At 38.5% G+C, this 57,671-nt stretch carries 52 protein-coding genes (1 of these 52 running past the window's edge); 31 read left to right on the top strand and 21 right to left on the bottom strand.

Annotated features, from left to right (window positions below; translation table 11 throughout):
• The 9 genes from AC07VK_RS24555 to AC07VK_RS24515 form a co-directional block, all read right to left on the bottom strand.
• Window positions 1-449: the 5' portion of a DUF2480 family protein gene (locus AC07VK_RS24555; protein ID WP_492963929.1), read on the bottom strand. 67 nt of this gene lie to the left of the window's left edge; 449 of the gene's 516 nt are visible here — the first part of the coding sequence; the start codon lies at window positions 447-449; the stop codon falls past the left edge of the window.
• 65 nt (window positions 450-514) lie between these two features.
• Complete coding sequence (locus AC07VK_RS24550) at window positions 515-2,590, bottom strand: SurA N-terminal domain-containing protein (protein ID WP_492956146.1); 2,076 nt, start codon at window positions 2,588-2,590, stop codon at window positions 515-517.
• 230 nt (window positions 2,591-2,820) lie between these two features.
• Window positions 2,821-3,393: a hypothetical protein gene (locus AC07VK_RS24545; protein WP_492963925.1), complete on the bottom strand. Its 573-nt coding sequence runs from the start codon at window positions 3,391-3,393 to the stop codon at window positions 2,821-2,823.
• Window positions 3,393-4,706, bottom strand: a complete 1,314-nt coding sequence (gene bamG / locus AC07VK_RS24540; RefSeq protein WP_492956148.1) for a BamG family beta-barrel-assembly machinery protein — start codon at window positions 4,704-4,706, stop codon at window positions 3,393-3,395. Before bamG ends, AC07VK_RS24545 begins: the two co-directional genes overlap by 1 nt.
• Window positions 4,687-5,421, bottom strand: a complete 735-nt coding sequence (locus AC07VK_RS24535) for a type III pantothenate kinase (protein ID WP_492956149.1) — start codon at window positions 5,419-5,421, stop codon at window positions 4,687-4,689. The genes bamG and AC07VK_RS24535 overlap by 20 nt, the downstream gene beginning before the upstream one ends.
• Window positions 5,422-5,575: 154 nt before the next feature.
• Window positions 5,576-6,556: a DUF6427 family protein gene (locus AC07VK_RS24530; protein WP_492963921.1), complete on the bottom strand. Its 981-nt coding sequence runs from the start codon at window positions 6,554-6,556 to the stop codon at window positions 5,576-5,578.
• A 587-nt stretch (window positions 6,557-7,143) separates the two neighbouring features.
• Complete coding sequence (locus AC07VK_RS24525) at window positions 7,144-8,133, bottom strand: glycosyltransferase family protein (protein WP_492963919.1); 990 nt, start codon at window positions 8,131-8,133, stop codon at window positions 7,144-7,146.
• 20 nt (window positions 8,134-8,153) lie between these two features.
• Window positions 8,154-9,008, bottom strand: a complete 855-nt coding sequence (locus AC07VK_RS24520; protein WP_492956152.1) for a UDP-2,3-diacylglucosamine diphosphatase — start codon at window positions 9,006-9,008, stop codon at window positions 8,154-8,156.
• 482 nt (window positions 9,009-9,490) lie between these two features.
• Window positions 9,491-11,986, bottom strand: coding sequence for a YfhO family protein (locus AC07VK_RS24515; protein ID WP_492963917.1), 2,496 nt, complete (start codon window positions 11,984-11,986; stop codon window positions 9,491-9,493).
• A gap of 129 nt (window positions 11,987-12,115) precedes the next feature.
• On the opposite strand from AC07VK_RS24515, the gene AC07VK_RS24510 reads away from it, so the two are divergent.
• From AC07VK_RS24510 to AC07VK_RS24500, 3 genes are all read left to right on the top strand, one after another.
• Window positions 12,116-13,201, top strand: a complete 1,086-nt coding sequence (locus AC07VK_RS24510; RefSeq protein ID WP_492963915.1) for an alginate lyase family protein — start codon at window positions 12,116-12,118, stop codon at window positions 13,199-13,201.
• Between the two features lie 62 nt (window positions 13,202-13,263).
• Window positions 13,264-13,770 carry a GbsR/MarR family transcriptional regulator gene (locus tag AC07VK_RS24505; RefSeq protein WP_492963913.1) on the top strand — a complete coding sequence of 169 codons (507 nt, stop codon included), beginning with the start codon at window positions 13,264-13,266 and terminating at the stop codon, window positions 13,768-13,770.
• A 238-nt stretch (window positions 13,771-14,008) separates the two neighbouring features.
• Window positions 14,009-14,458: an SRPBCC family protein gene (locus tag AC07VK_RS24500; protein WP_492963911.1), complete on the top strand. Its 450-nt coding sequence runs from the start codon at window positions 14,009-14,011 to the stop codon at window positions 14,456-14,458.
• A 6-nt stretch (window positions 14,459-14,464) separates the two neighbouring features.
• On the opposite strand, the gene AC07VK_RS24495 is transcribed toward AC07VK_RS24500, so the two are convergent.
• The 7 genes from AC07VK_RS24495 to AC07VK_RS24465 form a co-directional block, all read right to left on the bottom strand.
• Window positions 14,465-14,881: a nuclear transport factor 2 family protein gene (locus AC07VK_RS24495; RefSeq protein WP_494939844.1), complete on the bottom strand. Its 417-nt coding sequence runs from the start codon at window positions 14,879-14,881 to the stop codon at window positions 14,465-14,467.
• A gap of 609 nt (window positions 14,882-15,490) precedes the next feature.
• On the bottom strand, window positions 15,491-15,745 hold the full coding sequence (locus AC07VK_RS24490; RefSeq protein ID WP_492963907.1) for a DUF4834 family protein: 255 nt from the start codon (window positions 15,743-15,745) through the stop codon (window positions 15,491-15,493).
• A 127-nt stretch (window positions 15,746-15,872) separates the two neighbouring features.
• Window positions 15,873-16,070: a YwbE family protein gene (locus AC07VK_RS24485; protein WP_029278858.1), complete on the bottom strand. Its 198-nt coding sequence runs from the start codon at window positions 16,068-16,070 to the stop codon at window positions 15,873-15,875.
• Window positions 16,071-16,120: 50 nt separating this feature from the next.
• Window positions 16,121-17,413, bottom strand: coding sequence for a DUF3472 domain-containing protein (locus AC07VK_RS24480; RefSeq protein WP_492963905.1), 1,293 nt, complete (start codon window positions 17,411-17,413; stop codon window positions 16,121-16,123).
• 77 nt (window positions 17,414-17,490) lie between these two features.
• A complete protein-coding gene (gene uvrB, locus AC07VK_RS24475; protein ID WP_086548159.1) occupies window positions 17,491-19,533 on the bottom strand; it encodes an excinuclease ABC subunit UvrB in 2,043 nt (680 codons plus the stop codon).
• A gap of 345 nt (window positions 19,534-19,878) precedes the next feature.
• Window positions 19,879-22,251 carry a M1 family metallopeptidase gene (locus AC07VK_RS24470; protein WP_492963903.1) on the bottom strand — a complete coding sequence of 791 codons (2,373 nt, stop codon included), beginning with the start codon at window positions 22,249-22,251 and terminating at the stop codon, window positions 19,879-19,881.
• An 11-nt stretch (window positions 22,252-22,262) separates the two neighbouring features.
• Window positions 22,263-22,847: a HupE/UreJ family protein gene (locus AC07VK_RS24465; RefSeq protein WP_492963901.1), complete on the bottom strand. Its 585-nt coding sequence runs from the start codon at window positions 22,845-22,847 to the stop codon at window positions 22,263-22,265.
• A gap of 255 nt (window positions 22,848-23,102) precedes the next feature.
• On the opposite strand from AC07VK_RS24465, the gene AC07VK_RS24460 reads away from it, so the two are divergent.
• The 14 genes from AC07VK_RS24460 to AC07VK_RS24395 all read left to right on the top strand — a co-directional run bounded on the left by AC07VK_RS24460 (window position 23,103) and on the right by AC07VK_RS24395 (window position 33,991).
• On the top strand, window positions 23,103-23,768 hold the full coding sequence (locus AC07VK_RS24460; protein ID WP_492963899.1) for a class I SAM-dependent methyltransferase: 666 nt from the start codon (window positions 23,103-23,105) through the stop codon (window positions 23,766-23,768).
• 49 nt (window positions 23,769-23,817) lie between these two features.
• Window positions 23,818-24,324 (top strand): DUF6702 family protein, encoded by a 507-nt coding sequence (locus tag AC07VK_RS24455; RefSeq protein ID WP_492963897.1) that lies wholly within the window; start codon window positions 23,818-23,820, stop codon window positions 24,322-24,324.
• 135 nt (window positions 24,325-24,459) lie between these two features.
• Window positions 24,460-25,728: a DUF7033 domain-containing protein gene (locus AC07VK_RS24450; protein WP_492963895.1), complete on the top strand. Its 1,269-nt coding sequence runs from the start codon at window positions 24,460-24,462 to the stop codon at window positions 25,726-25,728.
• A 90-nt stretch (window positions 25,729-25,818) separates the two neighbouring features.
• Window positions 25,819-26,463: a uracil phosphoribosyltransferase gene (gene upp / locus AC07VK_RS24445; protein ID WP_492955947.1), complete on the top strand. Its 645-nt coding sequence runs from the start codon at window positions 25,819-25,821 to the stop codon at window positions 26,461-26,463.
• Window positions 26,464-26,495: 32 nt separating this feature from the next.
• Window positions 26,496-26,813 (top strand): low molecular weight protein tyrosine phosphatase family protein, encoded by a 318-nt coding sequence (locus AC07VK_RS24440; protein ID WP_492963893.1) that lies wholly within the window; start codon window positions 26,496-26,498, stop codon window positions 26,811-26,813.
• A 40-nt stretch (window positions 26,814-26,853) separates the two neighbouring features.
• The gene (locus AC07VK_RS24435; RefSeq protein WP_492963891.1) at window positions 26,854-27,543 is read left to right on the top strand and encodes a YjjG family noncanonical pyrimidine nucleotidase; all 690 of its coding nucleotides are present in this window, start codon (window positions 26,854-26,856) and stop codon (window positions 27,541-27,543) included.
• 74 nt (window positions 27,544-27,617) lie between these two features.
• The gene (locus tag AC07VK_RS24430) at window positions 27,618-28,322 is read left to right on the top strand and encodes a proline and serine-rich protein 1 family protein (protein WP_492955944.1); all 705 of its coding nucleotides are present in this window, start codon (window positions 27,618-27,620) and stop codon (window positions 28,320-28,322) included.
• A 19-nt stretch (window positions 28,323-28,341) separates the two neighbouring features.
• Window positions 28,342-28,854: a DUF1569 domain-containing protein gene (locus AC07VK_RS24425; protein ID WP_492955943.1), complete on the top strand. Its 513-nt coding sequence runs from the start codon at window positions 28,342-28,344 to the stop codon at window positions 28,852-28,854.
• Window positions 28,855-28,900: 46 nt separating this feature from the next.
• Window positions 28,901-29,515 carry a hypothetical protein gene (locus AC07VK_RS24420; RefSeq protein ID WP_492963890.1) on the top strand — a complete coding sequence of 205 codons (615 nt, stop codon included), beginning with the start codon at window positions 28,901-28,903 and terminating at the stop codon, window positions 29,513-29,515.
• Between the two features lie 78 nt (window positions 29,516-29,593).
• Window positions 29,594-30,913, top strand: coding sequence for a flippase (locus tag AC07VK_RS24415; protein ID WP_492963888.1), 1,320 nt, complete (start codon window positions 29,594-29,596; stop codon window positions 30,911-30,913).
• Complete coding sequence (locus AC07VK_RS24410) at window positions 30,910-31,557, top strand: O-methyltransferase (protein ID WP_492963886.1); 648 nt, start codon at window positions 30,910-30,912, stop codon at window positions 31,555-31,557. Before AC07VK_RS24415 ends, AC07VK_RS24410 begins: the two co-directional genes overlap by 4 nt.
• A 13-nt stretch (window positions 31,558-31,570) precedes the next feature.
• Window positions 31,571-32,332 (top strand): class I SAM-dependent methyltransferase, encoded by a 762-nt coding sequence (locus tag AC07VK_RS24405; RefSeq protein WP_492963884.1) that lies wholly within the window; start codon window positions 31,571-31,573, stop codon window positions 32,330-32,332.
• 180 nt (window positions 32,333-32,512) lie between these two features.
• Entirely contained in the window at window positions 32,513-33,430 is a 918-nt protein-coding gene (locus AC07VK_RS24400) for a glycosyltransferase family 2 protein (protein WP_492963882.1), read from the top strand.
• A 105-nt stretch (window positions 33,431-33,535) separates the two neighbouring features.
• The gene (locus AC07VK_RS24395; RefSeq protein ID WP_492963880.1) at window positions 33,536-33,991 is read left to right on the top strand and encodes a PA2169 family four-helix-bundle protein; all 456 of its coding nucleotides are present in this window, start codon (window positions 33,536-33,538) and stop codon (window positions 33,989-33,991) included.
• Between the two features lie 203 nt (window positions 33,992-34,194).
• Here AC07VK_RS24395 and cphA read toward each other — a convergent pair whose 3' ends face one another.
• Window positions 34,195-36,810: a cyanophycin synthetase gene (gene cphA / locus AC07VK_RS24390; protein ID WP_492963878.1), complete on the bottom strand. Its 2,616-nt coding sequence runs from the start codon at window positions 36,808-36,810 to the stop codon at window positions 34,195-34,197.
• A gap of 294 nt (window positions 36,811-37,104) precedes the next feature.
• Between cphA and AC07VK_RS24385 the strand changes: the two genes are divergently transcribed.
• The 4 genes from AC07VK_RS24385 to AC07VK_RS24370 all read left to right on the top strand — a co-directional run bounded on the left by AC07VK_RS24385 (window position 37,105) and on the right by AC07VK_RS24370 (window position 42,058).
• Window positions 37,105-37,980 carry a cyanophycinase gene (locus AC07VK_RS24385; RefSeq protein WP_131029499.1) on the top strand — a complete coding sequence of 292 codons (876 nt, stop codon included), beginning with the start codon at window positions 37,105-37,107 and terminating at the stop codon, window positions 37,978-37,980.
• Between the two features lie 80 nt (window positions 37,981-38,060).
• Entirely contained in the window at window positions 38,061-38,903 is an 843-nt protein-coding gene (locus AC07VK_RS24380; RefSeq protein ID WP_492963876.1) for an isoaspartyl peptidase/L-asparaginase, read from the top strand.
• 29 nt (window positions 38,904-38,932) lie between these two features.
• Window positions 38,933-39,622, top strand: coding sequence for a hypothetical protein (locus AC07VK_RS24375; RefSeq protein ID WP_215165893.1), 690 nt, complete (start codon window positions 38,933-38,935; stop codon window positions 39,620-39,622).
• Window positions 39,623-39,892: 270 nt separating this feature from the next.
• Entirely contained in the window at window positions 39,893-42,058 is a 2,166-nt protein-coding gene (locus AC07VK_RS24370; protein ID WP_492963874.1) for a carboxy terminal-processing peptidase, read from the top strand.
• A gap of 331 nt (window positions 42,059-42,389) precedes the next feature.
• On the opposite strand, the gene AC07VK_RS24365 is transcribed toward AC07VK_RS24370, so the two are convergent.
• Entirely contained in the window at window positions 42,390-43,331 is a 942-nt protein-coding gene (locus tag AC07VK_RS24365; RefSeq protein WP_492963872.1) for an SPFH domain-containing protein, read from the bottom strand.
• Window positions 43,332-43,505: 174 nt separating this feature from the next.
• Between AC07VK_RS24365 and AC07VK_RS24360 the strand changes: the two genes are divergently transcribed.
• Entirely contained in the window at window positions 43,506-45,548 is a 2,043-nt protein-coding gene (locus tag AC07VK_RS24360; protein WP_492955933.1) for a M13 family metallopeptidase, read from the top strand.
• 112 nt (window positions 45,549-45,660) lie between these two features.
• Entirely contained in the window at window positions 45,661-45,846 is a 186-nt protein-coding gene (locus tag AC07VK_RS24355) for a hypothetical protein (RefSeq protein ID WP_029274977.1), read from the top strand.
• 99 nt (window positions 45,847-45,945) lie between these two features.
• On the opposite strand, the gene AC07VK_RS24350 is transcribed toward AC07VK_RS24355, so the two are convergent.
• From AC07VK_RS24350 to AC07VK_RS24340, 3 genes are all read right to left on the bottom strand, one after another.
• Window positions 45,946-46,128 (bottom strand): hypothetical protein, encoded by a 183-nt coding sequence (locus tag AC07VK_RS24350; RefSeq protein ID WP_131029493.1) that lies wholly within the window; start codon window positions 46,126-46,128, stop codon window positions 45,946-45,948.
• Window positions 46,129-46,415: 287 nt separating this feature from the next.
• A complete protein-coding gene (locus AC07VK_RS24345; protein ID WP_492963870.1) occupies window positions 46,416-47,513 on the bottom strand; it encodes a CapA family protein in 1,098 nt (365 codons plus the stop codon).
• Window positions 47,514-47,677: 164 nt separating this feature from the next.
• A complete protein-coding gene (locus AC07VK_RS24340) occupies window positions 47,678-48,235 on the bottom strand; it encodes a C40 family peptidase (RefSeq protein WP_029274974.1) in 558 nt (185 codons plus the stop codon).
• A 497-nt stretch (window positions 48,236-48,732) separates the two neighbouring features.
• Between AC07VK_RS24340 and pdhA the strand changes: the two genes are divergently transcribed.
• The 8 genes from pdhA (at window position 48,733) to AC07VK_RS24300 (ending at window position 57,492) form a co-directional block, all read left to right on the top strand.
• Complete coding sequence (pdhA, locus tag AC07VK_RS24335; protein ID WP_029274973.1) at window positions 48,733-49,728, top strand: pyruvate dehydrogenase (acetyl-transferring) E1 component subunit alpha; 996 nt, start codon at window positions 48,733-48,735, stop codon at window positions 49,726-49,728.
• A 30-nt stretch (window positions 49,729-49,758) separates the two neighbouring features.
• A complete protein-coding gene (locus AC07VK_RS24330; RefSeq protein WP_492963868.1) occupies window positions 49,759-51,423 on the top strand; it encodes a dihydrolipoyl dehydrogenase family protein in 1,665 nt (554 codons plus the stop codon).
• Window positions 51,424-51,571: 148 nt separating this feature from the next.
• On the top strand, window positions 51,572-53,350 hold the full coding sequence (locus AC07VK_RS24325) for a DUF885 domain-containing protein (protein WP_492963866.1): 1,779 nt from the start codon (window positions 51,572-51,574) through the stop codon (window positions 53,348-53,350).
• 215 nt (window positions 53,351-53,565) lie between these two features.
• Window positions 53,566-54,117: a cupin domain-containing protein gene (locus AC07VK_RS24320; protein WP_492963864.1), complete on the top strand. Its 552-nt coding sequence runs from the start codon at window positions 53,566-53,568 to the stop codon at window positions 54,115-54,117.
• A gap of 68 nt (window positions 54,118-54,185) precedes the next feature.
• Window positions 54,186-55,418: a serine hydrolase domain-containing protein gene (locus tag AC07VK_RS24315; RefSeq protein WP_029274967.1), complete on the top strand. Its 1,233-nt coding sequence runs from the start codon at window positions 54,186-54,188 to the stop codon at window positions 55,416-55,418.
• 4 nt (window positions 55,419-55,422) lie between these two features.
• A complete protein-coding gene (locus AC07VK_RS24310) occupies window positions 55,423-56,406 on the top strand; it encodes a hypothetical protein (RefSeq protein ID WP_492963862.1) in 984 nt (327 codons plus the stop codon).
• Between the two features lie 24 nt (window positions 56,407-56,430).
• A complete protein-coding gene (locus AC07VK_RS24305) occupies window positions 56,431-56,736 on the top strand; it encodes a YbaB/EbfC family nucleoid-associated protein (protein ID WP_492963860.1) in 306 nt (101 codons plus the stop codon).
• A gap of 78 nt (window positions 56,737-56,814) precedes the next feature.
• A complete protein-coding gene (locus AC07VK_RS24300) occupies window positions 56,815-57,492 on the top strand; it encodes a metal-dependent hydrolase (protein ID WP_492963858.1) in 678 nt (225 codons plus the stop codon).
• Window positions 57,493-57,671: the final 179 nt, after the last annotated feature.

The following is a 57,671-nucleotide window of genomic DNA, read 5'->3' as shown; positions in this document are numbered from 1 at the left end:
GGTGTAAGCAGGTTGGTTACCTCAACATAGGCAGAAACCGGAACATCGATATCGCCACATCCTTTTACCACCACGCGTTCGTTAGCATAATCTTGCGGATTAATTTTAGCCAACGCCTTGGTAAACAAAACGACTTCCAATGTATTTAAATCGCCAAATACCACTTCATTGGCGTATGGTTTTAGTTTATTGGCCAGCAGCATATAAGCCCAGGTAGGTACAATTGCATCAGCCGAGCAGATAATGGCTACATTCTTATCCTGATATTGCGTCCAATCGTGATTTTTGATAAATTCTCTAAAATCCTTTTCCCTTAGCATTAAACCATGAAATAGATTATCTACAATATCATAAACCACTCTTTCGCCTTTATGATAAAAATCTTCGAGATTTAAGGTAATTAAACCGCTATTGGCTACTTTATTAATAATGTTTTCCTGAATTTCCATGGCCTTAAATAAAAAAACCGTTCCGACTAATCATCGGAACGGCTACAAAATTACGTATTTTCTACTTAATAGAATTTCACGCGATTGTCTTTTATCTTCGCATTTTCCTGTAAAGCCTGGAAAGCTGATCCTAATGAACGCTGTCCTAAACTTAACATCATGCTTTCTTTTTGTTTAAACATGTTGGCAATTGGTGCAGGGCTTGTAAATCCATCAACTGAAAATACATAAACACCACGTTCACCTTGAACAGGAGCAGATACTTTACCTGGCTGTGAACCGAAAACGCTTCCTACTAAAGCATTTTCCTGTGCTACACCTGGAATTACCGGGTTGGCAAATACCACGTTCTGTACTGGATTAACCGGACGTGCAACTTTAGCTGCAACCTGATCGATACTTCCTTTACCTGCGTTGGCTAATTTTTCTTTTAATTGTTTTGCTTTAACGGCATTAATTACCATTGGCTCAATTTCTTTCTTCACATCAGCTAATGATAAAATACCTTTAGGGCTGATTGTAGTTAAACGGGCCACCACATAAGCATTGCTCATGGTATAAATTTCAGGCAATACATCACCTTTATCTGCTGCGTAAGCATCCTGAATTAATTTACGTGGGTTATCTAATCCAGCTGCAAATCCTTGTGTTGATGCAACTTTATCAGCAACAGCAACTTTTAATCCTTTTTGTGCAGCAAATTTGCTAAAGTCGTTACCTTTCACCTCAGTTAAGAAATTGCTTGCTGCTTTGTAAGCCGCTGCCTGGGTTTTGCTACTTGCATTTAATGCTTTTTCTACGTAAGCTAATTTAGCCACTTTAGATGAACCGATCTGTTTTTCGATTTTAAGTACGTGGTATCCAAACTGAGATTTTACTACTTTAAGATCTCCTGTCTTCCCATCAAAAGCTGCATTCTCAAATTCAGGTACCATAGCGCCACGGGCAAAAGCCGGCATTTCGCCACCCTTATCTTTCGAACCATCTACACTATAGTTTTTAGCCAGTTCTGCAAAGTTAGCGCCTTTTAAAATTAATGCTTTTAATGAATCAGCTAACTTCAATGCTTTATCTTCGCCACCAACTTTAGCCGGATCGATTAAGATGTGGCTTGCTTTTACCGAATCAGGAGAAATGCGGGTAGATACTACCTTTACAATTTTGTATGAGTTACCGCTTAATTTAGGGCCATAAAAACTGCCTGCTGGTAAAGCAAATACTGCTGAATCAACAGCCGGATCCAATTTACCTTTTGTGATATAAGTAAACGGAACTTTTACGTCTGAATTGATGGCTGCGAAAAGTGAATCGTTTTTAGCCACCTGGAAATCAGCAGCAATTTTGTCTACCTGAGCTTTGATTGCCAATGAATCTGCTTTGGTTGGGCTGATACTGAAGGTAACATATTCGAAAGCACGGGTTTCTTGAGGATTGTTGAAACGCGCTTTGTTCTGCTCATAATATTCCGAATAATCACCATCTGTTAATTTAACAGAAGCATCAGGAATAGAAGTATAATCTAAACTTACATATTTAAAATTAGCCAGTTTATTACGGTTGGTATATTCATCTGTAGCTTCCAAAGAAGTTACATAAACCGAATTACGGATCAGGTTAGAATATTTTGTCTGAAGGGCCTGGTTTTTAATTTCTTCCTGTAACATATTAGATTGCTGCAATGCCTGAGGTTCTTTCGATTTTAGAAAGTTCATCAAGGTAGCACGGTCTAACTGTCCTGTTTGAGGATTAGAGAAATATTGTTTAATTAGGGGGCTAGGGTTTTGGCCTTGTAATAAATCTACCAGTTCATCTTCTGAAACTGTTAAACCTAAACGATCGTATTCTTTAGTTAACAAAACTTTTGCCAACTCGGCATTCCATGCCTGATCAACAGCCATAGCAGTCATCTGTGCATTTGCACTGCCGCCATATTGTTGTTTCATCTGGTTTACACCCTGATCAACCTTTGGTCCGAACTCATCAATACTGATATCATTACCATCAATTGATCCTACAACTTTTTGATCTGCTGCCCAAAAAGGTTTACCCACGTTAATTGCATCACCTACTAAAAATGCAACAATTGCAAAACCGATGGCAAAAACTAAAATATAGCCTGCACGGTTACGCAAAAATGTCATTAATCCCATATTGTAATTATAAATTTATTTAGTTCTTTTTTAAGAGGGCGCAAGATACAAATTTGCCTCAAAAAAGAAAACACAAAATTTTATTTATCAAGTGTTTAATTTTTAAGCAAATACAGGCCCTGTTTTAATGATTGAAATCACAGAATTTTGAGTGATTGAATTAGATAATAAGTGGGATAAACATCCGAATAAAGCCATTTAACATTCACTCATCTCGTCGTCTAGGGCGCTACGCCTTCCTTCATGTTCAGCTCGCCGTTTCCACTATCCATTTCATAAGTGCTAAAATCCTGCGGAGCTTTAAAGTTTATGCCTTCGCCTATGCTTCCATCAACTCCTTTCACATATACCCGTTGATTGGAATAAAAAATCTTTTTCGACTCATCCCAGATCAGCTCCTGCGAAGAGAAAGTATCGCCCTTACTGTTTTTTACGACTACATTTTTCCTAAATTCGGTTTTAAGCTCATTATCCTTCCTAATGGCGTAATCGCAAACCAGGTTTCCATCAATGGTTCCGTTAGGGTTATAAAAATCGATATTTACCCCCTTAATCATTTCCTGATAAGCGCTTCCGTTTGAAGGCGTAACCTTATCCATTATTGGGGCATAACCTTTAGCCTTAATTCTGGCCGAATCGCTATAAGTAATGTCGACACCTATGGTCCGGTCTCTGGACAGGATTACCTTATTTGGTGAAACTGCATTGGCATTTTTCAGATCGTCGTCTCCACAGGAAGCCAGAAAAAAAGGCAACACCAGAAACAGACCATATAAAAATGTCTTTAAATTCATTAGTCTACGCGGTACTTACGGAACCAGGTATCGTTCAAGGTAAAGCCTAAGTGGAAATTAATAAACTTCTCTTTAACAAGATTATCGCTTAACGTTCCTCTTTGTCCGAACTCGGTTGTAAAGTTGATTTTATAAAATGCTGAACCACCGTTAGCAGTAGGCAATGGGAATCCAAAACCTAACGATGCACCCATTTGTTTGATATCCTGATTACCGATTTTAATATAAGTTTTATCGTAATTAACACCAAGGCGGTAATCTACACGTTTCATATAACTGTTGTAAGAATATGCATCTGGTGTCCACTGGCCACCGAGCGATGCTCCCCAGCTATCCTGCAAACCTTGACTTACATTATTGATACTTGTTGCAGACCATTTACTCATTCTAAAATCGGCACCGATCATCCACTTATCATTTTGCTGGATAGAGATTCCAAAATTGTGCGTTAATGGCAGGGTAAGGTTAGATTTTCCATTATTCGCGATATTTAACGTATCGGCTGCAGGGTTTTCATTACCACTTTGATCCCTGGTGTAGAACGTAGCAAAAGAAGTTTGCGTTGAATTTATTTTCCCGGAGGTGCTTCCCGAATAACCAAGGGTCATAATTGTTTTCTTACCGATGTTAAAATCGTACTGGATGCCATAAGAGTAATTTATACCGCCAACACTGTTTTTATTTTGAAGTTTAGCATTATAAGACCCTGCCGATTGAAATTCGGTAGCCCTGGTAGTTTGGAGGTTACCAAAAATATATTCTAAGTTACCACCAATTCTTAAATGATCGCCAAAACGATAACCATAACCTAAATAAGCCTTTGATAAGCCGCCTTCGCCTTCATAAAGCTGGTCTAAAGTGGTTGTGTCAACTTTGGTTGTATTTCTGTAAGAATAACCCAAATCTGAGTAAGGCAAAATACCAAAACTCAGGGCCGACCTTTTGGTAACCGGAGCGGCAAATGCCAAATGACTAAAAGTAGAATTGAAACTCGTTTCGCTTAAATTGTTTCGCGAAAGATTGGTTATGCCAGCACTCATTCCCACATCTATGGTAGTTAAAGATATTCCGGCATAAGATGCAGGGTTTTGCATATTAATATAATTGAACCCTGTTACTTTACCTACTGCGGTAGAAATTCCACCCATTGCCCTAAGCTGGGGCAACAAAGATCCCTTTATATTTCCAAGTCCATATCTTGAATATGGTGATGAAGTGGTAACCTGTGCCTGGGCACTTAAACCACAAACTAGAACGAGTATGGCTGCAATATAATTTATTCTTTTGTACATTTTAATCTGCAATAGCTTCATTTAATCCTTTTAATACTAAGTAAGGATCTTTTATAATTTGAGGCGCAAAGATGCTGTTTTGTAATTGTTTATACAAAAAATTAGCATCACCCCCCGTTATAATTACCTTCAGAGCACTTTCTTTTTTATTATTTAGGGCAATAAAGCCTTCAATTTCATTTATTATCCCTTGTAAAACGCCGTTTTTGATCGCCGATTGAGTATCAGTACCTTCCACAATATTTTCATTTGCATCCCACTCCACCAAAGGCAAACGGCCAGTAAATTCGTGTACAGCCTTAAAACGCATGCTAATACCAGGGCTTATACTTCCGCCAAAATATTCCTTCGAGCTACTTAAAACATCGTAAGTAATACAGGTGCCCGCATCAACCACTAAACTTGCGTTTGTTGGATGTAAGCCATTTGCACCCAAAATAGCAGCCCATCTATCTAATCCTAAAGTAACTGGCGTTTTATATCTATTTTGTACACCATTCGTCAACATGGTTGAAAAACGGATATACTCGGTATGCTTTTTTAAAAATACTTCTAATGGTCCAACTTCCTGGTTAACACTGCTGATGATGGATTTCGCTGGCGAAAACTTCTCAATCAATTGAGCCAGATCAAGTATCCCAATTTTATTGAAACGCTGATGGTGAATAATTTCCTTATTTGCAAAAACAGCAACCTTAACAGCAGAATTTCCAATATCAATGCTTAGTCTACGCATTTAGAATCTCCCACTGCAAATAATATGTTCTCAGAAATTCCAATGACTCCATTTTTTATCCATCTTGATTAAAACTAAAAAGCTTTAATTCTAAAATCATGCACAAAGCTATTAATCTTTGTCAAGTTTCGTTCTAGTTATTTGTTAAAAAAGGTTAAACAAAAAGAAAATACTGTATCGAGAGCACAAATAAAATGAACAATGTTTCGTAAAACCAACGTTTTTTAGCATTGCTGAAATAGTACGCCAACAGCACCGATCCAGGTGGTACACACAGCAAAAAATGCCAGGTCCTGAAATCGGGTTTAAGGTAAAAACTAGCTGCAGAAATGATAAACATGAAAAACAGCAGCTGGAAACTTTTCCGTGTACTGATAAAACTCCTGAAGAAATTTTCGCGGAGCTGTAGTGATGCCAGTATGATAATTACTGTTACGGGGATCAGCACCAGGTAATCGTTATAGTTGATTTTAAAAACCGAAGGAAACTTATTGCCTAATGGTTTCCATATCTGATAAAACGAGCTTAAATTATCATTCCAGTAGTAAAATACGGCCAGAAAAAAGAAAACCGTAATAAAGCCAATCAAGCCAGCTACCCATTCGCGCCAGTTAAATGATCTAAAAAGCAACAGCGCTAAAAAGATCATAATCAACATGGTCATAAACGGAAAGTAGATCAGTGTTCCAACCCCAATAATCATCCCGATATCGAAAACAGTGGTAATGGAGTTCGCACTTTTACCCAGTTTTAAAAACTTATCTATAATCCAAATTAGCAGGAAGTTACACAACAATGCCGGGCTTAGGATCATAAAAGGCATAAACAGGCTTGTTCCTGTAATAAACATCAGCCCCGGCAGGAAACTGGGTTTGGCCAATAAATTATGGTTGTTTACAACCCGGTTGAAAATTAAAGCCTGTACATACACCAAAAGTGCCGCGATAAAAATATTGGTATATGGCGTAAAGGCATTGTCTAAATCTATATTGATCAGCAACCGGGCAAATGGCTCCAAAAAATCAAAGTTCAGCTTATCGTGTGTTTCATGAAAAATGGCAATACGCAGAAAGAACGTATATGCCAGCAAGAATACGAGGTTAATTGGATTTAGCTTTCTAAATTGATTAATCATGCCTTTTTTAAAGAGTAGGCAAAGTAAAGAAAATAATTTAACAGTAGGAGCAGAAAGACCAAAGCTTAAAGGCTAAAGCAGGGATGCATATGGTTGTGTCTCTTATAAAGTTTTGTCAGTCTGAGCGGAGTCGAAGACCGTTTGGTTAATGAAAAAGCAGAAAGGGGAGTGCTGTTATTTAGAAAAGCAGGGGCCTGTGTAAATCGGTTCCGGAAGCCCTGCTATCCACTTCAAGCCTCCACTGCGTTACGGGCTTTCCGTTTCTATCAGGTTTAGATTACGCAGGATTGTGCCACGGATTAGAACAATCCTAAAGATCAAAGCGAATCGGTAGCAGCGGAACGTACCAATAGGCGATAGATAGCTAACCATTCCCAAAAGCGCTGCTTTGCGTTAAATAAACCCGGGAGTAGCGGCAGCCCCGATCCTTTATCGGGCTAAAGCGAATAACGGGGCTGTGCAAGCCAAAAGCTTCTGGCATTCATTTCCAAAATCAAACAGCTAACTCTGGTGAGTAAAATCATGATAAGGATCCTTCGACTACGCTCAGGATGACAATCCGAGGGTGATCAACTTTGGACTCAGGACTAAATCCTCGCATATTTCTTCACCATATCATCAATAATCTGTGCTGTTTCGTCTGGAAAATGAAACTCATGCTGTTGGGGGTTTTCTACCCAGTTTTTGATAATCGGCAACCAGTTCCTCGTACTTCCCCAAATTACAGGCAAACCAAACTGTTTTAAAGCATAGGCATTACACTGTTGCTCAAACTGGAAACGCATAGGCGCAACCAGCAGTTTTTTCTTTAAATAAAGTGCTTCAGCAGGTCCTTCGAAACCGCCGCCAGTAAACAAACCTTCGCAGGTGGCCAGGCTTTTATTAAATTTTTCGTTGTTAACCGGTTCTACAAAAACATTCCCTTCCTGGTAGGCAACTTTACTGTGTTTAGAAAAAACCTGCCAGGTAACTTCAGGGAGCTGTGTAAAAAGTTTTACCAAACGTTTATCATCAATGGCTGGAAGATATACCGTATAATGTCCTAAATTTTCACTTTTTAGATTTCGGATCTCTGCCCTGATTACCGGAGTATGGATAAAAGTATCGTAACGATCGAAATGAAAGCCAATGTGGTATTTGGTAGGCGCATAACGGCTCAAAATAAGCTTTCCCCAATCTAAGGTTCTTGGACGGGGTACTTTTTTAGATTTAAAGGCAGCCTGATGGCTCAATGATATACATTCAATGCCCTGCAGTTTACAGGCCCAGGCGCTTACAGGTTCAAAATCGTTAACGATAAGGTTGTAATCTTTCAACGGCAGCTGCTTCATATCTTTTCTAAAGCGGAAAAGATTCATGTTCAGCCATGTTTTAAAATGGTCTACACCACCTTTTTTCCCAAAGATAAAACTGAAACCATGCAATTGGTATTTTACAGGCTGACTGAGTTTCACATCGGCCTGTGTTCCACTTACTAAAATATCCAATTCGCCATACTGCTGAAGCAAAGGAATAATTTCCCGCGCCCTGCTGATATGACCATTACCTGTTCCCTGTATTGCGTAAAGTATCTTCATTTATGCCCGAATATCTAAAATTATTGGGCAATTTCATATTTTATATTCTGTAAAAGAATATTTATGTCGAGTTTACTTTTTAAATCCTCGGCATCAGAAAGGATTCCTTCATCCAGTTCGTCTTTTGTAAAATGTTGATGTTCGTACTTAAAAACCGTCCAGTTTTTGTTTTCATATTCTAAAGCAGTCAGGCTTTCTACCCAATCTCCGCTGTTCAGGTAAAGCACTTTTCCATCTTCTGTGGCGATTTCGCGTTGCTCGGCCTGGTGAATATGACCACAAACCACATACTGATAGCCTTTTTCGATAGCCAACTCGGCTGCAGTCTGCTCAAAACTATTGATAAACTTAACGGCATCTTTAAATTTGGCCTTGATTTTTTTCGAAAAGCTCATCTTTTCCCGCCCAAATGCGGTAAGTACCCAGTTTACAAAGCTATTAATGAGGATTAGTGTATCATAGCCAACCGCACCAAGTTTAGCCAGCCATTTAGAGTGCTGCATGGTAACATCAAAAACATCGCCATGAAAGAACCATGCTTTTTTACCGTCCAGCTCTAAAATTAACTTATTCTGGAGATGGAAAGTCCCCATTTCCATACCATCAAATTTGCGCAGCATCTCATCATGATTTCCGGTAAGGTAGTGAACCTGAACACCCTCCGAGACGAATTTCATCAGTTTACGGATCACTTTCATGTGCGATTCGGGCCAATAACGCTTGCTAAACTGCCAGATATCGATGATATCGCCATTTAAGATCAGTGTTTTGGGCTTTATGCTCTTTAGGTATTTTAGAAGTTCTTTTGCATGGCAACCGTAGGTGCCTAAATGTACATCGGATATTACGACTACATCGACATTTCTTTTATCCATAAACAGGAAATTTTAGGGGGAAGGGTCTTATTACCGCTCGATTGAAGCAGTTCAGAGATAAATTAGTTGTGTTACCACTCCTCTTCCTCATCGAGTTTTACCTCAAAGGGGCTAAAGAAATAAAGTACAACAATTAATAAACATACGGCAAAGAATGATTCTAACATATCATCTGATTTACATTACAAAGGTAAGACTCTGTATATCAAACAAATGTTACGACACTGTTAAATTTTAGTTTGGTGGTTCATTAGTTTACTGGTTCATTTGTCATTGCTTTATTACCCACCGTCGTCATTGCTTAGGCGGATACTGGATTATCCTACAATTTTCCTTACTAAAGGGTCCTTCGACTACGCTCAGGATGACAAACCGAGAAAATATTCCGTGTTTCCGTGGCGAGAAATCATTGCAAAAAAACCGGCAACAAAAAACCCCGCAAGATCAAAATCCTGCGGGGTGTAAATCTATTTTAAGAAAAATTATGCTTTAACTGCTTTCTTTTTCTTCTTTTCTTCTGAGTAAAAGCCAAAACCTAATCCGGCCAACAATAAGATAGATCCAGCTAAAGAGATTTTCTCTCCAGTATAATACGATGTTGGATGGAAAATAAACTCAAGTTTATGGTTACCTGCTTCTAACTGTGCTGCACGTAAAACGTAATCAGCCCTGAAGTATGGCTTTTCAACACCATCGATATACATTTTCCAGCCTTTATCATAATAGATCTCTGAAAACACTGCAATTACATCTTTAGCGGTTGAGTATTCGTAAGTCAAATGATCAGGGTTATAGTTGGTTAATTTAATAAAACCTTCCTGACCAGTTCCCAAACGCTTGGTATCGATCGAATTTTTGAAACTTTCATCAACAATGGCTTCCTTTTTAGCATCAAAACTGCTGATTGCCTTCATTTCTTCATCAGCATTTTTAGCAAACTGAACACTTTGTACAAACCAGGCATTACCCGCAGCCGTTGCATTACGCTGCATTTTATACGATCCGTTTTGAGGATCCTGAGTAATGATGTACTTCGTATTTAACATATCCAATACATCTTGGTTAATACTTTTTGTTAATTGGTTATCTACCAACTCCTGAAAACGTTTTAACCTTGCGGAGTGGAAACCACCAACGGTTTTATGGAAATAAGATGTTTCGGCACTTTTAAACGGATCGCCCAACGATAAATCGAAAACTCTAAAGTTTGGATCTTTATCAGCCGCGATAAAATTATCTACATCTCTAGGCTGGTAATGGTTATCTAAATCGGATTTACTTACAAAATTTTGGTTGTTTAAGTAACGGCGGTCTACCTGCCACAAATCAATTAAAACAAATAATGCCAATAAACCAAAAGCCAATTGCATGTTTAATTTTTTGGTAATGAAAGCCCAGGTAATACCAAAACCAATAGCGACGAACAATAAAGAGCGCAAAGCGTCAGCACGTGCTAAAGCCACACGGTCGGCAACAATGCCATTTAAAATTTCCATTGCAGCACCGCGGTTATTCTGCAAGGTTTGTGTTAAAGCATCTAAAACCTGTGCCTGGTTGGCCTGCGTAAAACTGAAGAACGCCGTAGGGATGACGGCGATAATTAAAGCAAAACCGCCTGTAATACCTGCTGACCAGGTTAATCGCTGCACTAAATATTTTTGATCGTATTTTCCTTCCTGTGCTTCTTTAATGGCCAGTATAGCCAGCAAGGGTACCAATAAGCCTACAACGGCCAATATCGATTCAACAGCCCTGAATTTGTTATAACCGGGAAGGTAATTAAAGAATATATCCGAGATAAACGGTAAGTTACTTCCAAAGGAAAGGAACAGCAATAAGACACTTGATCCTAAGATCCACCATTTCCAGCGGTGTTTTACAATAAACAATCCGAAAACAAATAAGAAACAGATAATGGCGCCAAAATAATACGGACCGGAAGTACCCGGTTTATTGCCCCAATACTGATTGGTACCCAAATTTTGAGCTACATAACCAATGGCCTGTTTTGGATCAACGCCTTGAAGATTTTTTTCAACTGCTTTATAAGTATTGCTTTCAGGTTTAATAATTTCGTCAATACTGCTTGCACCACCATAAATATTCGGAATCAGAAATGAGAAACTCTCTCCAACACCCTGGCTCCATTGGTAAGCATATTCTTTATCTAAACCATTTGCAGGTTCAGCCTTATCGGTTGTTAAATTAGATTTACCACGGATGGTTTCTTTGCCATACTCGTAGGTTGTCCACAAGGTACCCGCATTTACCAGAACCGATAAGAAAATACCCGCTGCAATATAAGCAACAGCTTTACCAAATGCCGGAAGCTGTTTTGCTTTAAAGGCATGGTAAAGTTCTATACAGCCTAGAATAAATAACGCTATAAATAAATAATAGGTCATTTGGATGTGGTTCGAGCGGATCTCTAGCGCCATAAACAGCGCCAGAAAACTGCCTCCTACCAGATACCTGCCTCTTAGGATGAGAATAATGGCAGCCAAAATAGGAGCGAAGAAACCAATGGCCAGGGCCTTATTGCTATGCCCCGCAGCAATAATGATAAAATTATACGAGGTAAATGCAAAAGCAATTGCACCCGCTGCTGCAAGCCATGGATTTATTTTTAATACACAGAATAATAGATAAGCACCTAAAAGGTATAACAGCACCGTTCCAACAGGATCAGGGAATATACCTTTTATTACATCGATACCATAAGTGGTAATATTTAAAGGATACTGCACCCAAATCTGGTAGGCGGGCATACCACCAAACATCTGGTTGGTCCAAAGTGGTCCTTTACCATCTTTCGCCTTAATATCCATAATTTCTTTCTGCATGGCTTTAGCCTGCAAAACATCGCCCTGTTGTGGCGCTTTACCCTGCAAAACAGGACTGAAGTAGGCAAAAGTGATGACTACAAAAAATGCAATAATGGCTAAGTGAATGCCATTTTTATTAAACCAGTTATTCATTAAGGTTTGTTTAAGTTTAAACGAACGTCAAAAATAAAAAATTGGGCGGTATAAAAAAGGAATAAATTAAATGCATGCTGAATAAAAAATTAGATTTGTAGCAAAGAATAAAAATTCAACCTATTTATTATGAGAAAGTTTGTCATTACAATCGCTCTTGCTTTATTATCTTTTTCTTCATTTTCGCAAATTGTAAGTTTAAATAACAATGAAATTAAAAAGCTGAAAAGCCAGATAAAAAATGATGGAGAAACCAAAAAACTATACCTGGGCTTTGAAAAATCGGCATTACTTTATTTAAATGAAAACCCAGATCCAATTGATACCATCAGAACTGAAGGATTATTAAAGGGAAATCCAAAAAAAGAGAAAACCAGATTGGCCCTTGCAGATATGAACAAAATGTTTGCACTGGCCTTACAATACCGGATTACCGACGATCAAAAATATTTAAACAAATGTGTACAATTTCTTGGTGCATGGGCCAAAATCAATAAACCTAATGGCGATCCTATTGATGATACCAATCTGGATAAAGCCATTGAAGCTTACGACCTGATTAAAAAAGATATCCCAGCAGCAGATAAAAAACAGATTGAACAATGGCTTACTGAAACGGCTTTAGCAGAAATTAACAGCAAGCGGATGAGACCAGGGAGAGCTACCGCCATTAATAACTGGAACGCTCACCGGTTAAAAGAAGTCGGCGAAATTGGTTACACCTTAAACAATCAGCAGTTTATTAAGTGGACCATCGACAATTTAAAAAGCCACATCAACATCAATTTATATCCAGATGGCACCAGTTTGGACTTTAAAGAACGCGATGCCATGCATTACCACATTTACGACCTAGAACCCATGCTAAAGCTGGCCATTATGATCGACAGGGCGAAAGGCACCAATTTTTATACCTACGAGTCGCCTAAAGGATCTTCGATCAAAAAATCTGTAGAATGGCTGATCCCATACATCAATGGAGAAAAACAGCACGAAGAGTATGTAAATACAACCGTTAAATTCGATCGCGACCGGGCAAAGAACAATGAGCCTGGATTTGCCCCCGGAACGATGTTTAAACCAGATTTGGCATTACCGGTATTGAAATTATCTGTCTATTTCGATAGAGCGCAGGCTGAACTATTAAAAAAAGTAAATAACAATGCTACCAGCTGGCAGATGCTACTGGATAAACTACAACGGGAAAGTAAATAGCTTCCGAAACAAATAAACTTTCAATAACTATTGAAAGTTTAAAAATAATTTTATATTTGTGTATGGAATTAGCAGCAGCAAAATTAAAATTTATAGAAGCCTGGGGCAAATTAGGCTCCGAATGGGGAATTAACCGCACCATGGCCCAGGTACATGCGCTATTGCTCATTTCTCCTGAAGCACTTACCACCGAAGAAATTATGGAGGCGTTGAGTATTTCCAGGGGAAACGCCAATATGACCCTGCGCGATTTAATTGGATGGGGCTTAATTGAAAAACAGCACAAAGCTGGCGAGCGCAAAGAATACTTTTTTGCCGATAAGGATGTTTGGAATATTTCCCGTCAGGTAGCTAAAGAACGTAAAAAAAGAGAGTTAGAGCCTGTTTTAAAAGTTTTGAATGAACTATCAACGGTAGTGGGCGATGAAAAAGATCCTGAATTTAAAACCTTTAAAAAATCGGTAAGTGATATTAACAAACTTGCAATCAACGTAGATAAAACTTTAGAAACAATGCTTAAAGCTGAAGAAAGTTGGTTCTGGGGCTCGTTATTGAAAGTATTTAAATAGAGATATGAGAGGGAGGTATTGAGTAGCAAGATTTGAGTATCGAGTAGTAAGTATCGGGTAGCAAGACATATTCACCCTAAATGCTAACCACCAAGGGCTAAACCCTAACCTCTAAAAAGCCTTGCCCTTAAGTTCGGCTTTACTTCTCATCCAAAATTTTCATTTTTATTAAAGAACAGTAGGGTTAATCGAACAGGTTAAAGCAGAAAGCATAGAAAAAACGCCCAAAGTTAAGTGTATGCCTACAATTATCTTAAAAACATCGATTAATGCGCCGATTGAACGCTGTTTCGATCTGGCCAGAAGTATCGACCTCCATATACAGTCGATGCAAAGTTCTGGTGAGAAAGCCATTGCTGGGAAGAGAGCTGGATTGATCGACCTACATGAATCGGTTACCTGGCGGGCCAAACATTTTGGCATTCCGTTCGAAATGACAAATAAGATTAGTACAATGGAATATCCAACACGCTTTGTAGATGAGATGGTTAAAGGCCCCTTTAAAAAACTTCACCATCAACACCAGTTTAAAATAATAGGTTCTCAGACAGAAATGACTGATGTTTTTGAGTTTCAGGCACCGTTTGGTTTATTAGGCCGGCTTGTAGAAAAAATATTTCTCAAAAATTATATGTCGAAACTAATTGAGAAAAGAAACAAGGTAATCAAATTTCAAGCTGAATGTTAATATGCGCTATTTGTGCCTCGCACTCTCATTAAATTGCCAAAGCACATTAATAATCTTCCAGGCGCCATTTAATTTAACAAGATGCATATAATCGATCCATTCATCTGCAATTAATTTAACTGAAGCCGTTTTCTCTGAAATATCAAGCATTTTAACTTCCTTTTTAGGAACAGCGGGAAATTTATCTTTTTTGCGGTTATAACTTTCGGCCAAAATAACCATCGATTCTGCAGAGGTTTCACGAACGTAGTCTTTGTGGGTTTCCTTATCCGTCCAAAATGTGCGTTTAACCAGCCTTGGGTGCAAAGCCTGCTCCATTTGTTTAGGGTTTGGGGCATGCTGCGATTCTATATAATCAAGAACTGCACGTTTGATTTCTAAGCTATCCTGTTTTGTTTGGCTAAAGCATTTCGCACTTATCATCCACAAGGAGATAAAAACAATAAAATATTTCATCGTTGTAGGTATATATCTGGTTTCGGGTTGAGGATTAAAAGTATTAAACTTAATCTATATATTTTTAATTATTGCTTTTTTGAATTCAAACAAAAAAGAGTCTTTATCTAAATATAGAGTTGTCATCCTTGGGGTTAATTTATTGTATAAAAATCAATATAAATAACGTATATATTTAATTTTTTTTGCCTTGTAGCGCAGTCTTGCCTCGGCTCGCCACCGCCGAAGGGCTCTTTCTTTTTGGCATCAAAAAGAAACAAAAAATGCCGGCTGAAAATTTTTCTTTTGAAGCCAGTGGTATGGCTGCGACAGTGAAGCCCGAAAAATTTGTTAGGCCGGATTTAAGTAGAACGGAGATATGGTGCTATGGCCTAGCTGTGCGGAAATGTACAAATATCACAAGTCACCCACTAATAAATAGTTGCAGAATAAAGTCAATGCTAGAACAGCGAAGACCCCGTTTTAAGTGTTTTACAAGGTGTCTCGACAGGATCAACTTGACAAATTCGATTGAATTACAATATGATACCGCCTCATATAAACAAAAAACCCTGAAACAAGTTCAGGGTTTAGTTTTTATTTCACTTCTTCGTAGTCTACGAAGTCGCCGAGTTTATCTGTTTTACTCTGATCAGGCTTTGGAGGCATATAATCTATCGAAATAGCGCCTTCAGGTTTTGACCGTCTTTGTTGTTGCTGTCCTGTAGCCTGATTTTGCATTTTGCTAGCCAGGTTATTAAACAACATTGGCAGAACTAACCTAATCAACATTCTGATCAGCCAGAGTACCAATATTGTGATAAAAATGAATTTTACTAAACCTAATCCCATTTTTTAAATTACTGTTGTTACAAATATAGACGTCATAAAATTTATTTTGTTACTTATTGAGCCTTTAATTGCATTTTGATTACAAATATAATACGTAAATAAGCCCACAAAGGTTTTAATATCCGCATTAATCTTCCATAATTTCAGCTACGCGGCCTACCTGACCATCTTCGAGCCTCACTTTTATCCCTCTGGAATGAAATGCCGATGAGGTAAGCAGATCTTTAACCACGCCATAAGTGATATTTCCCGACCGTTGATCTTTTTTTAAGATGATTCCGACTTCCAAGCCCGGATATATGTCTTTTCTGTTTTGCCCGTCCATTTGTGCTATAATATGATTAAAGCTTCAAAATTCCATAATTATTTCGAGTGTTACGGTAATTTACTGAAATCTATTTCAGGTTTTTTACCAGTAGTGCTTCTGGTAAGGATTTTTCTTGGTGTGGTATAATCGTTAAAAAAACCACCGTTCTTTAAATAAAAAACACCCTTATCTACCCCTCCCTGATAATCCATCCGATATCCTTTTGCTCCGGTGTTGTCGGTAGTAAAGCGGGCAGATTTTAATTCAGTCCATGTTCCCTTATCATCGCAGATCCATTGGTTATCAAACAAAACTTTCCGCGATAAGTCGCCCTGTACAGGTGAGAAGTTTTCTAAAAAGGAGTGGAAGCGCTTTAAATAGGTTTTAGTCTGTGGTCTGGTAAAACTGGCTATCAATTGCCATTTATTGATTTCGGGTGCAAAGAAATAAGCAGTATAGGTAGTTAGGCTATCTTTTCCAGGTACGCCATGCAGCAAGAATTTATAGGTATTCCCTGCCTTCCACATATAGTTTAGGTAGCTCTGACCTCCAGCGCCTTCATTACCAAACTCCCCAGTATGCACGCCATCGCCTTTTTTAAGCATTTTAATCTTGTGCGATTCCGGAATACTTTTAGGGTCGTCGGTATTGAAAGGGCTCCATACCGAAAATAAGATATGTCGCTCGGTTGGGCTATTTACCTGCATACCGAAATAGCCTTCACCAAATCCATTCGCCATAAAATAAGAACCTAGAATATCTTCACCTTTTGGTACGGTTACCTCATTATAATACCACTCTGCATTTACATTTTCGGGTTGTTGATAGTTCAGATGAACTGATGGCCCACGTCGGCCCCAGTGAAAAAAGTTGCCTTCGTTGTTTTTAACGTAAGCGGTTTTGCCTTCAATAGCTGTACCACCAATGGATAAGGTTTGTATTGAAGGAAATTTGCCAGCACTTTTGCTTATTCCTTTAATGGTTAACGCTACATATCCTGTGTCTTTAATGTTCCATTCACCAATCTTAGCATCAAAAGCTCTGGTTTCATCGAAACTTACTTTTTTAGATTGATTGTTGATGGCGAATTCCAGAACCGATTGTCCATCTACCGTAGGTTTATCACTTAACGATACCGTTATGGTACCAGGTTTAGAAACCCGAAAATAAGCTGTAAAATATTCTTTCGGATTAGACCAGTTTACAATTCCCCTGTTGGATAATGTTCTTTCTGAATCCTGATGTAATGAGCTGTAGGCATTACCTCCAAGAGGAAGGGAAATTGCTGTGACATTTTGGGCATGACTTTTTAGCCCCATGACACCGAGTACGATCAGTGTTACTAGTTTAAAAGATTTCATTTGATGATTTTTAGATAACTTATTGAATTGCAATTCTAATTCAAATTATCTAAAAATCAATCTTTAAAACCAAATCGTTACTTGCCGAATTTTTCGTTAAACATTTTCTCTAAGGCAAACATTTCGTCACGCAGTTTTGCCGCCTGTAAAAAGTCCATATCTTTTGCTGCCTTCTGCATGTCCTTACGTGTGGTATCAATTGCTCTTTGCAGCTCTGCTTTACCCATATATTGTACAATCGGATCTGCCGCAATACTGATTTCTGCATTTTCTACATAAGCCCTGGCTTTATTGTCGCTGGCTTTTTGAGAGAAATCGAGTACCGAAGTCTGTTCTAAAATTGCTTCTCTCGATTTACCTACCGTTTTTGGGGTAATGCCATTTTCAAGGTTGTAGGCAATCTGTATATCCCTACGTCTGTTCGTTTCTGATATAGTCTTCTCCATACTATCTGTAATGCCATCAGCATACATAATTACACGGCCCTTATCGTTACGGGCAGCACGGCCGATGGTTTGGATCAGCGATTTCTCAGACCGTAAGAAACCTTCTTTGTCCGCATCTAAAATAGCAACTAAAGTAACCTCTGGCAAATCCAAACCTTCCCGTAAAAGGTTAATTCCAACCAACACATCAAATTCTCCTAAACGTAAACCACGAAGAATCTCTACACGTTCGAGGGTTTTAATTTCAGAATGGATGTACCTGGTCTTGATATTTAAGCGATCAAGATATTTTGTCAATTCTTCAGCCATACGTTTGGTTAATGTAGTAACCAGGATACGTCCTCCGTCTTTTATGGTAATATCTATTTCATCCAAAAGATCATCAACCTGGTTAATGGCAGGTCTGATTTCAATAACAGGATCTAACAAACCAGTAGGTCTAATTACCTGCTCTACCACCACACCTTCTGATTTTTCCAATTCATATTCGGCCGGGGTTGCGCTTACATAAATGGTTTGCGGGGCAAGCGCTTCAAATTCGTTAAAATTCAATGGCCGATTATCCAATGCAGCCGGCAAACGGAAACCATATTCAACTAATGATAATTTCCGCGATCTATCTCCACCATACATGGCCCTGATCTGTGGAACGGTAACGTGGCTTTCGTCAATTACCATTAAATAATCTTCAGGAAAATAATCTAACAGGCAGAAAGGGCGCATACCAGGTTGCCTTCCATCAAAGAAACGCGAGTAATTTTCGATACCAGAACAATAGCCCAATTCTTTCATCATTTCAATATCGAAATTGGTACGTTCTTCCAGACGTTTTGCTTCCAATAAATGCCGATCTGCAATTAACTGGTTCTTACGGATTTCCAGCTCTTCCTGTATGCCCCAGATCGAAGAATTGAATCTATCTTTAGGGGTAACGAAAAGATTGGCCGGATAAATGGCCATGTCTTCTAATTTCTCGATGGTTTTTCCCGAAACCGGATCAATTGAAGAGAGTTCCTCAATATCATCGCCGAAAAAAGAAATGCGGTAAGCATGATCAAGATAGGCTGGAAAAATATCAACGGTATCGCCTTTAACCCTAAACGTTCCGCGCTTAAAGTCTGTCGTAGTTCTCGAATATAAAATCTCAACCAGGCTATGCAAAAATGCATTTCTCGAAATCCGTAAGCCCACACCAAAACGAAAAACCATCCTGGAAAAATCTTCCGGATTACCCATACCATAAATACAGGATATGGACGATACCACGATAATATCGCGCCTACCGCTCATTAACGAGGAGGTAGTACGCAACCGCAGTTTTTCAATCTCTTCGTTTATGCTCAGATCTTTTTCGATATAGGTATTGCTCGAGGCAATAAAAGCTTCTGGCTGATAATAATCGTAATAAGAAACAAAATAATTCACCGAGTTTTCAGGGAAGAAATTTTTGAACTCACCGTAAAGCTGTGCGGCCAAAGTTTTATTGTGGCTCAAAATCAGGGTAGGTTTTTGTGTCTGCTCAATCACATTGGCTACCGTAAATGTTTTTCCTGATCCCGTAACCCCTAGTAAAGTTTGATAATGTTCGTTGGCATTTACGCCATCTACCAATTGTTTTATCGCGTTCGGCTGATCTCCGGTAGGTTGATATTCTGAGGTGATTTTAAATTTCATGGGTATACCAAATATACGGTTTAGGCTGCAAAGTCTAAAACAGGAGAAAGTCAGGAAAGTTGGCGTAATAAGAAATTTATTCCTTTCAGAATTTTATAACCTTCAATATCCAAATAGCCATTTAGACATATTAACCTAGTAAATCAAAAGTTAAACTTTCGATTTACTAGGTTAATTCTTAGTATTACACCTCAATAAAAATCCCCATTGAAAATTCAATGAGGATTTTTATGAAACAAGGTCATTCTCGCATAAGCGGGAATCTAAAGGCTTATTGCATTACGATTATCTCCGATGAGCACTTCGTGGTTCCCAATCAGGTTGGGAATGACGCAACTTATAACGCTATTTACCTGCAGCTGCCTGCATTGGGTTTTTACCAACCGATTGGCCTCTTACTGCTCCACCAGTTTTGGTTTTATATACCTTAAACTTACTTTCTTTTGCTTTACCGCCCCAGGTGTTATTTGAAGTGTCGATATCAGCAGTTTCGCGTAACGGATCTACCAAAATAGAAGCTACTTCTTTATTTTTAACATAAAACTTAGCGGTTTTCAATTCGTTATGCCTCCAAATTTGAGCTGGGATACGATCTATTTCCTTTGTTCCATCTTTATAGGTAAACTCAACAATGATTGGCATTACTAAACCTCCTTTATTGCTAAAGCTCAGCTCGTAAAGAAATTTATTGTCATATTGACCCTGTTCTGCTGAAGGTACTGCTTCGAGCGCGACAGTGGCTTCTGTTTTAGTAGCAACAGTGGTATCAACAGTAACCATTCCCCTATCATATTTATAATAGAAATCCTGAGCTGCAGGAGTTTTATCTACGTAAAAATTAATTTTCTTATCCTCACGGTTCCTGATTTTAGAAATATCTTCAAAGGCATTAACAGCGGGTCTATCAATTTTAACCATTTTAGATTTGGCTTCCGGTAAATCTTTGGGAAAATCAGCTTTCGCAAATTTTACGCTGTCTAAAGCTATATCACAGGGATCAGTGCCGTAAAACCAACCTCTCCAAAACCAGTCTAAATCTTCCCCGCTGGCATCTTCCATGGTACGGAAAAGATCTGCAGGTTCAGGATGTTTAAAAGCCCACCTTCTCGAATATTCTTTAAACGCGTAATCGAAAAGTTCTCTTCCCATGATGGTTTCGCGAAGGATATTTAAACCGGTAGCGGGTTTCGAATACGCATTCGGACCGAAACGGGCAATATTTTCAGAGTTGGTCATAATTGGCTCCAGCTCATCTTTTGGCAGTTTCATGTAATCAACAATGGTATACGCCGGTCCTTTTTTACTTGGAAATTTGTTGTCCCAAAGCTCTTCGGTTAAATACTCAACAAAAGAATTTAGTCCTTCATCCATCCAGGTCCACTGGCGTTCATCACTATTTACAATCATCGGAAAAAAGTTATGTCCAACCTCGTGAATAATTACACCTAACATCCCATTTTTTGTGCTTTCGCTATATGTTCCATCAGTATCTGTCCGGCCATAGTTAAAACAGATCATTGGGTATTCCATTCCATTTGCGGCTTCGATGCTCTGTGCAACCGGGTAAGGATATGGGATGGTGAAATCTGAATAGGTTTTAATGGTATGTGCTACCGCACGGGTAGAAAACTTACTGTAAAGGTTGTATGCCTCTTTCCCGTAAAAACTCATGCACATTACAGTATTATTATTGGCCTGGATTTTTTGAGGCATCGCATCCCAGATAAACTTACGGGAAGAGGTCCAGGCGAAATCGCGGACATTATTCGCATTAAAAACCCAGGTTTTTTTAGCGGTAGATTTTTTGGTTTCCGCAGCTTTAGCTTCAGCCAAAGTTTGGATTTCTACAGGTGCAGCAGCAGTTTTAGCAGCATTATACCTACTTAACTGCGTTGGGTTTAAAACAGCACTATAGTTGATACACTCTCCTGTTGAACCCACCAGGTGGTCAGCCGGAACAGTCATTTGAACTTTAAAATCGCCGAAGGTTAAGGCAAACTCACCTCTGCCTGTAAACTGATGGTTCTGCCACCCTTGGAAATCGCTATATACACATAGGCGTGGGTACCACTGCGTCATGGTAAACAGGTAGTTCCCATCGGTTGGAAAAAACTCATATCCTCCACGACCACCAACACTCATCCGGTCGGAAATTTTATAGTTCCAATCGATATTGAAGATAAATTTTTGTCCGCTTTTCAGCGCTACAGGCAAATCTACCCTCATCATGGTTTTGTTAACCGTATAGGGTAAGTTTTTACCTGTTGCATCAGTTAATTTGGTAATGTTTATGCCATAACCGTTGTTTCCTGTTGCACTTAACTGATCTAAATTTTTAGTAGTTCCTGCAGCAGGCATTTTAGTCGCATCCTGGTAATTGGCATTTCTATCCGTACTATGCTCGTTTTCATCAAGCTGCAACCAGATATAAGTTAGAGGATCAGGAGAGTTGTTGGTGTAAGTGATCGTTTCAGACCCCGTTAACAACAGATTTTTTTCATCCAACTCACATTTGATGTTATAATCGGCGCGTTGTTGCCAATATTTAACACCGGGCGCTCCGCTGGCTGTACGTTGTTCGTTAGGTGTTGGTAAAATGGTACCCAACTGTTCAAATTTATTCCCGTGGTTACTTCCTGGGTTATTCTGGGTATTTTGGCCCATAGCCAAGCCACCAGAAAAGAATAGCAGGCCGGTTAAAATAATTAGTTTATTCATGATATGGTTTATTAAAAAGGAATTCGTTCTAAAGCCATTTTAAAAGCCAGGCTAAATACGGCTGCTGATATAAATAAAACCCAGCTCATACGCTTGATGCGGGTATAATTAAAAATTAAAAAGGTAATTAAAAGAATAATAATCACCATAAAAACCTGTCCGGCTTCTAAGCCAACATTAAAGCCAAATAGGCCCCAGCCAATATGCTGATCTTTAGCCAGCATTATCCGGATGGAGTTTGCAAAGCCCATTCCATGAATAAGACCAAAACCAAGTGCCAAAAAATAATTGATCTTAATTGATTTTAAGGAGAAATTCTTTCTAAACAAATTGCTGATGGCGGTAATTACAATGGTACAGGGAATTAAGAATTCCACCCATTTACTATCAAACCTGATGATATCCAATACACTTAAAAGTAAGGTGATTGAATGGCCAATGGTAAAAGCCGTAACCAATATGAGCACCTGTTTTAAATTGACATAACTGTAGATAGCAACCAGCGCCAAAATAAATAGCTGATGATCTAAAGCATCGGCACTGATGATATGTGCCCAACCCAATTTAAAATAAAAGATAAAATCTTGTAATGGCATGAATAATAAGCTAACTATTGAGAGTAAAATAGTTTACAATAGCTAAAATTATATTTTTAATTATAAAAACTCCAAATATCCTGTAAACAAAAGCCTAAATACCAAATTTGTTACTATTCTTTAAGTTATTTAGTGCTTTTTGGCAAATTTAATATAACAACTGTGTTTACAGTTGTAAACAGAAATTGTTGTTTCATATACATAGCCAATACAGTAACTTGGTACTTATAACTATTGGTCTTCTAATTAAACACTATGCTTTGGCTTAAATATCATTTACAAAAACCTGAAAAAGGTTTCGATCCGGTACCAAAAGCTTTTGCAGAAAAATATGCGGCAAATGAATACAAAAAAATTGACGGCAAAGTAATAGATTTTATAAAAACCCACTTAGGTGATTTCGAAAACAAAACCTTACTCGATCTGGGTGCCGGGCCCGGGCAATATAGTATCGAATTTGCCAGGAGAGGTGCAAAAGTTACCTGGCACGACATTAGCCAAAATTATTTAACAATAGCAAAAGCTAAAGCTCAGGACGAAAACATAACAGTAAATTTTTCATTGGGCTATTTAGAAGACGCCCATGGCAAGTTCGATATTATTTTTAACCGCATATGTTGGTATTACTGCATTAACGATTACCGGTTTGCAAAATGTATCTACAACTTGATCAAAGAAAACGGGTACGGTTTTATTGTGGTTAACAATGAGAAATTTCTTCAGCAGGAACTTGCAAAAGAATCAGGATTTAGAAAAATGGCCATTAAAATGAGTTTTTGGCTCAATGAAAATTTTAATATTAAGCTTACACATGTTCATCCGTCGCATAAAAAACTAAGTAAAATATTTGCCCGCTTAAATTTCAGGCATTTACATTTAGAACAATGCGGACATAACACCTTAATTACATTTAACAAGTAGAAGATTATCTGTTAACTTTGCCCCCTTTAAGGAAAGATTTAATATGTTGATGTGTAAATTAAAATATAGCTTTTTGCTTTTGTGTGTTGCCTTTTTTTCTGTTGGAGCAGGAATAAAACATCCTTTGCACGTAAGCACAACTGAAGTAAACTTTAATGCCAAGGATAAAACCTTAGAAGTAAGCTGTAAAATCTTTTCTGACGACTTTGAGGCAATTTTAGCCAGATTATACAAACAGAAAATCGATCTGGGCAATCCGAATATGAAGAACGCAATGGATGAACTGGTAAAAAAATATCTACTTTCTCATTTACAGTTAAAAACCAATGGCAAAGCGGCTTCAATGAACTATATCGGATTTGAGATTGATCATGAAGCCACTAATATCTATCTCGAGGTAGAGAAGATTCCATCCGTAAAATCGATTGAGGTGAGCAACACTATTTTATATGATATGTTTGATGATCAGATGAGCATTGTACATATTGTAAAAGGCCCTAACCGTAAAAGCACCAAAATCCTTTATCCTGAAAAAAAGTTCACAGCAAACTTTTAATTGTATTTTTTGTATTAAATTACAGCTCAATGTTAAATTACTGTTAATTTTAGAAGGCAATATTATTTAGGTTAATATCTGCTGAGAAATATTTCTTGTAATCTTTTTTTAAATACCGTGTTGTTAAAATAAGTTATGCATCTAATCATCTTCTCCAATATATTAACGCCTCGGATAAAATATATCTTTAATTTTATTTTTAAAGATATTCTTAAAACAGAATTAGAATTTACAGGCAATAGCCAATATTTTCTACAGAGTGAGCATGTCAAAATCAGTTATGGCGAAGAGCCATTGGGTGAGGAACTTTTTTTTAAGCGTAGCACCTTACTCTTCTCCAATAAGTTAGAAGAATTTAAGCCAAAAACCATTTCTTTTGGCGAATATCAGGCTCCTTTTCCGGTCGCACAATCAGCCTTGCCATTTGATGTCTTTGCTGCCTCATTTTTTATATTAAGCCGGTATGAAGAATATTTTTATCCCAAAAAAAATGAAGAGGAATTTAGGCCATCGAGAAGCCATCAGCATAAATGGAAGATTTTAGATAAACCGATTATCGATGAATGGGCATTGATCATTAAAAGTCTGATCAAAAAAAAACATCCACATTTTAAGTTCCACGAAAAGAAATTCCAGCACCAGCCAACCGTTCACTTCAGTATTTTGCCCAACCTACCCGAGGGATTATTAAATAGGACTAAATTTATTTTCAGTGCCGTCTTTAAAAAAGAAAACAATTACCTGAGCTCGAAATTTGACAGGTTAACAGGGGTAGGAATTAATAACGAACAGGTTTTGGATGAGGCAAACCAGTTTTTTTCTTCAAAAAAAAGTAATCCTCTTTATTTTGTCGATTTTCCTGACGTGCCGATAAATTACATCAGGATAAATAGTGTTTCAAAAGCACTTAGCGATCAATCAGTTGGACTACTAAGGCCTTGTGCCAGTGATAAGCAAAAAATGCTCGAGATTAAAGAAGGCCTGGTTAAGCTCAAAAAAATCAGCTCAAACCCCGCACCTGTAAGTAGTCAACAGTTAGAAGTATTAAAATTCCCCATTTGTTATTTAAATATTCTTAATTCCGGCATTACTTCCGATTATTCTATGGGCTATAGTAACGTACCGGGCTTTAGGGCCGGAACCTGTACGCCATTTAACTGGTACGATCTTCAGCTCGAAAAAGTAACCCCTTTAATCGTTAATTCTTACTGCCTCACCGATTATATTCTTCAGTTTTTAACACATGAGGCAGCCATTAAAACAGTACACCAATATATCGGTGCAGTGAAGGTGGTAAATGGCACCTTTTATAGCAGTTGGAGCCTAAAAAGTCTGTCTTCAAATGCAAAGTACAAAAAAGTAAAATCGCTGTTTAAAGAAATGCTCAATTACGCGGGAAATTGATTTTAATTTAATTTATCCGGCTTAAAATTGCTAATTTTAATAATTAAACGTCCCACTGGAATAAACCTGTAAGATACCGGAAACATTATTATGATTTTTGATGTAAGCAAGACAAAATCTATCGCCAATACCTTTATTGCCGAACTTCGGGATGAGAACATCCAGAAAGATTCGATGCGTTTCCGCAAAAACATGGAAAGACTTGGTGAGTTTTTTGCCTACGAAATCAGCAAATCATTGGAATATGTCATTCAAGAAATTGTAACCCCTTTGGGTGTATCGTCCTGTGAGGTTTTAACTCAGCAGCCCGTTTTAGCTACCATACTCCGGGCCGGGTTACCACTTCAACAAGGTTTGCTCAATATTTTCGACAAAGCCGAATGCTGTTTCATTTCTGCTTACCGAAAAGTAAAGAAGAGCGGTGATTTTGTAATCCAGATGGACTACATTTCTACCCCGGATTTAGAAGGAAAAGTTTTGATCATGGCCGACCCAATGCTGGCAACCGGACAAAGCATGGTGATGTGCTGTAAAGAACTGATCAACCGCTACAAAATTGCAGAACTTCATATTGTTGCCGCAATAGCCAGTACAGAAGGTGTTGCACATGTACGCGCCAATCTGCCTAAAGCAAAACTTTGGCTGGGAGCAATCGACGAAGAAATGACCAGTAAATCTTATATCGTTCCGGGACTTGGCGATGCAGGCGATCTGGCTTATGGAGAGAAAGTTTAGTTTTTAGTTCAAAGTCTTAAGTCCAGAGCCAAGTGAACATCCTCTTTATATGCAGCAGAAACAAATGGCGTAGTGCCACTGCCGAAAATATCTATAAAAACCATCCCGATCATCAGGTGAGGTCGGCGGGAACAGCGCCATCGGCCAGGATTAAAATCAATGCAAAACTTATTATCTGGGCCGATCTCATCTTTGTAATGGAGAAAAAGCATAAACAAAGGATCATTGAAAGTTTTCATGAAGAAACCTGCGATAAGGAAATTATTACGCTTCATATCCCAGATGAATATCAGTATATGGATGAAGAACTTATTGAGGAGCTAAATGCAAAAGTTGCCGATTATTTATAAATCAAAAATCATTAGGCTACCTTTGTGAAAATAATTATTCATGAAAAAGCACATTTTCTTCGACCTCGACCATACCATTTGGGATTTTGACCGCAATGCCGAAGAAACATTAAATGAACTCTACCAAACCTATAAATTAGAGGAGCTTGGCTTAAAATCATGTGCCGACTTTATTACAACATATACCGAAAACAACCATCAGTTGTGGGCCGACTATCACTTGGGAAAAATTACCAAAGATTTTTTAAGATCAGAACGCTTCAACAAAACATTCATTCAATTAGGAATTCATCCTGATGCGGTACCTCATCAATTTGAGGAGGATTATGTAAATATCTCACCCACCAAAACCAATTTATTCGATGGGGCAGAAAATGTTTTGAGCTACCTACAACAAAAATATACGCTACATATTATTTCTAACGGCTTTAAGGAAACAACCTTAACCAAAATGAACCGCTCTAATCTTAATCCCTATTTCGAAAATGTAATTATCTCAGAAGATGTGGGTGTAAACAAACCCAATCCCATCATTTTTGAATATGCCTTAGATAAGGCAAAGGCTTTAAAAGAAGAAAGTATCATGATCGGTGATAGTCTTGAAGCTGATATTTATGGTGCTTTAAATTTTGGTATGGAGGCTATATTTTTCAATCCTTTACAGAAAGAAAAACCTGTTGATGTGCAGAAAGAAATTGTGCATCTCGAAGAATTATTGAAACTTTTTTAGTTTTACTTCTTTTTGTTTGGTTTTGGCATTCGTTTGGCATTAGCTTAACACACACAAATGAAACCTTAATTAAAATGAAAAAAACCATCTTTTTAGGATTGGCCATGCTTTTTGCTACCCTAAGTTTCGCTCAAAACAACCGCAGTTCTGCCGAAGTATTTCTGCAAATCGTTAACCCCGGCAAGTATAATGTATATTTAGATGAAGAACTGGTGGGATCAGCCAACGGTAGGTTCCGTTTTTATAATGTATACAATTCTGCACCCATGCTATCTATTATTCAGGGCAATACTGTAATCTTGAAACAGAGAATAAGGGTTATCCCACAACAACGGCTTGTTTTGAGTTTTGAAGATAAAAGGTTAATTACCTTAAAGCAGCTAACAATCTATCGCAACAGGCAGTATGCCCTTAACGATTTTGATGGCTATACAGGAGATTACAATTCGGGCATTGTTCCTCCTCCACCAGCAGTGCCCGAATTGAATTACAGATTGTTATCTGATGAGGCTTTTCAGGCTTTTTTAACGCAATATAGAAGGGAAAGTTTTGATGATGGCAGAACAAGAATGATTAATGTTGTGAGTAAAAATGCCTCATTGCTAAGTGCCCAGGCCAGGGTGCTTTTAAAATCTTTTGCCTTTGATGATGAACGTTTGAAGGTAGCCCGGAACCTTTACAAAACCGTTGCCGATCCTCAGAATTACTTTACCTTATCTGATATTTTTACTTTTAAATCTAATAAGGACGACTTTTTAAAATACTTGGAGAACCAGTAATTCGGCTTATCTTTATTAAATGACGGCTGCAAAAATAAAGGCATCGATACACAAAATTGTCGATGCCTATAAATCGAAATTATCTCACTATAGTGAGGATATTTTTCAAACCACACCACCCATTGCCGGATGGAGTTACAGCGAAGTATACTCGCATATTTTTGATTCAAGCCTGCTCTCCCTAATTGCACTTGAACGCGCAGCAAGTGGCAAAGGCGAAAACAAACCCACACTTTTTATTGTAAAACTGATTTTGCTTTTAGGCACCCTGCCGCCGGCAAAAAAGTATAAAGTTCCGAAAAGACTGGCCGAACGTGTAAAAAAAATCAGCAAAACCGAAGCGCTTGATTTTATTTTAGAATTTGAAAAAGGCCTTGATGATAATTATCCCGCAATTGCCCACGCAAAAGCCAATTGTAAAACAAAACACCCACGACTAGGCTACTTGAATGCCAAACAATGGCTAAGATTTATCGAAATTCATTTAAAACACCACCTCAAGCAGTTAGAAAGAATAGAAAAGAGTTTTTAGGCGTAAATTAATTTCGCCATATTTGGATAAACATAAATTCAGCGCCATGAAACATACTTTTTATCTCTTTGCCTTAACGCTACTTTGCGCCTGTAATAGCGAAAAGAAAGAAACTGCTCAAGCTGTTATCCCAACACCTACAGGAATACAGGGACTTCAAAAAAGTAATACTGTTCAACCCGCAGCGCAAAATGCTAAAACTAACCTTATTTTCAATCCGCCCCATGGCGATGCCGGCCATACCTGTGCTTTAGCCGTTGGTGCACCATTACACCAAACAGCTGCAGTTCAACCACAAAAAAACGCTAGTCCACAACCAGTAACTGTTCCGGCACCTCCTGTAGTAAACACTTCAGGTAAAAAACTAAACCCTAAACATGGAGAACCTGGCCACAGATGCGATATTGCTATCGGCGCGCCTCTAGACAGCAAACCAACTCAAATTGTTACCACACAGCCTGCAGTAAAACAGACTGTAGCTATAAAAACAGGAAAGGGCTTGAACCCACCCCACGGCCAGCCTAACCATAGGTGCGATATTGCCGTTGGTGCGCCTTTAAATAGCAAACCTGCCCAAGCTGTAAATACAGTTCCTCTACCGGCTCCTGAAACTAAAACTTCAGAAACAAAAGCACTGGAGACCAAAAGCGAAGGAAAATAATAGTACTGATATTGTGTACTTAATATTTTGAATTTTCGGCACCTAACTTAACGCACATTTTTTTACATCTTTGCGTTAATGAAATTACCCGCCATAAAAGGTTTTGACGAAGAAGCATTTAACAAGTATTTAAAAAATACGGGGTGGGTGATATTTGGCAAGGGGCTCAGCCTTATTGTAAATGTATTAATTACAAGCTACCTCGGCCCTATTTTATTTGGAGATTTAAGTTTTGGGTTATCTTTGGTGGCAATACTTGCTGCAATTGGCGCCTTAGGACTTGATACTTTCATTATCCGTGAAATTATTCAGGAACCCGACAAGCGCGATGAAATCCTCGGCACTTCATTATGGCTCAGAATAGCTACAAACGGCTTGCTTATCCCTATTGCAATTGGTATTTATTTAATCAGTTACAATTTATCATCAAATCCCGGCACTCCCTTAACATTACTGGTTGGTCTACTTGCTTTCGCATCTTTCTTTAAATCATTTAATGTTATAGATGCGTATTTTCAGTCTCAGGTACAATCCAAATATGTTGTACAGGTTCAGAATGTTTGCCTGGTTGCAATTTCAATAATTAAGGTAGTAATTATTGTGCTATCGCTTCCTTTGATTTATATTGTATTTGCATATGTTTTAGAAGGATTGATCTTGGCAGTAGGCCTGATAATTGTTTATCAGAAACGTGGCTTTAGTATTTTTAACTGGCGTTTCGACAAACAACGAGCGAAATCCTTATTAAGAAAATCATCTCCTCTTATCCTTTCAGCAGTAATGGTTTCTATTTATATGAAGATAGATGTGGTGATGCTTAAAAGCGTTGGTAGTAAGGCCATTGGGATTTACAGTTCCGCTCAAAATCTCAGCGAGGCCTGGTATTTCATTCCGGTTGCAATTGTTACCTCTGTATTCCCTGCTTTATTAAATGCCCGCAAAACAGATCTGGACCGTTATCAAAAACGGCTTAAAAACCTTTACGATCTACTAATTTTTATAAGTTTACCTGTTGCCTTATTTATCAGCTTTTTTGCTGCAGATATTATTCACCTTATTTACAGAGGTAAATATGATGGTGCTGGTCCTATGCTATCCATCCATATCTGGTCAGGGATTTTTGTATTTCTAGGCACCGCAAGTTCCCAGTATTTAGTTGCCGAGGGCTTTACCAAAATCTCATTTTATAGAACAGCCGCAGGTGCTATAGTTAATATTCTGCTTAATCTTTGGTTAATTCCCAAATATGGTGGTGTAGGAGCATCAGTTGCTACTCTTATAGCCTGTTTTGTATCAACATTTTATCTTTTATTAATCCCTAAAACCAGGCAACAAGGTATAATGATGTTAAAATCATTATTTTTGGTCACCGCATTTCAAAAAATATTTAAACGTTGAGTACTCTTAAAGCATTAACCACATTAATTGCAAAGCCAAGCAGGCTTAAGGCATTATTATCATACGGACATAAAGGCTACCTGAACAGCATTGGCTGGTTCACGGCTTTTGATAAAAAACAGGCCGTAGACGGGCAAGGAAAAGCATTGCCATGGGTAACCTATTCGTTTATCGATTTTATTAAAGAACGCATAAACAAAACACAGCACATTTTCGAATATGGCTCTGGCAGTTCTACTATTTTTTATGCAGAAAGAGCTGGCTCGGTAACTTCTGTGGAGCACGATAAAGGCTGGTTTGATAAAGTAAAAAATACAAGTCCGGCTAATGCCGAGATGATATTCTGCCATTTAGAAAAAGATGGAGAATACGCTAAAAAAGCAACCTTGCTCGATAAAAAATTCGACATTATTATTGTTGATGGTCGCGACCGTGTAAACTGTTGTAAGTATAGCGTTGATGCACTATCAGAAAGCGGAGTATTAGTTTTGGATGATAGTGAACGTGAAGTTTATAATCCTGCCCGGGTGCTTTTAAAGGCCCAAGGTTTCAAAGAAATCAGCTTCAGCGGGATCTCACCAGGCCTTTTTTACGAAAAAGCAACCTCAGTTTTTTATAAGCAGAATAATTGTTTAGGTATTTAAATCAGTAAGCATCATGTTAAGCGAAGAAGTAAAAACGGCCTACGATAATTTTTATACCAATAGCGATGTAGCGTGGAGAATGCTTGGCGCAAAATATAAAGCGCAAAATATTGTTGAGGTTTGCAAAGGATTAAAGCCTAAAAAAGTGCTTGAGGTTGGCGCCGGGGATGGTAGTATTTTACATTTTTTAAATGAATGGCATTTTGCACCAGAATTGTATGCTTTAGAAATTGCACAGAGTGGTGTCGACATTATAAAAGACCGCAACCTTTCCAGTTTAAAAGAAGCACAAACTTTTGATGGGTATAAAATCCCTTATGAAGATGATGCATTTGATCTGATTATTCTTGCGCACGTTTTAGAGCACGTAGAACATGAAAGGATCCTGATCCGTGAATTGAAAAGGGTAGCAAAATATATTGTAGTAGAAGTACCTAAAGATTATCGCTTTGGTGTAGACCAAAGAATGAAACATTTTCTGGATTATGGACACATTAACATGTATACCCCAACTTCCCTGAGGTTTTTGCTGCAGAGCGAGGGTTTAGAAATCCTGGAAGATAAAGTTTCGATGACTGCACCAGAAACGGTAAAGTTTAATGAATTTATCAATAAAAAAGCACCTAAAACTTTTTCTAAAAACTTAAAAATAGAGCTTGAATACCGGATTAAAAAAACTTTAGGTAACTGGTTTGGGAAGAAAAAGCAAGAGCAATTTGCCAATGCCTATACCGTGTTAACAAGAAAGTCTGACAATAATCTACATATATTTTAGGAGTAGGGCGATCGTCATTTCGAGAGATTGCAACGAAGTCGAGAAATCTTATGGCTTGATTCTTAACATCATTTAAAGATTTCTCCATTCCGCGGTGCTCCGGTCGAAATGACTATGAGCGACAACAATTGGCCAATTTATTGATATGGTTAACCCTATAAAGCTTCAATCGTAAACAAAATGCAAAACCTTGCCCCGATAGCACTTTTCGTATACAACCGCCCGCAGCATACCGAGCGTACGTTACAATTTCTGCAACAAAATGAACTGGCAGCACAAAGCCATTTGTATATCTTTTCCGATGGTGCCAAAACAGATCAGGACAAAGAAAAAGTTGCTGCCGTAAGAAAAATCATCAAAAAAGCAGATGGTTTTAAATCGGTTAAAGTAATCGAAAGTAAAGCTAATGCTGGCTTAGCCAATTCGGTGATTGCAGGGGTAACCCAGTTAATTGCAGAATACGATCAGGTAATTGTTTTTGAAGATGATCTGGTCACTTCTCCCCATACTTTAGCTTATTTCAACAATGCTTTAAACCACTACCGCGAAGAGGAAAAAGTAATGCATATTGGAGCTTATATGTATCCCTTAAAATCAGATAACCTTTCACAATCATTTTTCTACAGGGCAGCTACAAGTTGGGGCTGGGCCACATGGGGGAGGGCATGGAAAAACTTTGAGCCAGATATTGACGTCCTGATAAAACAGTTTGATAAAAAGAAAAGAGCCGCATTTTCCATCGACAATAAAATGAATTTCTGGAAACAGATGCTGGAGTTTAAGAAAGGAAAAAACAACAGCTGGGCAATTAGATGGTATGCTTCTATCTTTTTAAAAGGAGGCATCACACTTAACCCGTCGCAATCACTTGTTAACAATATTGGTCATGATGGCACCGGCGTACACTCAGGAATAAACGATATCTATAACGTAATTATCAACCCCAAACCCATTGTCGAATTTCCGACCGTAATAGCTGAAGACCCCATTGCTTACAAAGCCATCAAAAGCTTTTTGATTAAACGCAAAGGCAATATGGTAACACGTGTTAGACGCTTTGTAAAAGAAAAGCTGGCACAATACTTTTCAAAGAAATAATTATGCTGATATAGCTTACTGTTGTAGACAATTCAAAAAAATGACAAACCTTTTTTTAATTGCTCATGTTGCTTTTATACATCGAAACTATAAAAATAAAAAAACATGAAAACGACAACAGCAACAGCAGAGGTATTAAACGATCTGGTTCAGATTAATAACGATCGTATTGAAGGTTATGAAAAAGCACGTCAGGAATTGAAGGATGAAGATGCCGATCTGAAAACGCTATTTTTAAATATGATTGCAGAAAGTCAAAAATATAAAATGGCTTTGGCGACCGAAATATCTACATTGGGTGAGGATATTGAAACCGGAACAACAAACTCAGGAAAAATTTACAGGGCATGGATGGATGTTAAGGCATTATTTACCGGCCATGATCGTAAAACTGTTTTAAATAATTGTGAATTCGGAGAAGATGCCGCACAAAATGCGTATAAAACGGCATTAGAGGAAGAAGATATCCCTTCAAACATCAGAGATTTAATTGCTGACCAAAAAGCATCCTTAAGAGTATCGCATGATGAAATTAAAAGATTACGTGATGCTCAAGCATAAGTGACCGAGACATAAAAACGGAAAAACCTCCTTCGATTCATTATCGGAGGAGGTTTTTTTATTATGTACCGTCATCTCGACTGGAGCAACGCGGAACGGAGAGATCTATCTATTTAGATTTAGCTTCGCTGAGCAATACGTGGTTCTCGACTGCGCTGCACTCCGCTCGAAATGGCGATTGGTGGCGAAGTAAATTAATGAAATTAAGATTCCAATTCCCGATCTAAATGTTCGGTAACGCGTTGGATTGTATTGTCGATCGTGTTACTTAGAATCGTTAAATAAGAGCCTTTTTTAGCCGTTTCAATCGCGATCTGCAAGCATTCAGTACTCTTATTGTTAATAATGATCTCTTTATCCGGATCCACTTCCTTAATGCCTTTTACCAACAGATCAACTAGTTCGTCTTGTTGTCTGCCACGGAGATATTTCTCCTGACAAATATAAATTTTATCAAACATCTGAGCAGAAATGCGTGCAGTTTCGATAATATCCTCATCTCTTCTATCTCCTGTTGCCGAAATAATACCTACATGTTCGGTAGCCTCTACCCCTTGCAAGAAACCTTTCACGCCATTAAATCCGTCAGGGTTATGCGCAAAATCGACCAGTACCTTAAATTCTTTGAACCTGAAAATATTCATCCTTCCTGGCGTATGTGCTGCAGAAGGGATAAATGTTTCTAACGATAAACGGATATCTTCAGGTTTATAACCCCATAAATAGGTGGCGAGCGTTGCTGCAAGCACATTTTGGATCATAAAATTCACAGAACCACCGAAAGTTAAAGGAATATGCGTGGCTTTATCTACCCTTAATTTCCAATCGCCTGTTTTAATGGTAATGTATCCATTTTCATAAATGGCGGCAATTCCACCTTTTCTGCAATGCTCTTTAATCACCGGATTATTTTCATCCATGCTAAAATAAGCAACATTACAACGTGCATCTTTGCCAATGCGAACGCAATAACCATTGTCCGCATTCAATACTGCCCAACCTTTACGGCGTACCGCTCCGATCACAACCGCTTTTACGCGGGTCAGATCGTCAAGATTATGGATATCGGAAATACCCAGGTGATCTTCCTGGATATTGGTTACTACGCCAATATCACATGCATTAAATCCCAGCCCTGCTCTTAAAATTCCGCCACGGGCGGTTTCCAGTACCGCAAATTCAACTGTCGGATCTTTTAAAATGAACTCGGCACTTACCGGCCCAGTGGTATCGCCTTTCATTAACATGGTGTTGTGCACATATACACCATCACTGGTGGTAAAACCTACACGTTTACCATTACTTCTGATGATGTGCGCAATTAACCGTGTGGTAGTCGTTTTTCCATTTGTTCCCGTTACTGCAATAATCGGGATCTGTGATAATTTTCCCTGTGGATACAGCATGTCGATAACCGATGCAGCCACGTTTCTAGGTAAGCCTTCGCTTGGTGCAAGGTGCATCCTAAATCCTGGTGCTGCATTAACTTCCAAAACCACCCCTCCGTTTTCAGTTAAGGGTTGAGTAAGGTCCTGCGCCATGATATCGATACCGCAGATATCCAATCCGATTACCCTCGAAATCCTTTCACAAATAAAAATATTCTGTGGGTGTACAATATCAGTTACATCGATAGATGTTCCACCGGTGCTTAAATTTGCGGTTGATTTTAAATAAACCACTTCTCCCTTTTCAGGAATGGTTTCTAAGGTATATTCTTTTTTGGCGAGCAGATCCAAAGTATCCCGGTCTACAGCAATTTCTGTTAGCACATTCTCGTGACCATAACCACGGCGCGGATCTTCATTCTCCTTATCGATCAATTCCTGGATCGTATGAATTCCATTACCCTTAACGTGTGCAGGATCGCGTTGTGCAGCAGCAATAACCTTATGATCGATTACCAGTACCCTAAAATCGAACCCGGTAATAAATTTTTCTATGATAACCTTTCTAGAATAGGTTTTGGCGTATTCGAAAGCTGCCAAAGCATCTTCCATTGTTTTTACATTAATGGTTGCACCTTTGCCATGATTGCCATCAAGTGGTTTAAAAACGAGTGGAAATCCCACTTTTTTAACCGATGCTTCCAGGTCGTCAGGGTTAGAAATGGTGACACCCGATGCCACCGGAATTGCAGCTTCGGTAAGTAGACGTTTTGTCTCTTCCTTGTTGCTGGCAATATCTACAGCGATGCTACTGGTTCTTTCGGTCATGGTAGCCCTAAAACGTACCTGATTTTTACCGTATCCCAATTGCACCAAAGAGCTTTTATTTAATCTGATCCATGGAATACTTCTGCTTACGGCTTCCTCCACAATAGAACCTGTACTTGGTCCTAACGCCTCCAGTTCACGTATTTCCTTCATCCTGCGGATATCGTGCTCTAAATCGTACTCTTCGTTATTAATCAGGGCTTCAGCAATTTTAACCGCAGCTTCAGCAGCGTAAACACCAACTTTTTCTTCCAGATAACTGAATACCACATTATAGATACCTTCAGTTTTAGTTTGGCGAGTTCTGCCAAAGCCAGTTTCCATTCCGGCCAAAGTTTGAATTTCTAAGGCAATATGTTCAATTACATGCCCCATCCATGTTCCTTCTTTTACCCGGGTGAAAAAGCCACCTTCAACACCTTTAGAACAGCGGTGGGTAAACATGCTGGGTAACAATTTCTCTATCCGCTCACTAAAACCCTCAATTACGTTGGTTGGTTTCTGCTCCAAATCTTCCAGATCTAAACGCATCTGGATCAATTTTTTTCGGCTTATTGACCATATATTTGGCCCTCTTAATACTTGTATGTTTGATATCTTCATGTAATGTTTTGTTCGTTTCTTATTTAAACAAGCTTTTGGGACAGCCTTTTTAACTCAATTTTTAGAATAAAATTGGTGACGGTAAATTATGCATTTATTTTGAAATTAGGCATTCCATTTAGCTAAATCAATTTTAAGGTGTATTTGTTTTATTTTCAAGCACAATCCTGTTAATTTTAGGTTATAATATTTTAACGTTTGTTAATAAATTGAATATTCTTGACAAAAAAAGTCGTGTTTTTTATCATAAGCCTATATATTTGGGTTTTTTGATACAATTATAATACACAAAGAATGGTTCCGAAAGGTAAACTCATCATCATTGGTGGCGCAATAAACACAGGCAGCTTCGCAGAAACGCAATTTGGACTGCCTGAGAATATGAATTTTTTTGAGCGTGGAATTTTAAAACGGATTACTACAGAATCATTAAGAGATACTCAATCTCGCTTCGAGATCATCACCACAGCATCACTAATGCCCGAAAAAGTTGGCGAAGAATATATCAAGGCTTATGCGCAATTAGATGTGCACAATGTTGGTGTCCTTAACATTACCAACCGTGAAGAAGCCAATTCTGATGAAAATTATGAACGTATCAAAGCAGCAGAGGTAATTATTTTCACCGGAGGCGATCAGCTTCGCCTTTCTTCAATTTTCGGTGGAACAAAAATCCATCAGATCCTGTTAGAAAAGTATAGAAATGAGCCTGTAGTAATTGCGGGTACTTCTGCAGGGGCGGCCGCAAGCTCTAAAAATATGATTTATCAGGGTAGTAGCAAAGATGCTTTACTTAAGGGAGAGGTTAAAATTACCGGTGGATTAGGCTTTATTGATGATGTTATTGTTGATACACATTTTGTTCAACGCGGAAGAATTGGCCGCTTGTTATACGCCGCTGCCAGCAATCCCGGTATTTTAGGCATTGGTCTGGGTGAGGACACCGGGCTTTTCATCTCTGATGGCCATACAATGGAAGCCATTGGCTCAGGCATGGTAATTTTAGTAGATGGCCGCAATATGGCCGATACCAATTTAACCGATGTAGAAATGGGTCAGCCTGTTTCCATTAAAAATATGGTGGTACACGTAATGTGCGATGGCGACGTTTATGATTTAACAGACCATAGCTTAGTGATCCATCATCCAAAGGTTGTTCCGATAGGGTAATTCAGTTAGCAGTGGGCGATTTTCAGTTAGGACTTACCCAATCTTGATACTTGCTACTTAATACGACAATACTCAAAAAAATGAAATTAATCATACATGGCGGCTTCTTCAGCGAATCGTCTACCAACCAGGAAACGAAAAAGGCTAAACAAGATGCTTTGGCGTCGATTGTTACGCTCGGACACGAATACCTGAAAACACATACTGCATTAGAAACCGTGGTTTATACTGTTGCGCTGTTAGAAGATAACGAGCTGTTTAATGCAGGCATAGGTTCGCAGATCCAAAGCGATGGAAAAGTGCGGTTAAGCGCTGCCCTAATGGATGGTAAAACAGAAAAATTTAGTGGCGTAATTAATGTAGAAGACGTTAAAAACCCCATACAAATTGCGGAAAACCTATTAACATATGACGACCGGGTGTTAAGTGGTGATGGTGCCCAGCAATTTGCAAGAACAAATGGATTTGAATATTTCAACCCGGTTACTCCGCAACGCCAATCAGAATACGAAGCTAAACTAAATCAAAAAAACAATAAAGGAACGGTAGGCTGTGTAGCACTCGATGCAGATGGAAATTTGGCAGCAGCAACCTCCACAGGTGGAAAAGGATTCGAAATCCCTTGCCGGGTGAGTGACTCTGCAACTGTTGCGGGCAACTACGCCAATCAATATGCTGGTATTTCTTGTACCGGAGTAGGCGAAGATATTGTAAGCGGTGCCCTAGCCGCAAAAATTGTAACCCGTGTTACCGATGGTTTTTCTTTAAAGGAAGCATCAGATAAATCTTTCGCCGAACTTAAAGCTTTTGATGGCTTTGCGGGCGTTGTAGGCATTTCTGCAGCAGGCGAAGTGTACCATTGCGATTCGCACCCCTACATGGTTTGGGCATCTTTTGATGTTAATTTACAGGTATTTAGCTGAAATTTGAATTAAAGTATTATTTTTGTTGCATGACCAAGATTGTATTGGCTTTAATCGGCCTCTTTGCATCATTACAACTACAAGCTCAAAATATAGATAAATCTGAGATCCAAGAACCTAACGGTAGTGCTATAAATATTGCCGTATCTAAATTTGATCTGGAAGATGGTAATTCTTTTTTTGAGGAAGCAGAAGATTTAGAGCGAAAAGGCGATTACAACGAAGCCCTCACCTTATTTGGCAAAGCAGCTTTCGAATATAATGCCGTAAAAAACTTTAACAGGTACGGACAGGCTGTTATCAAGATGAGCAGTATGCATTATCAACTTGGCCGTTTCACTGATGCTGAGCAGATTCTTTTAAATGTGGCTTTAAAAAATTATTCAAAAACTGGAAACAGGGCAGGAGTAATGAACACCTATAACCTTTTGGGCAAAGTTTATCTGGCCAATACCAAATATACCCAATCGATGTGGTTTTATACCCAACAGGGCATATTGGCAAAACAGCTAAAAAGCAACAATTCATACATCGAATCTATTTTAGGTATTGTTCAGGTTAAAATTAAAAAGAAAGATTTTACACTTGCACTTAGAGATCTGAAATCGGCCGAATGGCTTGCCAACTCGATCAAAACTACCCAGTACAAAACGCAAATCAAAGACGCCAGGGAAATGATCGCCAGCAAAACCACCAGTAAAAAGGTAAACCCAAGCTAGTCTAAATACTTATTTTTCTATAAATTTTCTTATATTACTGGGAATACAGCCTTTAAAGGTCTGTAATTGGTCAAATTTTGCGTGTCGATCAAAACAAAAAATAGCGCCCAACGTTCTACATAGGAAATTGTTAAATAAAAAGCTTTTAGTTAGATTTGATAAAGTTTTAACAAGAGACGGTAATAATGCTGTCTCTTTTTTGTTTTTTTGCTAAAATGGTATCATATTGGCTATATAGAATTGGAAATGGATTTTAAATCATTTAAAGAGATGTTAAAGAGAGTATTTTTTGTAATTTTTACTGCGGCAGTACTTGCTTGTCATGCCGCACCTAAAACTCAGCCAATGGTTGAGGGTGTTACCAATGTGAAACCTGATGAGCAGCAACAACTTGTTATAAAAGAGGTTGTAAATTTGATTGAGAGTTATAATTATAAAAAAATTCAGATCAACGATTCTATATCTTCTATCATTTTAGATAAGTACATCAAGTCTTTAGATCAGGGCAAAAATTATTTTCTGGCTTCGGATATTAAGGAATTTGAAAAATACAGATATACTTTGGATGATGATTTCAAAAATGGCGATTTAAGCGGCCCATTTTTCATCTATAACGTTTATGCCAAAAGGTTGAACGAATATTTTACCTATTCTTTAGCACAGATTAAAACCAAATACGATTTTAACCAAACCGACAGTTATGTATATGACAGAGAGAAGCAGCCTTGGGCAACTTCTTCTGCAGCATTAAACGATACCTGGAAAAAACGTGTTAAATACGAACTGATCAATTTAAATTTAGCCGGAACAGCTGAAGCAAAGAACGTAGAGACATTAACTAAACGTTATCAGAACCTACAGTCGCAGACTTCGAAAACCAATAATCAGGATGTATTCCAGATTCTGATGGATGCTTTTACCGAATCTATCGATCCACACACCAATTATTTTAACCCTACCAATGCAGCAGCGTTTAACGAAGATATGTCACGCTCTTTTGAAGGTATTGGTGCCCGTTTACAATTAGAAAACGAGGTAGTTAAAATCTCTGAAATTATTGCCGGCGGACCTGCATTTAAAGGGAAACAACTGAGTGCTGGCGATCGTATTATTGCTGTAGCCCAGGGCGATGGAGAATTTGTTGACGTAGTGGGTTGGAGATTGGATAACACCGTATCGAAAATTAAAGGTCCTAAAGGAACCAAAGTGCGTTTAAAAGTTATCCCTGTTGGAAAAGAAATGTCATCTAAACCGGTTATTATCGAATTGGTTCGCGATAAAATTGTTTTGGAAGAAACATCTGCCAAGAAAAAAGTTAAAACCATTAACAGTAATGGTAAAGATTATAAAATCGGGATTATCACGCTACCAGCGTTCTATGCTGATTTTAAAGCAGCAAATGCAGGTGATAAAAACTACAAAAGCACTACCCGCGATGTTAGAAAATTAATCGACTCGTTAAAAACATACGATAAGGTAAATGCAATTGTAATGGATTTACGTGGAAACGGTGGCGGTTCATTGGTTGAAGCCATTTCATTAACTGGTTTATTTATCGATAGAGGTCCTGTAGTTCAGGTGAAAGATTTACGTGGTAAAATTGAAGTGGATGAGGATGAAAATAGCGGTGTAACCTGGGATGGGCCTTTTGGTGTAATTGTAGACCGTTTAAGCGCATCTGCATCAGAAATTTTCGCCGGTGCAATACAGGATTATGGCCGTGGTATTATTATGGGTAGCCAAACTTATGGTAAAGGTACTGTTCAGTCTTCTATCGATTTAAACAAATTGGTAAACCCAAGTATGTTGCAAAGGGTAGCAGGATTAATTTCTAAAGATAAAACCATTGGCACATCGCCAAGCGGAGCAAGCGCGGCTGATATTAACTTAGGTCAGATTAACCTAACCATGGCTAAATTTTACCGTGTAGCAGGAAGCAGCACCCAGCATAAAGGTGTAACACCTGATGTTGTTTTCCCTTCAGTTTATCCGATGGATAAAATAGGAGAAGATACTGAATCATCTGCCCTACCATGGGACGTTATTCCAAGCTCGAGCTTTAAAGCAGTAGCAAATCTGACCCCTGTTAAAGCGCAGTTGGTTAAAAACAGCGAGCAGCGTATTGCAAACTCATTGGATTTTAAATACCTGAAACAAGATATTGCCGATCTTAAAAAACGTGACAATGAAGTTTCTGTAACCTTAAATGAGGCAAAACTTAAAGCTGAGCGCGATGCACAGGAAGCTAAAACACTTGCCAGACAGAATGAATTAAGGGCATTAAGAGGATTACCTGCCATTAAAAAAGGAGATAAAATTACCAAGCAAGATGCTTTCGATTTTATTGAAGATGAATCGTTAAAAGTGATGGGCGATTTTATGCAACAATCTGGCAACTATGTGATGAACTTAGGGGTGATGCCAAAGAATAACTAAGAAATATACTTTAACTCATAGTCGTCACCCTGAACCGAGCCGTAGCGAGCTCACCGAAGGTAATTTATTTCAGAGTCTATCTAGCAGGAAAGATGCTGACCACGTAGTAGCTACAAGACAACTGAAAATACTACTTCTACTTGTAAAACAAGTTCAGCATGACGATACGTATAATAAAAGGCCGCTTTAGCAAAACTAAAGCGGCCTTTTTTGTTAGAGACTTCCGAAGTCTTTATTTCGCGGTGTCGGATATTCCTATCCGACACTAAACAATATTTATCTTTGATCTATTTACTGTCAGATGGTAACATCTGACAGCACGACAAAAGCACTATCCCTTCTTCGCCGTTGGCTCAATCTGTTTATTCAACTGCATGGCCATCATTTCTTTCATGGTTCTGTTCATGCCCTCGCTGCTTCCATCGAGGAAAATAACGTTTCCATCTCCATTTTCAGCAAAATGTTTAATCGATTCAGTCCACATGGTAAATAAGATTACTGAAATATCCAGGTTGGCCTGCTCCATTTCCTGGGCGGCTTTACTCATACCATGAGCCACCTCTGCACGGAATAAAGCAATACCCTGTCCGCGTAACTGTGCAGCCTCGCGCTCGGCTGTAGCGGCAATTTTAATCGCATTACCATCAGCTTCGGCAGCTTTGGTTTTGGTAATTAATAATGCCTGGCCTTCATTTTCAGCAGCAGCTTTTAAGTTGTTCGAAGCTACTACACGACTCATTGAACGCATAATTTCCTCATCAAAGGTGATATCGTTCAATTGAAGATCCTGAAGATGGTAACCCCAGCCATCTAAAACCTGATCGATCTGTTCCTTAACATGCAGTACAATTTCGTTCCGTTGTGCCAATACATTTGCCTGCTTTTGTGTGGCCACGTATGCCCTGATCGAACCTTCAATCGTTCTGATTAATGCCTGCATTAAGTTGGTTGCATCTACAAACTTAAAAGCTACATTTTTGATCGTTTCTTCATCCTGATTGACAACAGAATACAAGAGCATAGCCTTGAAATATACATTGGCCTGATCTTGTGTTACCGCTTGAAACGACAGCTCTACAGAGCGGTTTTGAATGGAAATACGAGAATAAATCTGCTCTATTAATGGAATTTTAAAATTTAAACCTGGCCTTAACTGGCGGCGGTACTTACCGAAAACGGTTACCACCGCAATGGTTCCCTGTTTAACAGTAACAAATGAGCTCAGCAGGATAATAAATCCTACGACAGCTATAATGTAAATGGTGTATTGCATAATTAGATTTTTTTATGAAGTTATAAAAAATTCATACAAACTACATCAGGCATTTTGTAGCTTTAAGCTTTCTAACTAACTTATATACAATGAAACCATCATGATTTTTCAAACCAAGCAGTGGGATGAAAAAATCTGATCGCTTCATCACTTTTAAAAACAAACGAGAAACAGATGAAAATTAAATTATTTCTTCCGGCAGCCGGCGTATTGCTTTTTGCTGCCTGCCAGAATAAAAGCCATCAAGATGCCGATGTGGCGAATGCACGCACCGATTTTTTTGATAAAGCTGGCATGGATACCACTGTAAAACCTGGTGATAATTTTTTCCTGTATGCCAATGGGAAATGGATGAAAAATACCGAAATCCCGAAAACAGAAACAGGCTGGGGTTCTTTTTATACTTTGTATAACGATAACCTGAAGAACCTGAACAGCATTCTTGAAAACGCTTCAAAAGCGAATGCAGCCAAAGGAAGTACCGAACAGAAAGTTGGCGATTTCTATACCAGTGGAATGGATACCCTTACCATTGAGAAATTGGGCATCGAACCTATAAAGCCCCTCTTAAGTAAAATAGATGGGATTAAAAACGATAAGGATTTAATCAATTTTATTGCCGAAGGCTATAAAGATAGTGAGGGAGATTTATTGGGCTTTGGTGTAGAACCAGATGATAAATTAAGCACTAAAAATGCTTTATCATTTTCGCAGGCCGGTCTTACCCTGCCTGATCGCAGTTATTATTTAGAACAGGATGATAAGGCAAAAAAAATCAGAGCCGAATACATCAAATACATCACAAAAATTTTTAACCTGTCAGGCGATTCTGCGAATGCAGCTAAATATGCCGACAATATTTTAAAACTGGAAACAGCTATTGCACAGTCGCATTCAACTCCAGTTCAACTACGCGATCCACAGAAAAATTATAACAAAATGACCGTGGCTGATTTTCAAAAACAGACCCCGAACATAGAGTGGAAATCTGTTTTAAGTAAAATCGGCGCAAACACGGATACCGTTATTGTTAGGCAGCCAAAATATTATCAAACTTTATCAGCCCTGATAAAAAGCCAGCCTATCGAAATCTGGAAAGAAAAGCTAAAGTTTGATGCTTTAAACAGATCGGCTAATGCCTTTACCAAAAAGTTCAGAGATGCTAAATTCGATTTTTTCTCTAAAACACTATATGGTCAACAGGCGCCAACAGAAAGATGGAAAGCTATTGTAAATGCTACTGATCGTAATTTGGGTGAGCTTTTAGGTCAGTTGTATGCCGAAAAGTATTTCAAGCCTGAGGCTAAAGAGCGTATGTTAACCTTGGTAAACAATTTACAGAAAGTATATGCAGAAAGAATCCAGAAGGTAGATTGGATGACACCTGAAACCAAAAAGAAAGCTTTAGAAAAACTAAATGCATTTATCAAAAAAATCGGTTATCCTGATAAATGGAAAAAGTATGATGATGTTGAGGTTTCGAAAAACACTTATTATGCAAACCTTCAATCGGCAAGTAAACATGCCTACAAAGAAATGATGGATAAACTCGGCAAAAATGTTGATAAAACAGAGTGGGGTATGACTCCACCAACCGTTAATGCCTATTACAATCCCTCTTTCAACGAAATTGTTTTCCCAGCCGGGATTTTACAGTTCCCGTTCTTTGATTTCGCAGCAGATGACGCCATTAACTATGGTGCAATTGGTGCGGTAATCGGCCACGAAATGACACATGGTTTTGACGATCAAGGTCGCCAGTACGATGCGGTAGGTAATTTAAAAGAATGGTGGACAAAAGCCGATGCCGATAAATTTAAAGCCAAGGCGGGTAAAGTAGAAACATTTTACAACAACTTCTCCCTGTTGGATAATCAGCATGTAAATGGTTCGTTAACACTGGGCGAAAACCTCGCCGATATTGGTGGCTTAAACATTGCATACGATGCATTTAAATTAACGGAACAAGGAAAAGGCGATAAAAAGGTTGATGGTTTTACGCCTGATCAACGTTTCTTTTTAAGCTTTGCCCAGGTATGGAGAATTAAAACCCGCGATGAAAGTATGCGCGTAAGATTAAAAACAGATCCGCATAGCCCAGAAATGTTCCGTGTAAATGGTCCCGTTTACAATATGGAAGCTTTTTATAAAGCATTCAACATCCCTGCAACAGCAAAAATGTACATAGCTCCAACAAACCGGTTAGGCGTGTGGTAAATACTCCTTTCATCTAATAAAAGAAGCCCATTTCAGTTAATGAGATGGGCTTTTTGTTTCGCTTAAAACAAAATTGACAATATTTTGTCTTATCATACTAATAGATAACCTTATGAATGTAAAACGCACTTTTGGAACCATCTTAACCGTACTTGGTATAATTGGTTTAATATACGCTGGCTATGGTTTTGTAAGCCACAGCGAAAATACAAGGGGATTAATGGTTTATGGCATCATCGGACTTATATTCTTTGTTTCGGGAATTGGCCTGGTAAAGAATACGAAGGACGAGAGCTAACCAGGTTTATTCTAACTTTAACAACAAACGGTCACTATACAGATGGCAAAACCATGTTAGATCCGGCTTTAATAGCATGTTTGCATAACAGCAACCATGCTATTGTTTCTTTTTGTGTTTGATGATCTGGTACTGGCTAAAAGCAACCAAACAGCCTGCCAGGATAATAATTCCTGCAGACAATAGGTTCTCTGGATTTTGGTTGATGTAGTATGCTGCTGCCAGTACTAAAATTGCAGCTGCAATACCTATAATATAATGAAGTATTAATCCTTTTTTCATCGTTATATAATTATTAATTTATTGCTCATTGTTTTCAATGGCATTTTTCACTTGCATTTATTTTCTCAATGGTGTTCAAGAGAACGCTTCGCTTAGTTAATGAGCCCGCAAAAGCTCGGTTTGTTTTTAAAGGTGATGAAGCTATCAGATTTTTCACTAATGTAAATGTTGTAACGGTGTTCAAGAAGGCTTGAGCTATTTATTCATCCCACTATGTGGTTTGAAAAATCATGATGGTTTCATACAACAAATATTCTGAAATAAATTGAGATTGATGTCGCAGAAAATTAATCTTTTAAACTGATCCTGTTATCAGTGAATTTCAACTGATGGCCAATAAAATCAATATCTGTCAATTCTTTAATCCGTTTAAAGGCACCATGATTTTCATCCAGGGTTAAACGGTTAACCTTATCCTGTTTAACTGATACAATATCGGCATATAGAAAATCGCCCTTCGCATTTATTTTTAGCTGAAGCAAGGGCGCAATACCGTTATTGCCTTTTAAACTGAACATACCATAGGTGCAGAAATTACCCAAACTGTAAGCGATGAATTTGTTTTTATACACCTCAACGGCTCTGGTTACATGCGGGCCATGCCCCAGCACTACATCGGCACCGGCATCAATAACCCCATGTGCAAAGGCATAAACATTACCTCTGTTCTCTTTATAAAAAATCTCGTTCTTACGGGGAACATGTTCAAACCTCGCGCCTTCGCCACCCCCATGAAAAGAAACAATCACAATATCGGCCATCAATTTTAAACGGGCAACCAAAGCCTTCGCACTGTCAATTTTATTAATCGACACCGTATTCTCGTTTGGAGCAAAGGCACAGAACGCGTACTTTATACTATCTTTTTCAAAAATTTCAAAAGGTTTGTTTACCTGCCCCGCATAATGGATCTGCAGCGAATCTAAAATCCTTGCCGTATTTTTTCTACCCCTGGCATCAAAATCCCCAACATGGTTATTGGCGATGCTTAAAACATTAAATCCTGCATCCTTATATATCCCCGCATAACGCTCCGGCATTCTAAAAGCGTAACAGTTATTCGGGTTAATGCCATTACATTTGTTCGAATTGCCTGAGTTGAGGAAACAGCCCTCTAAGTTTCCAAAAACAATATCTCCTTTTAATAAACGATCAACTGCCTGGAAGCTATTTATAGCATCATCAGGAGGGAGATTGGTTTTAGATGGAAAAGCGGAGCCGAGCATAATATCGCCTACAGCAGTAATGGATATGGTATCTTTTATTTTTCTGATCACTGTATCCCGCTTGGCTACAGGCGCGGCAGTCTGTGCATTATTGCTCGTGCAGCTAATTAAAATAACTATTGCAATAAAGGAAAGGATTAAGGTGTTGAAAAACTTCATTCTCGATTTTATGGTTTACAGCAATCGTCATGCTGAATTTATTTCAGCCTCTATCTAATTATTAAAAATGCTAAATAATAAAAAAATCCTCCAAAATTTCTTTAGGAGGATCGTATATTTTTAATTTATAACTGTCAACTGAAAATTGCCAACTGTATACTGGTTTATTCTACTGTAAATTCTTTCTTAAACGATTCTAAAACCCGACCGCCTTTGTAAAAATAACGGCTATAATAAGGCTCGTTCAGGTTGCTGATTACTACACCACGAGAACTTGATGCATGTGCAAATCTGTTATCGCCCAGGTAAATACCAACATGTGAAATACTTCTGCTTTTAATCTTGAAGAAAACTAAATCGCCCTCTTTTAAATCTTCTTTAGACAATGGATCTACCATGCTAAAAATATCGCGCGAATTTCTTCTGATGGTGGTGTTGAAAACTTTATCGTAAATCGCTTTAGTGAAAGCCGAACAATCGATCCCTCTTTTGGTGTTTCCACCATAACTATAAGGCGTTCCGATCCATTCGTAAATAAACTTGTACAGTTTTAAATTCGAAGTTGCATCTACCGCAACACCCATAACCTGCGAAAAATACTGCGATGCAAGGTTGTCGGGATCATTTAATTCTTTACCAGATTCTTTTGTTTTTGTTTGCGCAAATGCGGCTGAGAGCGTGCAAATAGCAATTAGAGTAGAAAACAAAAATTTTTTAATCATGTTATACAGTTATGTTTGGGTATTCACTTACACATTAACGTACACCACATGGGCTTATTGTTGGTTACCAAAAGTATTAATTATACAAATGTTATCCAAATGTTAGACGTTAAAAAACGAAAGTTATTAACATTTTTGTTTTTTGCTCATCATTTTTGTTCATAAACTTAACCTAAAAATCATCTTTTTTTAAAAAAAAACGATGTACTTCAGTACGCTAAACAGGAATAATACAATTTTATTTTAAATTACGGGAATAAGCATATATACAGAATTAAATTTCAGAATAAATTGATTCCATATTATGATAAAGGGTGTTGATTTAATTATAAGAAATCGCTGTTAAATCGATATCGGCAGCCAGGGTTTATATTTAATTGTAAAACAACTGTTAAATCTGATTACAACCCTAATACTATGATGTTTTTACACTAAAAAGTGCCAAAAATTACAATAAAAAAATTAGATTTGCTGTCGCAAAAAACAAATACCCTAAAATGAGTGCAGTAGAAATAAATAAAGATACCTGGTTAAAGTGGTTCGAGTCGATGTTGCTTATGCGCAAATTCGAAGAAAAAACTGGCCAGTTATACGGACAACAAAAAATACGTGGCTTTTGTCATTTATACATTGGACAAGAAGCTGTAGTTGCAGGTGCAATATCTGCAATGCAAAAAGGTGATTCAATGATTACAACATACCGTGATCATGCTCATGCCTTAGCTTTAGGAGTTAGTGCTGATAGTATTATGGCAGAAATGTACGGTAAAGCTACAGGTTGCTCTAAAGGTAAAGGTGGTTCAATGCACATGTTCAGCAAAGAGCATAACTTCTACGGTGGTCATGCAATTGTTGGTGGTCAGATTCCTTTAGGTGCTGGCGTTGCTTTTGCAGAAAAATATAAAGGAACTGACAATGTTAACATTTGTTATATGGGCGATGGTGCTGTGCGCCAGGGTGCATTAAACGAAACTTTTAACATGGCCATGCTCTGGAAATTGCCTGTTATTTTTGTTTGCGAAAACAACGGTTATGCAATGGGTACCTCAGTACAACGCACAACCAACATGACCGATATTTATAAAATAGGTTTAGGTTTTGATATGCCATGTGCTCCGGTTGATGGTATGGATCCGGTTGCTGTTCACAATGCAATGGACGAAGCGATCCAACGTGCACGTAAAGGTGAAGGACCTACTTTCTTAGAAATGAGAACTTACCGTTACCGCGGTCACTCCATGTCAGATCCGGCAAAATACCGTACCAAAGAAGAATTAGAAGATTATAAAGCAAAAGATCCGGTTGAACATGCAAGAGAAACAATTCTTAAAGAAAAGTATGCAGATCAAGCCTGGATTGAAGAAGTAGAAGCTAAAGTAAAAGCAATTGTAGATCAGGCAGTAAAATTTGCTGAAGAATCTCCTTGGCCTGATGCATCTGAATTATACAAAGATGTATATATGCAACAGGACTACCCTTACGTAATGGACTAATATTAATAAGATTTCAATTAATTAGATATAATGGCTGATGTAATTAAAATGCCCAAAATGAGCGACACCATGACCGAAGGGGTTTTGGCAAAGTGGCATAAAAAAGTGGGCGATAAAGTGAAAAGCGGCGATGTTTTGGCAGAAGTAGAAACTGACAAAGCAACAATGGATATGGAATCTTATTGGGATGGTACGCTTTTATACGTAGGTGTAGAAGAAGGAACAGCTGTTCCTGTTGATGCCATCATGGCCGTTATTGGTAAAGAAGGCGAAGATTATAAAGCAGCATTAGAGGCTGAAAAAGGCGCCGAAGCTCCAAAAGCAGAAAGTGCTGAAGCACCAAAGGCTGAAGAGAAAAAAGAAGAAGCTGCACCTGCTCAAGGCGGTGGCTTAAGCGAAGAAGAATTAGCAGCAAAAGGTGTTACGGTTATCCGCATGCCTTTGCTAAGCGATACCATGACTGAAGGCGTAATTGCTGAATGGCATAAAAAAGTTGGCGATAAAGTAAAAGATGATGATGTTCTTGCTGATGTAGAAACCGATAAGGCTACTATGGAAGTAATGGGTTACGCAACAGGAACTTTATTACACATTGGTGTAGAAAAAGGCCAGGCTGCTAAGGTAAACGGAATTATCGCCATTGTTGGTCCGGAAGGAACCGATGTAAGCGGAATTTTAGCAGGCGGTTCAGCTCCGGCTCCAAAAGCCGAAACTGCAGAAGCACCTAAAGAAGAAAAACAAGTTACAAGCGCTGATGCAAGTGCATCTGCTCCAGTTGCAGAAAGCTCTTCAGATAGCCGTGTTAAAGCATCTCCTTTAGCTAAGAAAATTGCTAAAGATAAAGGGATCGATTTAGCACAGGTTGCAGGTAGCGCAGAAGGGGGTCGTATCATTAAAAAAGATATCGAAAACTTCAAACCAACTGCAGCGCCAGCAAAAGCAGAAGCTGCATCAGCTCCTGCTGCCGAGAAAGCTGCCGCACCAGCACCAGTTATCCCTCAATATGTTGGCGAAGTTAAATTTACTGAAGCTCCGGTTTCGCAGATGCGTAAAGTAATTGCAAAACGTTTGGCAGAAAGTTTATTTACTGCTCCACACTTCTACTTAACCATCAGCATTGATATGGACAATGCAATGGCTGCCCGTACGGCAATCAACGCAGTTGCTCCGGTTAAGGTTTCTTTCAACGATATCGTAATTAAAGCGGTTGCCGTTGCATTGAAAAAACACCCGGCTGTTAACTCATCGTGGGGTGGCGATAAAATCAGATTTAACGAACATACTAACATCGGTGTAGCAATGGCTGTTGAAGACGGTTTATTGGTACCGGTAGTGCGTTTCGCTGATGGCAAATCTTTATCACATATCTCTGCAGAAGTAAAAGATTTTGGTGGTAAAGCAAAAGCTAAAAAATTACAACCGGCAGATTGGGAAGGTTCTACTTTCACCGTATCTAACTTAGGTATGTTTGGTATTGATGAGTTTACTTCAATTATCAACTCTCCTGATGGTGCAATTTTATCAGTAGGTGCTATACAGCAAGTTCCAGTTGTTAAAAACGGTGCCGTTGTTCCTGGTAACGTAATGAAATTGACTTTAGGTTGCGATCACCGTGTGGTTGATGGTGCAACCGGAGCACAGTTCTTACAAACCCTAAAAGGTTTATTAGAAGAGCCAATCAGGTTATTAGCATAATCAGTTAGCAATTCGCAGTTTTCAGTTTAATACTGATTATATATTAAAAGCCATCCTTATAAAAGGGATGGCTTTTTTGCGTTAAGAAGGGCTACACTTAAATGGCTAATAATTTGCTATTTTTGATTAGAACCTTAACCCAAAATAAATGAAGAAGATATTTCTTTTTGCTGCCTGTATTACGGCGTTTGCTGCCTGTAAACAAAAAGGCAGTTCAGACAATGCTACCGAAAACAAAGCTTTTGCTGCCATGTGCGAACAATACTATCAGGAGGGATTAAAACTGAACCCCATTAACGCCACTTATATTGGCGACGAGCGTTATAACGACCTTTTAGCCAATGATGGGTCGCAAGCCTATATAAAAGAATTTAAAAGCTATAACGAACGTTATTTAGATAGCCTGAGCAAATATGACAGAGAAAGCCTAAGTGCAAACGACAAATTATCTTTCGATTATTTAAAAGATCAGTTGGATATCAATATCGAAGGGCTTAAATATCATTTCGAATACCTGCCGTTTAACCAGATGTTTGCTTTGCCTTTAACCATTGGTCAATTTGGCTCTGGTACCGGCATCCAGCCTTTTAAAACAGTAAAAAATTATGAAGATTGGTTAAAACGTATTGATGCATTTTCGGTATGGGCCGATACCGCTATTGGCAATTTTAAAAAAGGTGCTGCCGCCGGTATTGTATTACCAAAAGCATTGGTGATTAAAATGATCCCTCAAATGCAGAGTATGGTTGTGGCCACACCTGAAGAAAGTTTGTTTTATGGGCCTATCAAATTAATGCCAGCAAGTTTTTCTGCAGCAGATAAACAAAAGTTAACAGAGGCCTACCGCAATTCGATCACCAAAGTAATTATCCCTACCTATAAAAAATTGGGCGATTATCTGCAGAATGAATACCTGCCAAAAACAAGAACTACTTCAGGCTATTCTGCCATGCCAGGTGGTTTGGCCTGGTACACTTATCTGGTTAAACAACAAACTACCACCAACAAAACGCCTGAAGAGATTTATCAAACGGGCTTAAAAGAAGTTGCCAGGATTAAAGGCCAAATGGATAGCATCAAAAACTTAGTTGGCTTTAAGGGTGATTTGAAGGCTTTTTTCGAATACATGAAAACAGATAAAAAATTCATGCCTTATAAAACACCAAAAGAAGTTTTAGCTGCATTTGAGAACATCCACCAGCGCATGAAACCCAATTTGAAAAAAATGTTTGATGTTGAACCTAAAACACCTTTCGAAATCCGCCAAACTGAAGCATTCAGGGCCGCATCGGCAAGTGCTGAGTACAATCAGGGTTCAGCAGACGGATCGCGCCCCGGAATCTTTTATGTGCCAATTTTAGATGCCAAAACATTTAACACTACCTCAGGCATGGAGTCTCTTTTTCTTCATGAAGCAATTCCAGGTCACCATTATCAGATTTCTTTAACCCAAGAAAATAAATCACTCCCTAATTTCCGCCGTTTTGGAGGGCACAATGCTTATGTAGAAGGCTGGGCATTATATTGTGAATCGTTGGGTAAAGAACTAGGCCTATACCAAGATCCTTACCAACACATGGGCGCTTTGGGCGATGAAATGCACAGGGCCATCCGTTTAGTGGTTGATGTGGCTATTCATACCAAAAATATGAGCAGAGAAGAGGCCATAAAATACATGACAGACAATGAAGCCATCAGCACTGAAGGTGCAACAGCAGAAATTGAACGTTATATGGGCATACCTGCACAAGCTTTAGGCTATAAAACAGGTGCAATGAAAATAAGGGAATTGAGAACAAAATATGAAAAAGAATTAGGCCCGAAATTTAAATTATCCGCTTTTCATACTGCAGTTTTAAAAGATGGATCGTTCCCATTATCTGTTTTCGAAGCGAAGATGGATACCTGGGCCGAAAGCCAGAAGTAGATCTATTCGTATTGTGTATCGTTATTCAAGAAGTCGTCATTTCGAGCGAAGAGCAACGCAGCCGAGAAATCTGTCTAGATAGATCTCTCCATTCCGCGATGCTCCAGTCGAGATGACGACTATGTAAATAATCTGCGGAAATCTAACCGCCGAATTCATTAAATCTCGAAACCCTTTGCCCATTACTTTGTTAACTATTAAAACACCCCAAAATCATGGACAAAGAAAAATTGATACAAGAAGCTTACTTGGTTGCGCATAAAATAGAGGAGAATGGCAATTTTCCGAATAATCCCAATTTACCGTTAATGATCTACAAAGGTACATTTAGGTTGCATCCTGATGATACCGAAGAAGTAATTAAGAAAGTTTTCGCACAGAACGGGTATACCAATGCCTGGGTTGATGGTATTTTTGATTACCACCACTATCACAGCAATACACACGAAGTTATGGGCGTATTTTGTGGTAAGGCTGATGTACAGTTTGGAGGCGAGCATGGTGTTTGTATTGAACTGGATAAAGGCGATGTGATTATAATCCCCGCAGGCGTAGCACATAAAAAGCTGAACTCAACCGACGACTTCACCGTTGTTGGTGCGTACCCAAATGGCTCAGATTATGACATGAAATATGGCAAAGCTGAGGAGCGCCCTGAAGCAGACGAAACCATAGCTAAAGTGAAAAACCCAGACAGCGACCCCGTTTATGGGAGTAAAGGTCACTTATTTGAATGCTGGTACAATCAAAATTGCGAAAATGTGTAAAACTCTTTCGTTTTAACCGTCTAAAATTCTTTAATTTTCGGGTTTTAAATACACTATCCTTAATATAAATGAATTTTCGATATATATGCTCAGCATTAGCCCTCTCTGTAACTTTACTAACCGCATGTTCAAGCAAAAAATCTGAAGAGAAAAAGGCCGCTGAAAAAAAAATCCGCACCAAAGACGACGACAAAGCTGATAGCCTCTTACTGGTTTATAATCCACAAAAAGGTGATAAATGGATTGCTGATTTTGTAGATAACCTACACCGGAAATTCAATTTCAACGGGAATATGCTGGTAGCCAAAGATGGAAAAATTCTTTACGAAAAAGCTGTTGGATGGGCAGATTACCTCCATCGGGATAGTTTAACCATCAACTCAGAATTTGAGTTGGCTTCAATTACGAAAACCTTTACCGGTACAGCCATTATGCAATTGGTAGAAGCCGGAAAACTTTCGTTAAACGATAATGTAAAAAAATTCTATCCTAATTTCCCATATGAGGGTATAACTGTGAAGTTGTTGCTTTCTCACCGCAGCGGTATGATGAACTATGTTTACTTCATTGACGATATCTGGCGCAAGGAAAAACGCAACATGAAAAAAGGCGTAACCAATCAGGAAGTGATGAATGTTATTGCCGAGCGTAAACCCAACCCATATACTAAACCCGATAACCGTTTTCACTATAACAACTCAAACTTTATGGTTTTGGGTGCCATTATAGAAAAGGTAACCGGACAACGTTACTCGCAATATATGATGGAGCATGTGTTTAAACCAGCTGGCTTAAAGCACACGCATGTGTATAGCACCACTGAGTATGAAAAAATTCCGGTTGATGTGGTTGGTCACGACCGCAATAGTTTTCGATATTCTGTTGCACAGAATTTTTTAGATGGTCCGGTTGGGGATAAAGGCATTTATAGCACGGTACACGATCTGGTATTATTTGATAAATACTTGAAAAACGGAAGATTATTGACCAAAAAGAGTCTCGATTCGGCGTATGTAGGTCGCAATAAGCCAATAAACGGTCATTTTAACTATGGATATGGCTGGAGGATGTTCGACGGCGAAAAGATGGACAAAGTAGTTTATCACACAGGTTGGTGGCATGGTTTCCGCCATATTTATGTGCGAGATTTAGACAAAAACATCGTAATTATATTTTTAGGCAATCTTACTAATGGAAGTTTGATGCATCTTGATGAACTGTATAAACATTTCAATATGCCGGTTATCCGTAAAGGGGCTTACCATGGCAATGGAAGTTTGCCGGGAAGCGACGAAGATTAAATTTATGGCAAAAACAAAATGGATTATCGGACCGGGTACATTAACCATCTATCCTAAAAGAAATTTAAGGATAGTTGGCGTTATTTTTTTTGTTCTGATTGGGGCCTTTATTTTCTTTTTATCGAGATCGGTACAGGGCTATTCGGCTGGCCTTACTTTTGGATATTATAGCTTCCTATTATTAATCCCCTTACTGCTGATTTTAATGGCCGAAACGAAGGTTGTTTTTGATGGAAACAGCAGGATTTTATATAAAAGAATTGCGTTTTTGCCAACGGGATCAATTCCTTTTGATGATATCGCTTCAGTAGAACCATACGAAATACTTGGAAGCGGTTTCAATTATAAACTATTTAAAAAAAGTAACAGGCATGGCAGAGGCTTACTCGTTTCTTCCGGATATAGCAAAGCCACCGATGTCAATCTGATCGCTTTTCAGCAGGAGGTACTGCCAAAAATTGATGAACTTGTTTTCGCCAATGCACCTGTAATTCCCAAACAGACCATTTACGATTTTCGGTTTTTTAAAGAAGAAGGAGGGATTTACCTGTTGCGGGATAATAAGATAGGAAGTTTTATTGTCGGATTAATTTTGATCGGTGCTACCGTTGCGATATTGTTTAGTCCAGATTTTTTGGCAAACGAAGGTTCTATTCAAAAAATACTCCTCACCTATTTTCCAGCAGTGATCGGCTTAGCACTTCTTTTTGCAGCAACCTCCAATATCCGTTTTGATAAAAGCCAAAGAAAAATTATCCGTTCTACTTTTGCTGGCCGTTTTAAGAAAGAATATCCTTTTGATGACCTGATCCGTTTTCAGGTGATCCGCAAAACAACCAATCTTATTTATTCAGGTACCGAAGTTAGGGCAGAAATTTTACTGCCAGCCAAAAACAAAACCACCACCTTAAACCTTAAACACTTTACAGGTACTAAAAGAATTGAGCGGTTTCTTGATGAAGCCAATACGATTTTAGGCAGAATCTAGTTTTATTATAAAAATTACAACGTTATGTTTGATAAATTATTTGCGGCTCAACAAAAGGCCGAGGAAATTAAAAAACGCCTGGATACGATTTCGGTATTTGGCGAAGTTGAAAATGGTGCAATAAAAATCACTGCTACAGCAAATAAGACCATCACCGGAATTTCCATTGATGAGGAGTTTTTGAAAAATGCCGATAAGGAAGAATTAGAAGAACTTTTATTAACCGCTATTAATAAAGCTATGGCAAGTGCCGAACAGGTTAGTGCCGCCGAAATGCAGGCATCAGCACAGGATATGCTTGGAGGCTTAGGCGGTATGTTTGGGCAATAAAACCATTAGTTAACTTAACTGTTTATCCTAAGAAGAATCGATCTTGCTACTTGAGAATCAAATCTTGATACTATTATTATGAAATACACTTATTACGGCCAATCTTGCTTCCTGTTAGAAGCAGCCGGGAAAAAACTACTGTTCGATCCGTTTATATCACACAATCCGTTAGCTAAAAATATAGATATTAAAGCCATTGAGGCTGATTATATACTGGTTAGCCATGGGCATGGCGATCATGTTGCCGATCTGGTAGCACTAGCAAAGCAAACCCAGGCCACCGTTATCGCCATGCCGGAGGTGGTAGATTGGGCAAGCAAACAAGGTGTAGAAAAAGTACATGGAATGAATTTTGGCAAATTTACTTTCGATTGGGGAACTGTACGTATGGTATCTGCAACACACTCATCTGGTTTACCAGATGGAAGTTATGGAGGGAACCCTGCAGGCTTCGTACTTGAAGTAGACGGCAAACAGATTTACTTTGCAGGCGATACAGGTTTAACCATCGAGATGAAAGTTTTAGCTGATATTTACAACCTGGATTACGCCATCCTGCCAATCGGTGGAAATTACACCATGGATGTGGATGATGCACTAGTTGCAACGAAATATTTCGACTGTGATAATGTAATTGGCGTACACTACAATACCTTTCCAGTAATCGAAATTGATACCCAGGCTGCGTTAGATAAATTTAAACGCGAAAACAAAACCTTATTGTTACCAGAAATTGGTGAGACGATAAACTTATAGGCTCGTGCGGATTACAAATCCGCCCGCAATACCGTCATTTCGACTGAAGTGCAACGAAATGGAGAAATCTGTCTCGAGGTAGATCTCTCCGCTACACTGCGTTCCGGTCGTATTCTAGGTTTACCACAATTGCAAATTTATTTTAAGAAAAACTCTTTTTTTGGAGTTTTTCTTAGCTT

Source organism: Pedobacter sp. GW821-FHT01D05, from assembly GCF_059422505.1.
This window is presented reverse-complemented; position numbering and strand designations above follow the sequence as displayed.

Bases quoted from the DNA above. Each gene is read 5' to 3' on its own strand.
- AC07VK_RS24495 (WP_494939844.1), bottom strand. From the start codon at position 14,881: ATGATAAGTGCGAAATGCTTTAGCCAAACAAAACAGGATAGCTTAGAA.
- AC07VK_RS24305 (WP_492963860.1), top strand. From the start codon at position 56,431: ATGTTTGATAAATTATTTGCGGCTCAACAAAAGGCCGAGGAAATTAAA.
- AC07VK_RS24500 (WP_492963911.1), top strand. From the start codon at position 14,009: ATGCCTACAATTATCTTAAAAACATCGATTAATGCGCCGATTGAACGC.
- AC07VK_RS24545 (WP_492963925.1), bottom strand. From the start codon at position 3,393: ATGAATTTAAAGACATTTTTATATGGTCTGTTTCTGGTGTTGCCTTTT.
- AC07VK_RS24340 (WP_029274974.1), bottom strand. From the start codon at position 48,235: ATGATTAAAAAATTTTTGTTTTCTACTCTAATTGCTATTTGCACGCTC.
- AC07VK_RS24535 (WP_492956149.1), bottom strand. From the start codon at position 5,421: ATGCGTAGACTAAGCATTGATATTGGAAATTCTGCTGTTAAGGTTGCT.
- AC07VK_RS24485 (WP_029278858.1), bottom strand. From the start codon at position 16,070: ATGGACGGGCAAAACAGAAAAGACATATATCCGGGCTTGGAAGTCGGA.
- AC07VK_RS24470 (WP_492963903.1), bottom strand. From the start codon at position 22,251: ATGAATAAACTAATTATTTTAACCGGCCTGCTATTCTTTTCTGGTGGC.
- AC07VK_RS24405 (WP_492963884.1), top strand. From the start codon at position 31,571: ATGTTAAGCGAAGAAGTAAAAACGGCCTACGATAATTTTTATACCAAT.
- AC07VK_RS24315 (WP_029274967.1), top strand. From the start codon at position 54,186: ATGAATTTTCGATATATATGCTCAGCATTAGCCCTCTCTGTAACTTTA.
- uvrB (WP_086548159.1), bottom strand. From the start codon at position 19,533: ATGAAATTTAAAATCACCTCAGAATATCAACCTACCGGAGATCAGCCG.
- AC07VK_RS24325 (WP_492963866.1), top strand. From the start codon at position 51,572: ATGAAGAAGATATTTCTTTTTGCTGCCTGTATTACGGCGTTTGCTGCC.
- AC07VK_RS24370 (WP_492963874.1), top strand. From the start codon at position 39,893: ATGTTAAAGAGAGTATTTTTTGTAATTTTTACTGCGGCAGTACTTGCT.
- AC07VK_RS24385 (WP_131029499.1), top strand. From the start codon at position 37,105: ATGGTTCCGAAAGGTAAACTCATCATCATTGGTGGCGCAATAAACACA.
- AC07VK_RS24550 (WP_492956146.1), bottom strand. From the start codon at position 2,590: ATGACATTTTTGCGTAACCGTGCAGGCTATATTTTAGTTTTTGCCATC.
- AC07VK_RS24310 (WP_492963862.1), top strand. From the start codon at position 55,423: ATGGCAAAAACAAAATGGATTATCGGACCGGGTACATTAACCATCTAT.
- AC07VK_RS24505 (WP_492963913.1), top strand. From the start codon at position 13,264: ATGGAATTAGCAGCAGCAAAATTAAAATTTATAGAAGCCTGGGGCAAA.
- AC07VK_RS24490 (WP_492963907.1), bottom strand. From the start codon at position 15,745: ATGGGATTAGGTTTAGTAAAATTCATTTTTATCACAATATTGGTACTC.
- AC07VK_RS24510 (WP_492963915.1), top strand. From the start codon at position 12,116: ATGAGAAAGTTTGTCATTACAATCGCTCTTGCTTTATTATCTTTTTCT.
- AC07VK_RS24420 (WP_492963890.1), top strand. From the start codon at position 28,901: ATGAAACATACTTTTTATCTCTTTGCCTTAACGCTACTTTGCGCCTGT.
- AC07VK_RS24415 (WP_492963888.1), top strand. From the start codon at position 29,594: ATGAAATTACCCGCCATAAAAGGTTTTGACGAAGAAGCATTTAACAAG.
- AC07VK_RS24430 (WP_492955944.1), top strand. From the start codon at position 27,618: ATGAAAAAAACCATCTTTTTAGGATTGGCCATGCTTTTTGCTACCCTA.
- AC07VK_RS24465 (WP_492963901.1), bottom strand. From the start codon at position 22,847: ATGCCATTACAAGATTTTATCTTTTATTTTAAATTGGGTTGGGCACAT.
- AC07VK_RS24375 (WP_215165893.1), top strand. From the start codon at position 38,933: ATGACCAAGATTGTATTGGCTTTAATCGGCCTCTTTGCATCATTACAA.
- AC07VK_RS24425 (WP_492955943.1), top strand. From the start codon at position 28,342: ATGACGGCTGCAAAAATAAAGGCATCGATACACAAAATTGTCGATGCC.
- AC07VK_RS24330 (WP_492963868.1), top strand. From the start codon at position 49,759: ATGGCTGATGTAATTAAAATGCCCAAAATGAGCGACACCATGACCGAA.
- cphA (WP_492963878.1), bottom strand. From the start codon at position 36,810: ATGAAGATATCAAACATACAAGTATTAAGAGGGCCAAATATATGGTCA.
- AC07VK_RS24380 (WP_492963876.1), top strand. From the start codon at position 38,061: ATGAAATTAATCATACATGGCGGCTTCTTCAGCGAATCGTCTACCAAC.
- AC07VK_RS24360 (WP_492955933.1), top strand. From the start codon at position 43,506: ATGAAAATTAAATTATTTCTTCCGGCAGCCGGCGTATTGCTTTTTGCT.
- AC07VK_RS24455 (WP_492963897.1), top strand. From the start codon at position 23,818: ATGTGTAAATTAAAATATAGCTTTTTGCTTTTGTGTGTTGCCTTTTTT.
- AC07VK_RS24520 (WP_492956152.1), bottom strand. From the start codon at position 9,008: ATGGATAAAAGAAATGTCGATGTAGTCGTAATATCCGATGTACATTTA.
- AC07VK_RS24435 (WP_492963891.1), top strand. From the start codon at position 26,854: ATGAAAAAGCACATTTTCTTCGACCTCGACCATACCATTTGGGATTTT.
- AC07VK_RS24400 (WP_492963882.1), top strand. From the start codon at position 32,513: ATGCAAAACCTTGCCCCGATAGCACTTTTCGTATACAACCGCCCGCAG.
- AC07VK_RS24300 (WP_492963858.1), top strand. From the start codon at position 56,815: ATGAAATACACTTATTACGGCCAATCTTGCTTCCTGTTAGAAGCAGCC.
- AC07VK_RS24450 (WP_492963895.1), top strand. From the start codon at position 24,460: ATGCATCTAATCATCTTCTCCAATATATTAACGCCTCGGATAAAATAT.
- AC07VK_RS24530 (WP_492963921.1), bottom strand. From the start codon at position 6,556: ATGATTAATCAATTTAGAAAGCTAAATCCAATTAACCTCGTATTCTTG.
- AC07VK_RS24350 (WP_131029493.1), bottom strand. From the start codon at position 46,128: ATGAAAAAAGGATTAATACTTCATTATATTATAGGTATTGCAGCTGCA.
- AC07VK_RS24355 (WP_029274977.1), top strand. From the start codon at position 45,661: ATGAATGTAAAACGCACTTTTGGAACCATCTTAACCGTACTTGGTATA.
- AC07VK_RS24515 (WP_492963917.1), bottom strand. From the start codon at position 11,986: ATGAATAACTGGTTTAATAAAAATGGCATTCACTTAGCCATTATTGCA.
- upp (WP_492955947.1), top strand. From the start codon at position 25,819: ATGATTTTTGATGTAAGCAAGACAAAATCTATCGCCAATACCTTTATT.
- AC07VK_RS24345 (WP_492963870.1), bottom strand. From the start codon at position 47,513: ATGAAGTTTTTCAACACCTTAATCCTTTCCTTTATTGCAATAGTTATT.
- AC07VK_RS24320 (WP_492963864.1), top strand. From the start codon at position 53,566: ATGGACAAAGAAAAATTGATACAAGAAGCTTACTTGGTTGCGCATAAA.
- AC07VK_RS24365 (WP_492963872.1), bottom strand. From the start codon at position 43,331: ATGCAATACACCATTTACATTATAGCTGTCGTAGGATTTATTATCCTG.
- AC07VK_RS24525 (WP_492963919.1), bottom strand. From the start codon at position 8,133: ATGAAGATACTTTACGCAATACAGGGAACAGGTAATGGTCATATCAGC.
- AC07VK_RS24460 (WP_492963899.1), top strand. From the start codon at position 23,103: ATGCTTTGGCTTAAATATCATTTACAAAAACCTGAAAAAGGTTTCGAT.
- AC07VK_RS24395 (WP_492963880.1), top strand. From the start codon at position 33,536: ATGAAAACGACAACAGCAACAGCAGAGGTATTAAACGATCTGGTTCAG.
- pdhA (WP_029274973.1), top strand. From the start codon at position 48,733: ATGAGTGCAGTAGAAATAAATAAAGATACCTGGTTAAAGTGGTTCGAG.
- AC07VK_RS24480 (WP_492963905.1), bottom strand. From the start codon at position 17,413: ATGAAATCTTTTAAACTAGTAACACTGATCGTACTCGGTGTCATGGGG.
- bamG (WP_492956148.1), bottom strand. From the start codon at position 4,706: ATGAAGCTATTGCAGATTAAAATGTACAAAAGAATAAATTATATTGCA.